The following is a 51,912-nucleotide window of genomic DNA, read 5'->3' on the forward strand; positions in this document are numbered from 1 at the left end:
CAGCCGCACGGCCCAGCCGGCCGTGCACGAGGTGGGCGAGCTGCGGGTGGACGTGGGCGAGCGCAGCGCCACCCTGGCGGATCAGCCGCTGGCGCTGACCCGCAAGGAGTTCGACCTGCTGGCGTACCTCGCCGCCCGTCCGGGCCGAGTTGTCTCACGCCGTGAGCTGTTGGAGGAGGTATGGCGACAGCCATCGGTCGGCGAGGACCAGACGATCGACGTGCACCTGTACTGGCTACGCCGGAAACTGGGCGAGTCCGCGGCGAAACCTCGCTACCTGCGCACCGTGCGGGGGGTCGGATTCCGGTTGGTGGCGCCGGACTGAGGGCCCGGCTGGCCTACACGACGGCCGCCACCACCGCCGTGGCCGCGCTGGCCTTCCTGGTCCCGCTCGGCTGGGAACTCCGCAACGACCATCGTGACCAGGCCTTGGCCGCCGCCGAACGGCGCAGCGCCACCGTGGCCGGCGCCATCGCCTCGGGCGCGCCGGCCAAGGGCGTGACCGCCACCGTGGTCGCGGCCGGTGGCCAGACCACCGTCCACCCGCCCGGCCAGGCCGCCGGCGGCCAGGCCCCGGCCGAGGACGTACGGCGCGCCGCGAGCAGTGGCGGCACGATCACCGTGGACGTGGACGGCGGGGTGGCCCGTCTGCAACCGGTGACGGTCGGTAGCCGTACGGCCGTGGTCGAGGTCTTCGTGCCCGACGCCGAGCTGAGGGAGGGCACCGCGCGGGACTGGTGGCTGCTGTTCGGCATCGCGCTGGTGCTGGTCGCGGGCGCCGTGATCGTGGTCGACCGGCTGGCCCGGGGCGCCGTCAACTCGGCGCGCAACCTGGTGCACGCGGCCCTGGCCGTCGGCGGCGGCGACCTCGGCGTACGGATCACGCCGTCCGGCCCGCGCGAGCTGGCCGAGGCCGGGTACGCCTTCAACCGGATGGCCGACCGCCTGGTCACCTCGCGCACCAACGAACGCGAGCTGGTCGCCGACCTGTCGCACCGGCTGCGCACCCCGCTGACCGCGCTGCGCCTGGACGCCGAGGCGCTCGACCCGGACGACACCCAGATCATCGACCTGACCGCCGACGAGGTCGACCGCCGGCGCGGCATCCGCCGCATCCGGCAGGCCATCGTCACCCTCGAGGGCGAGGTCAACCAGCTGATCAACACCACCCGGCAGGCGGTCGCGGCCCAGGTGGCCTCCGCGCCCGAGCCCGGCGTCTGTGACGTCAGCGAGGTGGTACGCGAACGGATGACCTTCTGGTCGGCGCTCGCCGACGACCAGAACCGCACCTACCGGGTGGTGGGGGCGCAGATGCGCATCCCGGTGCCGGTGGCCCGGGCCGAACTGGCGGCCGCCCTCGACGCGATTCTGGGTAATGTGTTCCGCTACACCCCTCAGGGCACGGCGTTCGAAGTGGGCATCTCCCGGCGCGACGGCTGGGTGGCGGTGCGGGTCGACGACGCGGGCCCGGGAATTCCCGATCCGGAGAGAGCGATGCAACGCGGCCAGAGCAATCAGGGTTCGACCGGTCTCGGGCTCGACATCGCCCGCCGCGCGGCCCAGGCCGCCGGCGGATCGGTCGACCTCGACCGGGCCGCGATGGGCGGCGCCAGCGTCGTCATGCTGCTCGCCGACGCCGAGGCGACACCCAAGCAGGTGAACCGTTTCGGCCTTGTCGGACGTCTCGCCCGCGAGCGCGGCGGCAAGCCGTCCCGCTGACGATTGAACGGGACCGAATCGTTGCTTAGATCTGTATTAAAGGGGTTCCCTCCGCGCGCCCGGGCTGGCAACCTTCCCTCCGATCCCATCCGGCTTCCCGGCCCGCTCCGTCCCCACGAGACGAGCCGCGGAGGCCCCCGCGCGGTGAGAGGTGGTCGCCCCATCGCCACCTCCCACCGCGCACCCGTCAGGCAAGGAGCTGAGTTGTCCACCCACCGCCGGCCGGTCCCCAAGGGTCACCGCCGAGCGGCCCGCTCGCGGAGCCACCGGCTGCTGCCTGTCGCCCTCGGCCTCGCGCTGCTGGGTGTCGGCGGCGTGGTCGGCCCCAGCGTGGTGGACAACGTGGCCGGCACCGCGCCGACCCGCGACCTCGCGCTCACCTCGATGCCGCGCGACGTGCCCGACCAGGGCCTGGTCTACGACGGCCTGCAACCGGCCCGGGCGGGCACCGTCTGCGCCGGGTCCTACCAGGTCGACGACCAGACGTGCACGCACGGGCCGGACCCGGCGCCGGTCGGCCTCAAGGTGCGCCGGGACGTCAGCCCGGTCACGGACAAGGCCCCCGAGCCGGTGCAGCCCCGGCGCGAGCCGGCCTCGGCCGTGCCGGCCGACGCCGAGATCGCCCGCGACGAGGGCGGCAGCGCGCTGACCGCCGACGCGCCGGCCCTGATCCCGGACGCCGCGCCCGGCGACGCCGACTTCATCATCGGCGCGCACGACGTGGCCTGCGAGGGGGACGGTCGCGGCGGCAAGCGCGTCCAGGTCATCTACCTGCACGAGTTCGGCACGCCGAGCCGGTACACCGAGTTCCTCGGCTCGATCCGCACGTGGTCGGCCGGCGTCGACCAGATCTTCGACGAGAGCGCGGCCGAGACCGGCGGCTCGCGGCACGTCCGCTTCGTGACCACCCCGCAGTGCCGGGTGGACGTCTCCGAGGTGCAGGTGCCCGCGGGCAAGCTCGGGTCGTTCGCCGGCAGCATCGCCGCGCTGCGCACCCTCGGTTACAACCGCACCGACCGCAAATACCTGCTGTTCGCCGACGCCAACGTCTACTGCGGTATCGCCACCTACGTCGCCGACCGGCGCCCCGGGCTGAGCAACCGCAACAACGGCGGCCCGTCGTACGGCCGGGTCGACGCGGGTTGCTGGAGCTCGGCCATGGCCGCCCAGGAGCTGACCCGCTCGCTCGGCGCCATGCAGGCCGGCTCGCCCAACTCGAGCGGCCTGGGCAACTGCCTCGACGACTACGACCTGCTGTGCGGGCCCGACCGCTCGGGCAAGCAGGTGCGTACCGTCTGCCCCAAGAAGCACGAGACGCGTCTCGACTGCGGCCACGACGACTACTTCAGCACCGACCCCAGGCCGGGCAGCTACCTGGACAAGAACTGGAACGTCGCGCAGAGCGAGTTCCTGCTGCGCAGCGACGGCGGCGACGACATCCCGGACGTGCCCGGCGCCCCGGAACCGGCCGAGACGGCCGCTCCGCCCGCCACGGCCACCACGTCGCCGTCCTCCCCCACGCCGAGCGAGAGCACGACGCCGGCGCCCACCGAGACGCCCAGCGCCGGTCCCGGCACGGCCGACGGCGGCGGCGACGCCCCGCCGTCCCCCTCGGTCACCCCGAGCGAGAGCCCGGCCGTCCCGGACGAGGAGACCACCGTGGACCCCGGGGCCGAGGCGGCGGCCCTGCCGGTCGCCGCGACGGTCAGCCCGAGCCCGTCGGCCACCACCGTGCCGACGGAGAAGGTGCCGGCCCGCGACGGCGTCCAGGAGGGCGGCGCGGTCCAGGCCGTGGTCGAGGTCCGCGACGCGACGAGCAGCTCGGTGCGCCTCACGTGGAGCGCCGCCTCCGAGACCGCGACGTACGAGGTCTGGGTCGACAAGCAGCCGATCGCCACCACCAAGGCGACCCGGGCCCGGCTGATCGGCCTCAGGCCGGCCGCGCGCTATCAGCTCACGGTCAAATCCGTCCTCGGGTACGCGGCCCGGGTCACCGTCGAGACGGCGCCGGCCGCCCGGCCCGCCCAGAGCTCGTGGTTCACCCTGACCAACGCGCTGACCGGCGGCGCCGCCGACCTGTACGCGGCCCGGACCGCCCTCGGCACGCCGATCACCCTCAGCGGCACCGACGACGACGCCCAGCAGCAGTGGCAGCTGGTGCCGGCCGGCCGCGGCAGCTACTCGCTGGTGTCGCGGGCCACCAACAAGTGCGTCGGCCCGCTCGGCGGCGACGTGGTCGCCGGCGCGCCCCTCGTGCAGGTCGACTGCGCGGCCGGCGGCGCCGAGTGGACCCTGCAGGCCTCGCCGTACGGATTCACCCTGCGCACGACCGTCGGCGACCTGGTCGCCGGGGTGGGCGGCCAGCGTTTCGGCGCCCACCGGGTGCTCGTGCTCCAGAACGGCAACGGCCAGCGTCACCAGAGTTGGACGGCGGTACCCGACTGAACCGGGAGGTAGCCATGCCCAGCACGTTGAGCAAGCCCCTGGCAGAGCCCGAGGAGGGCCCCGCCAGGTTCAACAAGCGCCGCCTGATCCGCGTGATCGCGATCCTGACCATCGGGATCGTGGTCGTGCTGGCGGTGTGGCAGGAGCCCCTTTACGCGTTGCGCTCCGTGTAGTCGTCGATCTCGGCGAGCAGGGCCTTCTTGCGTTCCGGCGCGAGGAAGCTCTGCTCGACACCGGCCCGGGCCAGCCCGGCGACGCCACGCGCGTCGAGATCGAGCAGGCGGGCGGCGACCGCGTACTCCTGATCGAGCGTCGTGCCGAACATCGGCGGGTCGTCGGAGTTGATGCTCACCGGCACGCCGGCGCCGACCAGGGTCGCCAGTGGGTGTTCGTCGAGCGAGGGCACCGCCCGGGTCCGCAGGTTGGAGGTCGGCGAGATCTCCAGCGGGATCCCGTGCTCGGCCAGGTGGGCCATCAGCGCCGGATCCTGGGCGGCCGAGATGCCGTGCCCGATGCGCTCGGCGCCGAGCTCGCGCAGCGCGTCCCAGATCGTCTCGGGGCCGGTGGTCTCGCCGGCGTGCGGCACGCTGTGCAGCCCGGCCGCGCGGGCCTTGTCGAAGAACGGTTTGAACTGCGGCCGGGGTACGCCGATCTCGGGTCCGCCCAGCCCGAAACTGATCAGGCCGTCGGGCTGCTCCTCCAGCGCCACCCGCAGCGTCTCCTCGGCCGAGACGAGACCGGCCTCGCCGGGGATGTCGAAGCACCAGCGCAGCTCGACGCCGAACTCCTCGGCGGCCGCCCGCCGGGCGTCCTCGATGGCCGCGCAGAAGGCCGGGGCCGCGATGCCGCGCCGCACGCTGGAGTACGGCGTGATGGTCAGCTCGGCGTACCGGACCTGCTGGCGGCCGAGCTCGCGGGCCACCTCGTAGGTCAGCGTCCGCACGTCCTCGTCGTCGCGGATCAGGTCGACGACGCTGAGGTACACCTCGATGAAGTGCGCGAAGTCGCGGAAGGCGAAGTAGTCGGCCAGCGCGGCCGGGTCGGCCGGCACCGGCGTGCTGCCCTCGTGGCGCGCGGCCAGTTCGGCGACGATCCGCGGCGACGCCGAGCCGACGTGGTGGACGTGCAGCTCGGCCTTGGGCAGGCCGGCGATGAACGAGGTCAGCTCGGTCATTTCTTCTCCAGGAGCGATCAAGCGGCGACCCGGGCCACCACGAAGACGCGGCGGAACGGGAACGCGACGTAGTCGCCGGCCGCCGGGTAGGCGCCGGCCAGCTCCCGCGCCAGGTCGGCACGGAACGACTGCCAAGCATTCTCGTCCAGCGCGGCCTTGACGGGACGCAATGCCGTCCCCTCCATCCACCGCAGCACCGGATGCTCCGGCTCATGGGCCGGGAGCAGATGGACGTATGTGGTCTCCCACGCGTCGACCTCGGCCCCGGCCGCGACCAGCAGCCCGGCGTAATCGACCGGGTCGTCGACGGGCGCCTCGCGCAGCACGTCGCCGAGCCCGTAGCGGCGGCCGACCTCGCGCAGCAGCCGGTGGGAGGGCGCCCCGAAGTTGCCCGGCACCTGCATGGCCAGCCACCCGCCGGCCGGCAGCTCCCCCGCCCAGCGGGCCAGCAGGTCCTGATGTCCCGGCACCCACTGCAGCGTCGCGTTGGTGACCAGCACGTCGACGTCGGCGGCGGGACGGTAGTCGCGGACGTCACCGATCTCGAAAACCGCAGGCCCACCGTGCGCCCGCGCTTTCTCGATCATCTCGGGTGAGGAGTCGATGCCGGTCAGGCGGGCCGACGGCCACCTCTCGGCCAGCGCGAGCGTCAGCTCGCCGGGGCCGCAGCCCAGATCCACGACCGCTCGGGGCGAGGCCGCGCCGACGCGGTTGACCAGGTCGAAGAAGGGGCGCGAGCGCTCGGTGCCGTACCGGGCATAGACGGCCGGATCCCACATGATCGTTCCTCCCAAACCGTACGTACGTTTTGCAAGCAAACTATCAGGAGAACGGTAGGGTGCGAACCTGTGGAGAATCGAAGTTTTCGCAGGATGGGACGGACAGTCGGGGTCATCGGCCTGGGCGCCTGGCAGCTGGGTGCCGACTGGGGCGAGGTGAGCGAGTCCGACGCGCACGCGACCCTGCAGGCCGCGGTGGACTCCGGCGTTACCTTCATCGATACGGCCGACGTCTACGGCGACGGCCGCAGCGAGCAGATCATCGGCAGTTTCATCAAGGACAAACCGCAGCTCACCGTCGCGACCAAGATGGGCCGTCGCGTCGCCCAGGAGCCCGGCAACTACACGCTCGACAACTTCCGGGCCTGGACCGACCGGTCCCGGGCCAACCTCGGGGTCGACACCCTCGACCTGGTGCAGCTGCACTGCCCGCCGACGCCGGTCTTCTCGACCGACGCCGTCTACGACGCCCTCGACACGCTCGTCCAGGAGAAGCGGATCAAGGCGTACGGGGTGAGCGTCGAGAAGGTCGACGAGGCCCTGGCCGCCATCGCCCGCCCGGGCACGGCCAGCGTGCAGATCATCCTCAACGCGTTCCGGCTCAAACCGCTCGAGCGGGTGCTGCCGGCGGCGGCCGAGGCCGGCGTGGGCATCATCGCCCGAGTGCCGCTGGCCAGCGGCCTGCTCTCCGGCAAGTACGACGAGCACACCACCTTCGCGGCGAACGACCACCGCAACTACAACCGGCACGGCGAGTCGTTCGACGTCGGCGAGACCTTCTCCGGCGTGGACTTCGCGACCGGCCTCGAGGCGGTGTCGCGGCTGCGGCCGCTGGTGCCCGCGGGCGCCACCATGGCCCAGTTCGCCCTGCGCTGGATCATCGACCAGCCGGCCGTCACGGTCGTCATCCCGGGCGCCCGCAACCAGTCGCAGGCGCACGCGAACGCGTCCGCGGCCGACCTCGCGCCCCTGTCCGCGGAGACGCACGAGACGGTCACGGCCGTCTATGACGAGCTGATCCGCCCGCAGGTTCACGACAGATGGTGAACGAAGCGGCAACGCCTCCGAAAAAACTCAAAGGCTGGCTTCTCATGTCTTTAGGGGTGTTGGCGCTGGTCGTCGGTGCTCTGTGGACACTGCAGGGTTTGGACATCATCACCGACAGCCGGATGAGCGGCGTCGCCATCTGGTCGTTCGTCGGCCCCGCCATCGCCATCGCCGGACTGATTCTGATCATTCTGGGTCAGCGCGCCCGGGCCCGTTCCAAGCGAGCCTGAAAAAGCTCTGGGAAAGAGCGAATCCCCCGCATCCGAGACCGGATGCGGGGGATTCATTGGTTTGGAACGCCGACCTCCGCCAGGCGATCGGCAGCCGGCCTAGGGCCGACAGGGTCTCAGAGCGGGCGAACCTGCTCCGCCTGCGGGCCCTTCTGGCCCTGGGCGATCTCGAACTCGACCCGCTGGTTCTCCTCCAGCGTGCGGTAACCGCTCGTCTGGATGGCCGAGAAGTGGACGAACACGTCAGCACCCCCGCCGTCAACGGTGATGAAGCCGAAGCCCTTGTCTGCGTTGAACCACTTCACGGTTCCTTGCGCCATGCTGAACTCTCCTTCTGAAAATGCCGACCCCGTGATGCCCGGGCCGATGACCGTTTTCGAGCAGCGGCGCCGTGAGGCGGCCTTTCAGAGGACGTCCCATCCGTCAAGATCTAGGATCTCGGCGGAAGCAGCGAACCACGTACGCAAAAACTGGCCACACTGTACCTGAAAAGAGCCTCGTAAAGCTCCCCCCAAGCCAATACGAAAAAGGTCAGCTGATTCGGAAAAGGTCCCCCACTTCGCTCTCGCGATGTGGGAGACCTTCACTCGTTAAGACATCTTCAGTCCGGCCATTGACCAGTCAGTTTCCGAACACCGGCGGCGCCGCCTCGATCGACGGCCGCCTTCACGAGTGCGAAGATCGCACCCTGCAACGCGGCCGCCGCGAGAATCTCGCCCCATCCACGGTCCTCATCGGTGGCGTTCGGCGCGTCGTCGTCTCCCGAGGCGACCTTCCAGACCTCTTTGAAGACGAAGCCGGCGATCGTGCCCGCCCCGATGCCCAGCAGAATCCCGACCGGCTTGTAAGCGAGCTTGGAAACCTTGCCGCTCACCGGCGCCTCCCTCGAACGATCAGAATGACACCCACGATCGCGACCACACCGGCCACGACCAACTGCAGCGGCACAGGACTGGTCCGTACCGCGTCCTCACCAGTCTGGTTGACCTTGTCGGCGGTCGAGCGCACCTTGTCCAGGACACGCTGCTTCGTCTGCTCGACCTGGTCCTTGGCCCGCGCCTTGACGTCGGCCTTGGCCGCGAGCGCCTGCACGGTCTCGCCGAGCTCGGCCCGGGTCTGCTTGATCTCGGCCCGCAGCTCCTCGACCGTCGGTTTCGGCGCCGGGGGCTGACTCTTGTCGTCCACGCTCATGCCCGGTTCCGCTCCTTAGCGACGGCCAGCTTGACCTCGTCGACGTCGGCCTTGACGCTCTCGATCGCGGCGCTCGGCTCGGGCGGCACCGCCTTGGACACCTGCTTCTTGCCGATCAGGGCCAGCACGCCGGCGACCACGAAGAGCGCCACCGTGACGATCAGAGCCGCCAGCCACAGGTCCAGGAACAGACTGAACACGATGATCAGCGTCGCGATGAGGGCACCCACGCCGTACAGCGCGAAGACGCCGCCTCCGGCGAACAGGCCGATCCCGATGCCGGCGTGCTTGCCCTTCTCCGCGAGTTCCGCCTTGGCCAGCGCCAGCTCGTCACGAACCAACCTGCTGATCTGGTCGCTCGCGCGCTGCACCAACTCGGCGGTGGACTGATCGGCGAGCGGTTTGGCCTCACTGCCGTTCAGAACATCGGCCATGGTGACCTCCTTCCGTGTCCCGGTGTATGCCCTGATCACCGGAGAGTCAATCCTGTTGCTGGAAACCCGGCAAAAGCGATCAACGCTGGCCCGTCGCCGCCACCGGCTCCTCCGGCCCGCCGAAGGCGATGCCCCGGCTGTCGCCGTCGTCCCCTCCCGAGAAAACGCGGGAGTCCGGCGAGTCGGGATCGGGCTTGGGGACCGGCCGTACGGGACCGGCCGGGCCGGGCTGGCTCAGATCGGCCCGCACCCGCGGCATCGAGTCGCGCTGGTGCCGCCAGATGAAGGTGACCAGCCGCTCGCGCACCAGGCAGCGCAGATCCCACAGCGCGCCGGCGTCGTTGGCGCTGACCAGCGCGCGCAACCGGACCATGCCACCCACCGCGTCGGTCACCTGGAGCACGCAGACCCGGCCGTCCCACAGCTCCGAGCCCTCGCAGGTGCTGCGCAACTCCGTACGCAAAGGCTCGATGTCGGTGGCCCAGTCCACGTCGACCTCCGCCGTGCCGAGCACCGCGGAACCCGTACGCGTCCAGTTCTGGAAGGGTTTGGTGGTGAAGTAGGAGGTGGGCAGGATGAGCCGCCGGTCGTCCCAGATCTGCACCGCCACGTAGGTGAGGGTGAGCTCCTCGATGCGGCCCCACTCCCCCTCGACCACCACGACGTCGTCTACCCGCACGGCGTCGCTGAAGGCGAGCTGCAGGCCGGCGAAGACGTTGCCGAGCGTGCTCTGCGCGGCCAGGGCCGCGACCACGCTGACGATGCCGGCCGAGGCCAGCACGCTGGCGCCCAGCGCCCGGATGTTCGGGAAGGTCATCAGCGCGACGCCGAGCGCCATGACCACGATGGCGGCCACGGTGACCCGGCGCAGGATCACCACCTGCGTCTTGAAGCGGCGGCGCTTGAGGTTGTCCGGCACGTCGAGGCGCCAGCGGTTGAGCGCGGCGTCCTCCAGCACCAGCAACAACGCCGCCACCAGCCAGGCGAACGAGGCGATGAACAGGATCACCAGGGTGTGCAGCACTCCCGCCCGGGCCGGGAACTCGCCGGCGCCGGCCCGGATCGCCTGCTGCACGGCGAAGACCGTGGCAGTGGCCAGGAACGGGCGGTGGGTCGTACGGGCCAGGTCGGCCGCGATGGCCGACCGGTGACCGGCCTTGGTGACCAGCCGGTGCAGGATCTCCACCACCACTACGGCGAGGGCCGCCGACCCGAGAACGATCAGCGTTGCCCTCAGTACGTCAGGCACATTCCTCTCCTGTCGCCGAAAACGGGGAACGGCGACCTACCTTGCCCAGGTCGCCGGTCCCCGCAACTGTCCCGCAGCGGAAGAGGGAAATGCTCACACTTTGCGGTACTTGGCCTGCGCGATGCAGTAGACGCCGAAAGCGGCGATCCCGACCGCGATCAGGGCCAGCAGCCACACGCCCCACGAGTTGCCGGCCAGCGTCTTGAGCGCGGCGTCGAGACCGCGGGCCTTCTCCGGGTCGTACGTGACGGCCGCGACGACGAACAGGACACCGGCGATCGCGTAGGCGACGCCCTTGGCCGCGTACCCGGCCATGCCCAGCCGGATGATCGGCTGGCGCGTGCCGTGCGTCATCTCCTGGGTGTTGAGGTGCTTGACGAACTTGCGCTTCAGGCCGTAGATCGCCATGCCGACGCCGACGCCGAGGACCACGAGGCCGGCCAGCCCGATCAGCCAGCGGCCGCCGGTGCTGTCCATCAGCGTGGACGACTTGCTCTGCGAGTTGTCGCCCATCGAGGCGTTCGAGCCCTGCAGGATCTTGACGGCGAGGAAGGCGAGGTAGCCGTACAGGACGGCGCGGACGCCGGAGAGCACCCGCTCGGCGATGGCCATGCGGTTCTGCTCGCCGCTCTCGCCGATGGCCGCCTCGAACGCCTGCCAGATCGCCATCGCGGCCATTCCGATCGCGATGACGACCAGCAGCGTCTTGCCGAGGCCGTTGCCGGCCAGCGTCTGGAGGGCGCCCGACTGGTCGCTCTCCTGGGAGGAACCCTGGAAGGCCACCTGGAGGGCGATCCAGGCGAAGATGAGGTGGATGATGCCGTAGCCGATGAAGCCGCCCCGGGCCAGATACTCCAGCGGCTTACTGTCGGCGGCCCGAGAGGCTGCGTACTTGGCGTTAGAGGCGGTGCTCGTCATGCCCCCGAATGTCACCAGAACACAAGATCCCCAAACTCCCCATCCAACCACCCCACCGCCGCCCTTGACTCGACTAAAGACTTATCAGGCCTTTGACACCTGGAGTCCGATTGTGTCAGCGGTGACGCTGTCCAACTGCACCTGCAAGCCGGCGACCTCGACGGCCTGCTGGCCCTTGGTCAGACTGATCTGCTCGCCGGCCACCTCGAGGGTGACCGTGTTGGCGTCGGCGCTGATGAACTTGGCCTCGACGCCGAGGAAGCTCGCGCTGGCGCTCGTCTCCCGCTGGATCGTCACGGTGCACTGGTCGAGTCCGCAGTCGACGTTGTCGCTGCTGCAACCGGTGAGCAACGCGAGGCCGAGGGCGGCTGAGGTGAGTGCGGCGGCGATTCGCCGGGTGGGTTTCAACACCCTTGCCAGGATACGGGGACCGCGCGACCCTACATTGGGTCGATGAGCGACATTGAGGTACGGGACAACCCCTCGCACCGCCGATTCGAGCTCACCGTGGACGGTGAGTGGGGCGGCAAGGCCGACTACCGGATGCGCGACGGCGTGGCCGTCATCGTGCACAGCGAGATCGACCCGGCCTTCCGCGGCCACGAGCTCGCCGCCCGTACCCTCGATGAGTTCCGCGCCCGCGGCGTCAAGGTCGTACCCTCCTGCCCCTTCTTCGCCCAGTTCGTCGCCGAGCACCCGGAGTACGAGGACCTGGTCGCCGACTACCGCTAGTGTTTCCGGCGATGAACCGGGATCTTGCCGCGGCGCGTGACCTCGCCGCCACCGTCGCCGCCCAGGCCGGCCGCTTGCAGCTCGAGCGGCACGACACCCTGCGGGTCGGCGCGCCCAAGGCACACGCCAACGACGTCGTCTCCGACGTCGACATCGCCAGCGAACGCCTCATCGTCGACGCCATCACCGCGGCCTGGCCCGGCGACGCCGTCCAGGCCGAGGAGGGCCACGGCCGGGACGGCACGAGCGGCTGGATGTGGGTCGTCGACCCGCTCGACGGCACCCGCAACTACATCAGCCGGACCGGCCCGTGGTCGGTCTGCGTGGCCCTGTACGAGGGCGACCAGCCCCGCGTCGCGGTCGTGCACGAGCCGGTCGCGGGCGAGACGTTCAGCGCCGTCGACGGCGGCGGCGCCTACCTCGACGACCACCCGTTGACCGTGACCGGCGGCCCGTCGCTCGACAAGGCGCTGGTCGGCGTCAGCTTCCAGCCCAACCCGGCCACCAAGGAACGCGCCGCCAAGGTCATCCGCGAGCTGCTGCCCGTCTCCGGCGACATCCGCCGCCTGCCGGCCGCGCTCAACCTGGTCTACCAGGCCGCCGGCCGCCTCGACGGCGGCCTGGCCCTCGACACGAACCTGTGGGACATCGCGGCCGGCGCCCTGATCGCCCGCGAGGCCGGCGTGGTCCTCGGCGGCCACGGCGACGACTTCACCCCTGAGCTCACCATCGGCGCCGCTCCCAGCCTGTGGCCCGCCCTCTCCGCGGTGGTCCGGCCGGTACTAGTCTCTTAATTCCCGCGCCTGAGGAGACACCGGTGGTCCAACGTCAGTTCCCCAAACCCGCCGAGATCTTCGAGCTCATGCAGTTCAAGAAGCCTCAACTCGGGCGGGCCGGCCGGCTCGAGGCCGCGCTCACCATCGAAGACCTCCGGCTGATCGCCAAGCGCCGCACCCCGCGCGCGGCCTTCGACTACACCGACGGCGCCGCCGAGGGCGAGCTCTCCCTGGCCCGGGCCCGCCAGGCGTTCAAAGACATCGAGTTCCACCCGAACGTCCTGCGCGACGTGGCGAACGTCGACACCTCGACCACGGTCTTCGGCGGCCCGTCGGCCCTGCCGTTCGGCATCGCCCCCACCGGCTTCACCCGCCTCATGCAGACCGAGGGCGAGACGGCCGGAGCCTCCGCGGCCGGCGCGGCGGGCATCCCCTTCACCCTCTCGACGCTCGGCACCACCAGCATCGAGACGGTCAAGGAGGCCAACCCGACCGGCCGCAACTGGTTCCAGCTCTACGTCATGAACAAGCGCGAGATCTCGTACGCCCTGACCGAACGCGCCGCCAAGGCAGGCTTCGACACCCTGTTCTTCACGGTCGACACCCCCGTGGCCGGCGCCCGCCTGCGCGACAAGCGCAACGGCTTCTCCATCCCGCCCCAGCTGGGCGTGAAGACGATCGCCAACGCCATCCCCCGCCCCTGGTGGTGGTACGACTTCCTGACCACCCCGAAACTCGAGTTCGCCTCCCTGTCGGCCACCGGAGGAACGGTCGGCGAACTGCTCGACGCGGCCATGGACCCGACCATCAGCTACGAGGACCTGCGCGTCATCCGCGAGATGTGGCCCCACAAGCTGGCCGTCAAGGGCGTCCAGACAGTGGAGGACGCTCGTCGTCTCGCCGACTTCGGCGTCGACGGCATCGTCCTGTCCAACCACGGCGGCCGCCAGCTCGACCGCGCCCCCATCCCGTTTCACCTGCTCCCGTCGGTGGTCCGCGAGGTCGGAAACGACGTCGAGGTCAGCATCGACACCGGCATCATGAACGGCGCCGACATCGTGGCCGCGATCGCGCTGGGCGCGAAGTTCACCTTCATCGGCCGCGCCTACCTGTACGGCCTGATGGCCGGCGGCCGGGCCGGCGTCGACCGCACGATCCAGATCCTCACCGACCAGATCATCCGCACGATGAAGCTGCTCGGCGCCCACTCCCTGGAGGAACTGACCCCCGCCCACGTCACCCAGCTGACCCGCCTGGTCCCCCGCCCCCGCTGACCACCCGCCGGCGCGTGCGCGCCGGCAAAGGGCGAGGCGTCATCGGCCGAGTGGCACCGGTCTGTGACGAGTCCCCGAGGAGCACGTGAGTTTCACCGGGCCTCCGCGGCGGCGGCTTCGCGGCGCTGGACGGTGTCCGTGCCGGCCTGGGCCGCCGGTACGAGGCGGCGCCGGAGAAGCCGATCCTCAGGATCGCGCGGCCGAGCCGGGCCGTCCTCTCGCGGGGCGACGTTCGCGGCGCCCGGCATGGAGAAAGCCGCGACACGTCATGTGCCGCTGCGGAGGAGGGAGCGGCCACCGAGCGTTTCGCCGAGGAACAGCCGCCCTACGACAGGTCGTGAAGGTCTACCGCGACGACGCCGGGTACGGTGCGGGTCAGGGCGGTCACCACGGCGCGGGCGGTGTCGTCGGTGAACGGGCCGGTGATGGTGGCGGCGCCCGACTTCACGGTGGCGGTCCAGTGTGGGGCGTAGTCGTCCAGGCGGTGCTGGACCTCGGCGGCCAGGGCCTCGTCCGTACGGACCATGGCTCTCAGGATGTCTCGGCGGCTCACTATGCCGACCACCGTGCCGTCGTCGAGGACGGGGATGCTCCGGACGTCGTGTCTGAGCATGGTTTCGGCTATTTCGGCCAGGTCGGCTCCGGGCCAGGTGGTGATCGGGTGGGAGGACATCGTTTCGGCCACCGCGGTGGGGCGGGTTTCCGTGGCCGGCGCCGGAGTGAGCAGGTGGGCTGTGAGGTCGGCCGGTACCCGGTGGCGGAGCAGGTCGCCCTCGCTGACCATGCCGACCAGGTCGCCGGTGGAGGCGATGACGGGCAGGGCGGTCACGCCGTTCTCGGTGAGCAGGGCTACCGCGGCCTCCACGGGCGCGGTCGGCGCGACGGTGACAACGGGGCTGGTCATCACGTCCTTGGCTCTCATGAGTCCATCTTGGCGCATCTTTCCCGCGGCGGCCCGGGACCAAAGTCCCGGGTGTGTGTGCGGGCCGGCCGAGCAACAACTGGCAACTCTTTGCCGCCGCCGTGCCCTCGACGAAACCATCGCGTAACAGTGATGCGGGTCACCCCCGCACCGGCGGCGCGGAGGAGACGAGATGAGGAAGATGCGTGCGGCGACGGCGCTGGCCGGTGCGACGGTGCTGGCCGTCGCGCTGACGGCCTGTGGCGGCGGTGACGACGGCGGTGGCGGTGACGGCAAGACGCTCAACGTCCTGATCGGCGCCAACACCCAGTACCCGGACGAGTTCCAGGCCTGGCAGAAGGACATCAGCGCCAAGTTCAAGGCGCAGACCGGGGCCGAGGTGAAGTTCGAGACCTTCGCCAGCGCCAACGACGAGCTCACGAAGATCCAGACCTCGGTGGTCGCCGGTTCCGGGCCGGACGTGTACGCCGTGGGCACCACCTTCACGCCGACCGCGTACTCGACCGGCGCCTTCGTCAAGCTGGGCGACGAGGAGTGGAAGAAGATCGGCGGCAAGGAGAAGTTCAACCCGGCCACGCTGGGCATCTCCGGGCCGGACGAGCAGAACCAGGTCGGGATCCCGTGGGTCAGCCGGCCGTTCGTCATGGCGTACAACACCGAGATCTTGAAGGCCGCGGGCATCGACAAGCCGGCCACGACCTGGGACGAGCTCGGGCAGCAGGCCAAACAACTGACCAAGGGCGACCAGTACGGGCTGGCGATCGCCTACAAGGACAACTTCGACCCGTGGAAGTTCGTCTGGGGGATGTCTGCCCAGGCCGGGAATCCGCTGGTGGACGGCAAGACGGCCCGGCTGCAGGACCCGACCGTGCGGAAGGCGTACGAGACGTACTTCGGCTGGCTGGCGAAGGACAAGGTGGTCGACCCGGCCGCCGTCGGCTGGACCAACCCGCAGGCCGTGGCCGCGTTCGCCAAGGGCAAGACCGGATATTTCGCGCTGACCACGACGACCGCCGCCAACTCGCTCAACCAGGGTTCGGTCAAGGGCAAGTGGAAGTTCGCCCTGCTGCCGACCGTGCCGCCCGGCGCCACCAGCCGCCCGGCCGGCGGTGTCGAGGCCGCCAGCATCCTCTCCGGCGACAACCTGCTCGTCGCCGACTACTCCAAGAGCAAAGACCTGGCTTTCGAGTACGTCAAACTCGTGACCGACCAGGAGGTTCAGCTCGACTACTACAAGAAGTTCGGCAACCTGCCGGCCAATGCCGCCGCCCTGCAGACGTTGGCCGGCGACCCGACCCTGGGCCCGGTCACCGAGGCGGCCAAGAAGTCGGTGGCCACGCCGTTCACCGGCGCCTGGGGTGACATCCAGCTGGCGCTGACCAACGTGGCCGTGCAGTCGCTGCCCGACCTGGCCAAGGGCTCCATCAGCACGGCGCAGATCGAGGCCCGCGTGGCCGACGCGCAGAAGTCCGCACAGTCCGCGCTCGACCGGGCGAAGTAGTGACCACCCTGGTGCGGCCGGAACAGAAGGCTCCGGCCAAAGAAAAGGGTGTGACCCAGCAGCAGCGCCCGCTGTGGCTGCTCACTCCCGGCGGGATCCTGCTGATCCTGATCGTGCTGATCCCGCTGGCCCTGGCGGTCTACCTCTCGCTGCTCGACCTCGACCAGTACACGCTGCGCCGGTGGATCGAGGCGCCGTTCATCGGGCTGGGCAACTACGTCGAGTCGCTCGACTCCGGCCTGCTGCACTCGATCTGGATCAGCGTCTCGTTCTCGGTCCTGTCGACGGCGGCGACCGTGCCGATCGGCATCGCGGCGGCGCTGGTCACCCAGAACGCCTACCGGGGGCGCGGTCTGGTGCGGGCCGCCTTCCTCATCCCGTACGTCCTCCCGTCCTTCGTCGTGGCCTCGGTCTGGCGGACCATGCTGCAACCGGACGGCGTGGTGAACGCGTGGCTGTCCAAAGTGGGCGTGGACGCCGGGCTGTGGCTGAGCGGCCCGAAGTCGTACTGGACGCTGGTGCTGGTGGAGATCTGGGCGGCCTGGCCGTTCATCTATCTGATGGCGCTGGCGGCGCTGCAGTCGGTCGACCACGAGGTGCACGAGGCGTCGGCGGTGGACGGGGTGACCTGGTGGCCGAAGCTGCGCCGGGTGATCCTGCCCTACCTGCGCGGGCCGGTGCTGCTGGCCTGCCTGCTGGCCACGCTCAACCACATCAACAACTTCACGCTGCCGTTCGTGTTGTTCGGGGCGCCGGCCCCGGACGACGTGAACGTGATGCCGATGCTGGTCTACGTCACCAGCTTCCAGAGTCTGCGGTTCGGGCTCAGCGCGGCCATGGCGGTGGTGTCGCTGATCATCATCGCGATCCCGTTGTACGTGTACCTGCGAGCCGTCCGTCTCGACGTCCATGAGGAAGGGGGCAAAAGATGAGCGCGTCGGCGGAAGCCACCCGACTGCTGCCGCGGCCGATGCTCGCGACCCTGACCGTGCTGCTCTGCGCGATGGTGCTGGTCCCCGTGTCGTACATCGTGCTGGCCTCGCTCAACTCGGACGTCGGCGTGGCCGCGGGCGAGTTCTGGCCGAGCTCGTGGAGCCTGGAGAGCTACACCAAGATCTGGACCACGGCGGATCTGTCGACGGGCATCGTCAACAGCCTGATCGTGTGTTCCGGTACGGCGGTGGCCTCGGCCCTGCTCGGCACGACGACGGCGTACGTGCTGGTCCGCTACAGCTTCCTCGGGCGGCTCACGATCCTGCGAGGGCTGGTCGGCCTGCAGAGCATCCCGGGCACGCTGATGCTGCTGCCGGTCTTCGTGCTCTTCTCCTCGGCCGGCAACTACCTCGGGCTGACCGTGATCGGCACGCGGTGGGGACTGTTCGTGGCCTACCTGACCTTCGCGCTGCCGTTCTCGACCTGGGTGATGGTCACCTATCTGCGCGGGCTGCCGCGCGAACTGGAGGAGGCGGCCCGTACGGACGGCGCGTCCACGCTGGTCATCCTGTGGCGGATCATCTTCCCGCTGAGCCTGCCGGCGATCGTGGTGGCGGGGATCTTCGCCTTCCTGCTCGGCTGGAACGACGTGCTGTTCGCCTCGGTCCTGACCCGGCCCGAGACGCACACGGCGGCGGTCGCCCTGTCGATCTTCGGCTCGGCCCAGGAGGGCGGCGCGCTGCCGGTGTACTCGCAGATGATGGCGGCCGCGCTGATCTGCGCGCTGCCGGTGGTCCTGCTCTACCTGGCGTTCCAGCGCTATCTGGTCGGCGGCCTGACGGCGGGCAGCGTCAAGTGAGGGTGGCGGTGATCGGCCTCGGCACGGTGTCGGTGGTGCATCTGGCCGCTCTGGCCCGGCTCGGCGTGGAATTGGTCGCGACGTCGGAGGGTCGCTATCGCGACCATCGGGTGCTGCTTGACGAGGTACGCCCGGACGCCGTGCACATCTGCACTCCCCACGATCAGCATGTGCCGGTGGCGCTGGACGCCCTGGCGCGGGGCGTGCACGTGCTGCTGGAGAAGCCGGTGGCGCACACGGTGGCGGCGGCCGGCGAACTGCTGGCGGCGGCGAAGGACAACCCCTCGGTGACGGTCGGGGTGTGCCTGCAGAACCGCTACAACATGGCGTCGGCGGCGGCCCGGGAGCTGCTTGTCTCCGGCTCGCTCGGGCCGGTCGCCGGCGCGTCGGCGACGGTCATGTGGCACCGCGACGACGCGTACTACGAGGCTCGCCCTTGGCGCGGGCAGATCGGGCGCAGCGGTGGTGGCGTTCTGATCAACCAGGCGATCCACACGCTCGATCTCCTGCAGTGGCTGCTGGGCGACGTCTCCGAGACGCGCGCTCAAGTGGGATATTTCGCCGGGCGGGAAGTGGAGGACACCGCCTCGGCCGTGCTCGATCATGCGAGCGGGGCGCGGAGTGTCTTCTTCTCCACGGTGGCCAACGCGGTGGACTCGCCGGTGACCATCGAGATCGCGACCGCGTCGGCGACGCTGACCATCCGGGGCGATCTGACCGTCCGGCACGCGGACGGGCGGGTCGAGGTCATCGCCGAGCGGCGGGCCGACTCCGGTGGGCGCGACTACTGGGGCGCCTCGCATGAGCTGCTGATCGCCGACTTCTACCGCTGCCTGCGTACCGGGGAACGCTTTGCCGTTGATCTTGAGGAGGGGATGAAGTCCCTGCGCCTGGTCGACGAGATCTACCGACAGAACATCTGAAAGGGCTACACCATGTGGACTCTGTCCGGCTTCTCCGACGAGATCTCGCCCGACTTCACCGAGCAGTGCGAGGTCGCGACCGGGCTCGGCCTGCGCTATCTCGAGGTACGCAGCGCCTGGGACGTCAACATCCTCGATCTGTCAGCCGATCAGCTGGCGACGATGCGGGAGACGCTTTCGCGGTACGGGCTGAAGGTCTCCAGCATCGGATCGCCCATCGGGAAGATCCCCATCGACGATGACTTCGGGCCTCACCTCGAGCGGATGCGCCACGCGGCCGAGGTGGCGAAGCTGCTCGAGGCCCCGTACATCCGGATCTTCTCCTTCTTCCTCACCGACCCGGCCGCCCATCGCGCCGAGGTCATCGAGCGGATGCGGGCGCTGGTGCGGGTCGCCGAGCAGGCCGACCTGATCCTGCTGCACGAGAACGAGAAGGAGATCTACGGGGACGTGCCGGCCCGCTGCCTCGACCTGATCCGGTCGGTCGGCTCGCCCTATCTGCGGCTGGCGTGGGATCCGGCCAACTTCGTCCAGGTGGGGGTCCGGCCCTACACCGACGGTTACGCGATGCTGCGCCCGCACGTGGAGTACGTGCAGATCAAGGACGCGCTGTTCGCCGACGGGACTGTCGTTCCGGCCGGTGCGGGCGACGGCGAGGTGGCGGCGACCATCCGGGCGCTGCGCCACGACGGATTCGACGGGTTCTTCTCGCTGGAGCCGCATCTCGCGTCGGGGCACGCCTACGGCGGCTATTCCGGGCCCGAGCTGTTCCGCACCGCGTGGCAGGCCTTCACCGGCCTGCTGAAGAAAGAGGAGATCGAGTACGCATGAGCCGCTACCGCATCGCCCTGGCCGGCGCCGGCGTCATCGGGCGTCATCACGGGATGGTCATCAGCCAGCTGTCGTCAGCGGTCGAGTTGGTCGCGGTCGCCGACGTGGTCCGGGAGCGGGCCGCGACGCTGGCCTCGGTTCACGGGGGACGGCCTTACGATTCCTTGAGCGTTGCTCTGGCCGCTGAGGAGATCGACGTCGTGGTCGTCTGCACGCCGACCGGCCTGCACGGTCCACTCGCGATCGAGGCGCTGTCGGCCGGCAAGCACGTCATCATCGAGAAGCCGGCTGAGATCACCGTCGCGCGGACCGATGAGATCATCCGCGCGCGTGACAAGTCGGATAAATTGGTCACGGTCATCTCCCAGCATCGGTTCGATCCGTCTACCGTTCGCGTCCTCGAGGCCATCTCCGGCGGACAGTTCGGGCGGATCACCTCGGGTATCGCGGCCATCGACTGGTGGCGCGGGCAGAGCTACTACGACTCCGGCGACTGGCGCGGCACCTGGGACCTCGACGGCGGCGGCGCCCTGATGAACCAGGGCGTGCACACGGTCGACCTGTTGGTGGCGGCGCTGGGCAAGCCGGTCGAGGTCTTCGCGTACGCCGCCACGCTGGCCCACGAGCGCATCGAGGTCGAGGACGTGGCGGCCGGCGTCGTCCGCTTCGAGTCCGGCGCGCTCGGCGTGCTGCACGCGACCACCTCGGCCTACCCCGGCCTGAGCGCCCGCCTGCACGTCCACGGCGACCGCGGCTCGGCCGTGATCGACAACGACCAGCTGGCGTTCTTCCACGCCACCCCGGCCGGCGTCGACATCGAGGAGAAGCTGATGGGCGGGACCCAGACCCTGTCGAGCACCGAATCCGATTCGGTGGCCGCCGCGAACCCGGGCTCGTTGTCCGACGCGCACCGCCGGCAATACCTGAACTTCCTGGGCGCTCTGGACGGAACCGAACGTCTGGTGGTCGACCTGGAAACGAACCGCCGATCGATAGCCGTCATCACCGGCGTCTACGAGTCGGCCCGCACCGGAAAGCCGGTGAAACTCGGATGAGCCGCATCGCCGCCAATCCCATCCCGTATTGGGCCACCGCCGGGAAAACCCGGGCCGTCCTGGCCGAGGCGTTCGCCGACTTCCAGGACATCGGATTCACCGCCGTCAAAGCCGACGTCCCCGACGACATGACCGCCGGCACGTACCGTGACTGGATCGCCGGTTACGGCCTGCAACCGGCGCTGAGCCTGTTCAACTCACCGTTCGACGAGACCGTCACCGCCGCCGGCGAAATCGAGAAGGCCAAGCGCTTCGCCGCCACCCAGGTCGCGCTCGGACTCGACCGCACGATGGTCTCCTCGATGAGCCGCCCCGAACGCCTGGCCCACCCCGCGGCCGGCGCCGGCTTCGACGAGGCCCGCCTGACCCGGGCCATCGACATGTGCGGCGAGGTGTGCCGCGCCCTGGCCGCCGAGGGGCTGCGCCCGCTGCACCACTCGCACGTCGGCGGCATCTTCGAAACCGAACACGACATCACCCGGCTGCTGGACGAACTGGGCCCCGGCGTCATCGGCTTCGGCCCCGACACCGGCCACCTGCGCTGGGCCGGCATCGACCCGGCCCCGTTCATCAGCCGCTACGCCGACCGGCTGGGCGGCATTCACATCAAGGACTGCTTCCCCGACCTGCTGGGCGACCGCACCAGGTCCTACCGGGAGGCCACCGCGTCGAAGCGCCTGTGGGCCGAACCGGGCCTGGGCGTGGTCGACTTCGACGCCGTCCTGGACGCCATCCCGCCGGCCTACGACGGCGACTACATGATCGAGGTGGACGAGCCCAGCGTCGACTCCAGACGGGAGTCGCACCGCATGTCGTTCACCTGGGCCCGGAAGGCCCTCGCCGGCCGCGTCGACCACTGACCCGGGCCGTCGAACGGCGCACCACGAGACGTACGGGAAGAACCAGAGGCTGACCGCTGGGGCGGGCGCCCTGGGTGATGGCGATGCAGTTGCTCATGCCGGTGAAACCCATCCGGTACAGCGGCGAGGCGATCGTCGTCAGCTGGGGCTCCACCAGCTCGTCGAAGATGATGTTGTCGAAGCCGACCACGCTCACCTGCTCGGGGACGCCGATGCCGAGCTGGCGCAGCCCCTTCAGGACACCGATCGCCAACTGGTCGTTGTAGGCCTGCACGGCGGTCGCCTCGAGTTCGGCCACGCGCAGGGCCGCGCTCAGCCCGGCCAGGACCGTCGGGCCGTACGGTCCCACGCGCCGGGCATCCAGATGGAGCTCGGCCGCGGCCTGCCGCAGCGCCCGCCAGCGGACGCCGTCCGACCAGCTGGTCTCGGGCCCGGCCACGTAGGTGATCCGCTCGTGTCCCAGCTCGGCCAGATGTTCCACCGCCCGCTTGATGCCGCGCTCGGCGTCGTTGAGCACGCAGTTGGCCTCCGGAATGATCCGGTTCAACAGCACCACCGGCTTACGCCGGGCCACCATCCGCAGGGCCGAGTCGGTCATCCGCGAACTGGCGATGACGACACCGTCGACCTGCTCCAGCTCCTGCTCGATGGTCTGCCGCTCCACCCGGGGCGACTCGTTCGTGTGCGACAGGATCAGCTGGTAGCCGGCGTCCCGCGCCGCCTCGTAGGCCCCCTTGATGATGTCGCCGTAGAACGGGTTGGTGACATCAGCGATGACCAGGGCGATCGCCTTGTGCGGAACCTCCTCGGCGCCGGCGCTGCGCCGAACCGGCCGCACCCGATAGCCCAGCCGGTCCGCGGCCGCGAAGACCCGATCCGCGGTGTCGGCGTTGACCCGCCCCGGACGCGCGTAGGCCCGCGACACGGTGGACGGCGCCACCCCGGCCTCGCGAGCCACATCGTAAATCGTCGGGCGGCCCATCCATTGATGTTAATTGATCAGCTCCGATGAAACACCAGCTCCGCCCGCCCGAACGTGGACGATCGGCCGACTGCGCGCACCGCCCCGATCCGCTGGAATGAGGCGGCAACAAAGATCAAAAAACTCGGAGCGCCATGTCGTACGATCCCGCACCCCACCACTACCAGAACGGCCACCCGCCCGTTCCGCCCGATGTGGTTCCCCAGACCCACCCGTTACCGCCCGGCGCCTATCCACCCCCTTCACCGTCCAGCGCCTATCCATCGCCGTCGCCGTCCGGCGCCTACCCGCCCCCGTTTCCGCCCGGCGCCTACTCTCCTGCCGCGGCACCCTTCGTTGTCGTGGGCCACCCGGCCCCCACCTCCGGCTACGCCGTGGCCTCGATGGTGCTGGGCATCGTCGGTATCCTCGGCGGCTGGTGCACCTTCGCCGTCCCGTGCATCCTCGCCGTGGTCCTCGGGCACGCCGCCCTCAACGAGATGAAGCGAACCCCCAAGGAAGGCCGCGGCATGGCCATCGCCGGCCTGGTTCTCGGCTACGTCTGCCTGGCACCCGCCATCCTCGTCTTCTTCTGGGTCTTCCTCGCCGGCGCGCTGGGCGTCGCCGGCGCCGGAGCAGCTTGAGGCTCGCCGCGGCTCAGAGCGGCTCGATGTCGCTCAAGCCGGTCAGGTCGCGGAAGTGGGGCAGGGTCTTGGCGTGGTCGGCCGGGCCGCGGTGCAACAGGGCGAACGTCGTCGAGCGAGGGCCGGCCGATCCTCTCAGCGCGACGACCTCGCCGGTGCGCAGGCGCAGGATCAGGACCGGGAGTCTCGCGTCGCCGTCCCGGACGAGGTCGAACGCGTAGCCGACGGCGCCCTCGATCTGGTGGATGGGGCGGTTGACGCGGGCGATCACCGGCGCGCAACGTGACCTCGATGGCCTCGGCGAAGGTGGCCACCCCGCACCGAAATTCAGGCCGCTTCCTTCTGTCATGATCACCGGGCTCAGCCGGAACACGTACCGAAGGAACTCTCTGTTGAACCGCACAGCGCGCACCTCGGCCGCCCTGGCCCTCGCCGTCGGCGCCATCGCCCTCGCCGCCGATCCGGCCGCGGCCGCCGCCAAGGTCAAGCCCACGATCGACGCCGCCGAGGTCACCAAGGCCGGCGCCCCGATCCGGATCACCGGCAAGGCGGCCAAGGGCGCCACGGTGACCATCAAGTTCAACGGCAAGGCCGTGAAGAACGTCAAGGCCGGCAAGAAGAACGGCAAGTACACCACCACCGTCAAAGCGCTCAGGAGCGGCGCGTTCACGGCGACCGCGAGCGGCCGGACCAGCAGCGCCGACGCGATCAAGGTCTACGTCAACAAGCGCTACTCGCAGACGCTCTTCAGCGGCTCCGGAGGCGTCGGCACGAAGAGGTCAGCCGTCGTGACCTTCCGCAGCGGCGCGACGGTGACCGTCAAGGTCCGTACGTCGACGACGGTCTGCACGGACTCCCTGCCGTGGATCGACCCCTGCCTCAAGTGGGGAGCGGCCACTGTGGGCGTGCTGGCCGACCTGGCCTCCGCCCTGACCGGTGACGAGGCGTACGCCGCCTCCGACGCCAGCCCGGTCTACGACAGAACGCACCAGGGCCGGGTGGAGGTCTACTCGGTCGACGCGGAGGCCTGGACCGCCACCGCCGTGCAGACCTGGACCGCCCGCGCGTACATCTGACCGGCCGGCTGTCACATTCTGGTGGGCGCGATGGTCATCACGATGTTGTCGGCTGAATGTGAGAGGTGTGGCCATGCGCGTCGTCGTTGCTGGGGGAACCGGGCTCATCGGGTCGAAGGTGGTCGACTTGCTGCGCCCGCTGGGGCATGACGTGGTGATCGCCGCGCCGCAGGCCGGGGTGGACACGATCAGCGGGCGGGGTGTGGCCGAGGCTTTCGCGGGGGCCGACGCCGTTGTCGACGTGACCAATCGGGCGGTGTTCGAGCCCGCCGTGGTCATGGACTTCTTCACCACCTCGACCCGAACTCTGCTGGAGGCCGGGCGGGCGGCCGGGGTGCGGCATCATGTGGTGCTGTCGATCGTCGGGGTCGACCGGCTCTCGTACCCGGGCTATCTGGACGCCAAGGCCGCGCAGGAACGGCTCGTCGCCTCCTCGGGAGTGCCGTTCACGATCGTGCGGGCCACGCAGTTCTTCGAGAACCTTCTCACCATCGGGGCCGGGATGGCCGAGGACGACGTGATCGTGCTTCCCACCGCCGACCTTCAGCCGGTCGCCGCTGACGATGTCGCCGCCGCCCTCGTCGATGTCGTGCTGGGTGCGCCGGCCGGCGGTGCGGTGGAAGTCGCCGGACCGGAGCGGGCGCCGTTCGCCCGGTTCGTCGGGCCGGTGCTCGCCGCGGACGGCGACGACCGGCCGGTCAAGCCGAGCGCCGCCGCCTCGTACTTCGGGGTGCCGATCGTGCGGGACTCGCTTGTCCCGCTCGGTGCCGCCCGCGTCGGGCGGACCAGCTTCCAGCAATGGCTGTCAGACCGCGGTCAGCAGGGTGTTCTCGACGACGACCGGCACTGACAGGGTCTTGTAGCCGACCTCGTCGAACAGGACCGTCACCCGTTCCTCCTCGTAGCTCATCACCATGCCCTCGCCCCATTCGGCGTGGCGGACCTTGCTGTGCACCGCGAACGGCTCGTCGCCCGCGGCCTGCTCGATCTCCTGGGCGGAGCCCTCCGAGCAGTTGTCGCAGTGGCCGCACGGCTTGGGCAGCTCCTCGCCGAAGTAGGCCAGCAGCGTCTGCGTACGGCAGGCCCGGGTTTCGGCGAAGCCGCGCATCATGTCGGTGCGGGAGCGGTCGAGGCTCTGCTGGCGTTCGTGGACTTTCAGGGCGGCCGCCGCGGCCGCCGCCGGCAGCGGGGCGAAGACCGGCACGGTGATCCGGTTGCCGCGGCCCGTGACGGACGCGCCGACCTCTTCCAGCAGGGCCAGGTAGGCCGAGAGTTTGCGCGGTCCCAGGCCGGTCTTCTCCTTCAGCTCGGCCTTTGTCGACGGTCCCGACCGTACGGCCGCGGCCAGCTCCCGCAGTTCGGTCTCGTCGGGGGCGCCGCCGATGAAGAAGCGCTGGATGGCCTCGTCCTCGGACCGCCACAGCAGCAGCGCCCGGGCCGGGTCGTCGTCGCGGCCGGCCCGGCCGATCTCCTGGAAGTAGCTGTCGGGCGAGTCGGGCAGGGCCATGTGGGCGACCCAGCGGATGTTGGGCTTGTCGATGCCCATGCCGAAGGCCGAGGTCGCCACCATGATCTCGACCTTGTCGTTGGTGAAGTCCTCGTGCTTCTGCTCGCGGGCGCCGCCCGCCATGCCGCCGTGGTAGAAGTCGGCCGGGTAGCCGGCCTCGGTCAGTTTCTCGGCCAGTTCCTCGGCCGAGCGCCGGGTCGGCACGTAGATGATGCCGGGGCGGCCGGCCGAGTCGAGCAGCGCGGTGAGGTTGCGCCAGCGGTAGTTCTCGTCGGGGCAGTACGCGGCCTCGAGGAACAGGTTGCGCCGGTCCAGGCCGGAGACGTGGATCTCGGGCTTGTTCAGGTGCAGCCGCTCGATGATGTCCTCGCGGACCGGCGGCGAGGCCGTGGCGGTCAGGGCGAGCACGGGCGGGCGGCCGATGCCCTTGATGAGGTCGCCCAGGGCCAGGAACTCGGGGCGGAAGTCGTGGCCCCACGACGAGATGCAGTGTGCCTCGTCGACCGCGACCAGGCCCGGGCGCAGCGCGCGCACCTCGGCCATCCGCTCCGGGTCGCTGAGCTGTTCCGGGGTGATGAAGAGGAACTCGGCCCGCCCCTCGGCGATCTCGGCGATGGCCGCGCGCTGCTGCGCCGGCGTCTCGGCCGAGCTCACCCGCACGGCGCGGATGGCCGGGTCGTCGCGCTCGTTGAGGGCGGCGATCTGGTCCTGCTGCAGCGCGAGCAGTGGTGAGATCACCACTGTCGGGCCGGGCAGCAGGACCGCCGGGATCTGGTAGATCGCCGACTTGCCGGCGCCGGTGGGCAGGACGACCAGGGCGTCGCGGCGCCGCAGCACGGCGCGCATCGGCTTGAACTGGCCGGGGCGCAGGGAGGGCCACCCGAAGTGCTTGCGGGCGGCCTTGCGCAGGCGGGGTCCGTAGACGGGGATCTTCATCGAGCGGCCATTGTGCCCCGGCTCACCGGTGCGCAAACGCCTAGAGGACTTCCTTGGCGTACAGATCGAAGAGGCCTTGGTAGTTCGGTCCGGTGTTGGCCACGTACACCTCGTCGAACCCGGCCTTGCGGTATTGCTCGATCATCTCGAGGTGCGCGCGGGGGTCGTTGCCGCAGACGAAGCTCTCCTTGACCATGTCCTGGGTGACCAGCTCGGACGCCTGCTCGAAGTGCTTCGGCGACGGCAACACCTGGGAGAGCTCACCGGGCACGCCGGAGTTAGGCCATTTCTCGTACGCGATCCGCGCCCCTTCCTCCTCGGAAGCCGCGAAGGCCGCTTTGAACCCGCCCTGGACGACCTTGTCGCCGCCACCCGAGGAGCGGAAGCGTGACACCAGGTCGCCGTCGGGCATGACGCTGACGTAGCCGTCGCCGAGCCGTCCGGCGGCCTCGGTCGCCTTCGGCCCGAAGCCCGAGATGTGGATCTCGACCGGCTTGTCGGGGAGGGTGTAGATCCGGGCGTTCTCCACTGTGTAGTGCTTGCCGTGGTGGGAGTAGTTCTCGCCGGTCCAGAGCCCGCGCATGATCTCGATGGATTCTTCGAGCATTTCCAGCCGTACGTCCAGCTCGGGCCACGCGTCGCCGAAGATGTGCTCGTTGAGGGCCTCGCCGGTGCCGACCCCGAGCCGGAACTTGCCGCCGGTGAGCACGGCGCTGGTGGCGGCGGCCTGGGCGATGACGGCCGGGTGGATCCGTACGGTCGGGCAGGTCACGGCCGTGGTGATCTCGAGGCTGGGCGCGGCCTGGCTGATCGCGCCGATCATCGACCAGACGAAGGCGCTCTGGCCTTGGGCGTCGACCCACGGGTGGTAGTGGTCCGAGATCCACAGGCCTTGGAAGCCGGCCCGCTCGGCGCCGCGCGCCTGCTCGATCAGCTCGGCCGGGGTGTATTCCTCGCAAGACAGGAAGTATCCGATGCGCATACCGCCGGAGATACCCCTATTTCTTGCCGCCGAACATGCGGCGGATGGCCCACAGCAGGAACAGCGCGGCCAGGGCGACGCCGAGCAGACGGACGGCGTGCACCTCGGACCAGTCGACGCCCGAGGCGGCGAGCGGGATGGCAGTCACGGCGACAGCGTACTCAATCTCAGCTAATAGAAAGGTTTGTTGACTAAATCGCGGAGCGATGTGACCATTGGGACCGCACGCGACCAGGCAGCCGGAACGTACGGGGGACAAATGCCGAAATTTGGCGAATTGCCGGAGCTTGCCGCGACGGTGCTCCAGCCGGGCTTCGTCGGCACCAGCGCACCCGACTGGGTCCGCCGCTGGCTCGGCGAAGGGCTCGGCGGTGTCGCGCTGTTCGCCCGCAACGTCGAGTCGCCGGCCCAGGTCGCCGCGCTGACCGCCCAGCTGCGGGCCGAACGCCCGGACGTGCTGGTCGCCATCGACGAGGAGGCCGGCGACGTCACCCGCTTCGAGTCGCGCCTGGGCAGCTCCCGTCCGGGCAACCTGGCGCTGGGCGCGATCGACGACGCCGCGCTGACCGAGACCGTCGCCCGCGACCTCGGCGACGACCTGGCCAAGGCCGGCATCACCCTCGACTACGCGCCCGACGCGGACGTCAACAGCAACCCCGCCAACCCGGTCATCGGCGTACGGGCGTTCGGCGCCGAGGCGCACCTGGTGGCCCGCCACTCGGCGGCGTTCGTCCGCGGCCTCCAGGCGGCCGGCGTCGCGGCCTGCGCCAAGCACTTCCCCGGCCACGGCGACACCAGCGTCGACTCGCACCACGACGTACCGCTGATCGACCGCGACCGGCAGCAGCTGGCCGAGTGCGAACTCGTGCCGTTCCGGGCCGCGATCGAGGCCGGGGTCCGGGTCGTGATGACCGGTCACCTGCTCGTCCCGGCGTACGACGAAGAACTCCCGGCGACGCTCAGCCGCCGCATCCTCACCGGCCTGCTCCGTGAGGAGCTGGGTTTCCGGGGCCTGATCGTCACCGACGGCATCGAGATGCAGGGCGTGCGCCGCAAGTACGGCCTGACCGGCGCCACCGTGCGCGCCCTGGCCGCCGGCGTCGACGCGATCTGCGTCGGCGGTGACCACGCCGACGAGCACACCGCGACCGAACTGCGCGACGCCATCGTGGCCGCGGTGCTCGACGGCACCCTGCCCGAACAGCGGCTGCGCGACGCCGCGGCCCGCGTCCGTGACCTCGGCGAATGGACCACCCGCACCCAGACGGCGACCGGCGCCCGGGCCGTGGCCGACGCCGGCCCCGAGGTGGCAGTGCTGTCGGCGGGGTCGGGCATCGGTTTCGACGCGGCCCGCCGCGCGGTCCGGGTGACCCGCACCGAGGACGCCCCGGCCCTGCCGATCACCGGCCCGGCGTACGTGGTCGAGTTCGCCCCGCCCCGCAACATCGCGATCGGCGCCGAAACGCCGTGGGGCCTGAGCGCGCCGCTGGACGAACTGCTCCCCGGCACGGAGACGGTCCGCCTCACCGAGGACGACGACCCCACGGCCGTACTGGACGAGGCCGGCGACCGCCCGCTGGTGGTGGTGGTCCGTGACGTGCACCGCCACCCGTGGCAGGCCGAAGCCCTGACGACCTGGCTGGCGTCCCGCCCCGACGCGATCGTCGTCGAGATGGGCCTCCCGGTGACGATCCTCGGCGCGGTGCACATCGCCACCTACGGCGCCACCCGCGCCTGCGGCCAGGCCGCCGCCGAACTGATCGCCGGCACGGCCGTCCCGGCCCCCGAGCCCCAGCCCCTGGCCGCCTGAGACCGGCCCGGACGCCGGCGCCCCGGGCCGGGGGGCCGGCCGCCGGCGTCCGGGCCCGCGGCTACTACCCGGCACGATCGTGTCGAGCCACCCTGCGATCTACGTGACTGGGACTCGCCCGCGACCAACGCCGAGATCGCAGTCGGGTTCGGTCTCGGCGAATGAGTTTGCTCCTCGACACCCCCATCGCCTTGTGGGCGATCAGCGGCGGCGCGTCTGCCTTTTCACCACCGCGACCCCTTCGATCGGATGCTCGTGGCTCAGGCGGCCGTGGAAGGGCTGACGCTGGTTTCTCGCGATGCCTCGGTCGCTCTGTACGACATCGACGTTCTGAAGGTCTGACGGTGGCTCCGCGTCGGACGCGGGCCCGTGGGGTATAAGTGCAGCGGCCAACTGACCGCTGGATGTGAGGATTTCACCTGTGAGTGACGAGCCGCTGTACTCGAAGCTGGGCTTCACCGACCCCGAGTGGGGGCTGCTGGTCGGCCTTCCCCAGTCGGTGCTCACCGCGGCGAGCGCCGCCTCGCCGGACAGCACCCGCAAGACCCGGCAGGAGAGCGCCGCCGGGCTCGACGTCATCTCCGACGCCCGGGCGTCGGCCAGCCCGCTCGTGGCCGCCGTGGCCGGCGCGATCGTCTCCCGGGTCGGCGACCCCGACCTGGGCGAGGAGCCCCCGGTCATCGAGCCCGGCGACCCGATCGCCTACGCCGAGGACGTGCTGGGCCGCGCCGCCGAGGCGAACGCGCTGCTGACGGTCAAGGCCGACCAGGCCGACGCCGAGACCTACAAGCACTGGCTCGTCGAGATCGCCGAGAGCGTCGTCGGCGCCGCCTCCACCGGTGGCGTCCTCGGCATCGGCGCCGAAACCGTCACCGACAACGAGCGCGCCTTCCGCGACGACCTGGCCAAGGCCCTGGCCGACTAGCGCCGGAGCGGATCGTGGCCGTCCGGGACGGCCACGATCCGCGCCTACGGGCGCCAGCTGAAGATGGGATCCATCTGGCGCAGGACCAGGTTGGGACCCAGGCGGCCGGCGATAGTCATGCCCGTGTTGCGCAGGGCGGCCGCGGGGCCGCGCAGGGCGGCGAGGCGGCCGATGCGGCGGGAGGCCGCGGCGACGGTGGCCGTACGGGATGCTCGCTGTTTCGAGTATCCGGGCAGGTCGCCGGCGTGGGCGGCCAGGGTCACCGCGTCCTCCAGGGCCTGGCAGGCGCCCTGGCCCAGGTTGGGGGTCATGGCGTGGGCGGCGTCGCCCAGCAGCGCCACCCGTCCTTTGTGGAACTGCGGCAGAGGGATGTCCAGGCAGCGGATGTCGGTGCGGATGATCTCGGTGGCGGCGGACATCAGGGACGGGATGGGCTCATGCCAGGCGCCGAACCGGCGCCGGAGCTCGGCGCGCTCGTCGCCGGCCTTCTCGCCGGGTGGGGCGGGGGCCGTCGCGTAGCAGTACACGAGGTCGTCACCCAGGTTGACCACGCCGACCACGGCGCCGTCGCCCCAGGTCTCCGAGAGCTTCAGCTCGCCGGGTGGCCTCGGCACCACGAAACGCCAGCTCGTCACACCGGTGTAGGCGGGGCCGGGTGCTTCGGGGAACAGCTTTCGCCGTACGGCCGAATGAAGCCCGTCGGCCGCGACCACGAGATCTCCCGGCACCTCGGCGTCCTCGGCCGGCGTGTTCAGGTTGAGCGTGACGCCATGGGCCGTCGCGGCGTCGGCGAGGAGCTGGATCAGGGTGGCCCGGTGGATGACGATCGTGGGAAGACCGAAACGGGCCTCGGCGGCCGCCGCGTCGGTACGGGTGATCCAGGTGCCGTCGGGGCGCTGGATGCCGGCCGTGCCCTGCAGGGCGGCCAGGGCGCGCACCCGCTCCCCGAGGCCCAGGACGTCGAGGGCGCGCAGGCCGTTGGGGGCGACGGCCAGACCGGCGCCGACGTTCTCCAGGCCGGCCGCGCGTTCCAGGACGGTGACCGTCCAGCCCCGGCGGGCCAGGGCCACGGCGGCGGCCAGGCCACCCACTCCGGCTCCGATGACTGTGGCGTTCGGCATGGTCGCATCGTGTCATGCTCGACCCGTGTCCGTCGTCGATGAGTATGCGACCGGCCGGCCATCCGCTCGGCTGCGGCCGCATGTCGCGTTCTATTCGGGCTATCGGCAGCGCGGCGTCGCGCCCGGGCGGCATCGGGGACTGCCGTCGCCGTACCTGACGCTGATCTTCACGATGGACGAGCCGCTGATCGTCGACGCTCATCCGGATCCGCGGCAGCGGGGCGGCAGTTACGACGCGCTGATCGGCGGGCTTCACCTGGGGCCGGCGATCATCAGTCACGAGGGGCGGCAGTCGGGGGTGCAGGTGGCTCTGCGGCCGCTGGGATGCCGGGCGCTGCTCGGAGTGCCGGCGGGCGAATTGTCCGGTCTGGATCTACCGGCGTCGTCTGTTCTCGGCCACGCCCGGATCGCCGAGGTCCGCGAGCGACTGTACGCGGCGGCGTCGTGGCCCGAGCGGTTCGCGGTGGTCGACCAGGCGCTGTGCCGGGCTCTCGACCGCCCCGTGCGGATCGGCTGGGCAGCCGGCGGCGCCCTCAACGATCCCGAAGCACCAGCTCACGGCGGATTTCCCAGGTCCGGGGCGCCTGAGGTGGCGTACGCCTGGGAACGCCTCATGACGGGAAGCGTGAGTGTCGCCGCGGTCGCGGCGGAGGTGGGCTGGAGCGGGCGCCATCTGACCGCGCGTTTCCGGGCCGAGGTCGGGCTCCGGCCGAAGGAGGCCGCGCGCGTGGCGCGGTTCGACCGGGCGCGCCGGGCGCTGCGGCCGGGCGCCCGGATCGCCGATGTCGCGGGCGGCTTCGGGTTCTTCGATCAGTCCCATTTCGTCCGGGAGTTCCACGCGCTCGCCGGATGCGCGCCGGGGACCTGGCTGGCCGACGAGTTCGGTTTTGTCCAAGCCATGGCCGGCGCGGACGCGCACCATGAGCGGTATGACTGAACCTCGCCCTCAGGTGTGGCCGACGCTGGTGGCCACCGACGCCCGCGCCCTGATCCGTTTCCTCGTCGACGCGTTCGGCTTCACCGAGACCGTCGTGCACGGCGACGACACCGGCGTGGCCCACGCCGAGCTGGCCTGGCCGCTCGGCGGCGGCATCATGCTCGGCGACGTCAAGGACGGCGGCCTCTGGAAGCTCCAGCCCGGAACGTTCGGCTGCTACGTGGTGGCCGACGACATCGACGCCCTGCACGAGCGGGCGGTCCGGGCCGGCGCCGACATTCTCCGGGCGCCGTACGACACCGACTACGGCTCGCGTGACTTCGCGGCCCGCGACCCCGAGGGCAACCTGTGGCAGTTCGGCACCTACCGAGGGACACCGGCCTGAAGGTCAGGCGGCGGGGGCGGGGGTCTTCTCGTCGGGGCGGTCGTCGGTGGCGACGATGGCCTCGGCCTCGGCGATGATGGCCTCGTCCTCGGTGCGGTGCTTGCGGTACTGCGCGACCGAGTAGGCGATCGCCGCCGCCCAGACCGCGTAGATCACGGCGTAGAACGTGTAGCGGACGCCGTCGGGGGCGTCGATCCAGTCGCTGCGCAGCAGGGTGCGGGTGTTGGTGAGGATGATCAGGCCGCCGACCAGCGAGCCGAGCACGCGCGGCGGGATGTGCCGGACGAGCCAGGCGGCGATCGGCGCGGCGATGACGCCGCCGATGAGCAGGGCCAGCACCCAGGTGTAGTTGATGTTCTCGTTGCCGATGCCGACGATGAAGCCGAGGCTGGCCGCCACCGCCACCAGGAACTCACTGGTGTCGATGGAACCGATCGTCTTGCGCGGCTCGAGCCGGCCGCTGGCCAGGATGGCGGGCGTGCCGACCGGGCCCCAGCCGCCGCCACCGGTGGAGTCGACGAAGCCGGCGACGAGGCCGAGCGGAGCCAGGAAGCGCTTGCGCAGCGGCTTGCCGAGGCGGTCCTTGGGCAGGCCCTGCGTGGTGAAGCGGATGAAGACGTACAGGCCCAGCGCCAGCAGGATGATCGACATCAGCGGGGCCGCGGTCTCGGTCGACAGGTTCGACAGGAAGGTCGCGCCCGCGAACGCCCCGATCGCGCCGGGTACGCCGATCTTGAGGACGACCTTCCAGTCGACGTTGCCGAACTTCCAGTGCGACACCCCGGACACCAGGGTGGTGCCGATCTCGGCGAGGTGCACGGTGGCCGAGGCGGCGGCCGGGCTGGTGCCGATCGCGAGCAGCAGCGTGGTCGACGTGACGCCGTAGGCCATGCCCAGGCTCCCGTCGACCAACTGGGCGCCCAGGCCGACCAGGGCGAGGAGCAACAGCTTGCGCATGTCCCTGACCACCGTTTCCCTAGATATCCCACATAGCAAGTTGGTTTGGTGAGAATAGGAAACGGAGAGTGTTCGTGGCAAGTTCTCCCAGTAGTCGGGACTACAACAGCCCGCGCTCGAACGCGGCGGCCACGGCGGCGGCCCGGTCCCGTACCCCGAGCTTGGCATAGGCGTGCAGAAGGTGTGTCTTCACGGTGGCCTCGCTGATGTGCAGCAGCTTGGCCGCCTCGCGGTTGGAATGCCCCCGGGAAATGAGCTTCAGGACCTCGACCTCGCGCTGACTCAGCGGCTCCTTGGCCGGCGAGCGCAGCGTCCCCATGAGACGGCCGGCCACCGCCGGCGACAGGACCGACTCGCCCCGGTGCGCCGCCACGACCGCCCGGAACAGCTCCTCGCGCGGTGTGTCCTTCAACAGGTAGCCGGTCGCCCCCGCCTTGATCGCCGGAAGAACGTCGCTGTCGGTGTCGTACGTCGTGAGCACCAGGACACGCGCCCGCGACCCCTGCCCGGCGAGCGCGCGGATCGTACTGACCCCGTCCATGACCGGCATCCGCAGGTCGAGCAGGACCACGTCCGGGTCGACCGAGCCGGCCACGGCGAGCGCTTCCCGGCCGTCGCCGGCCTCGCCCAGCACCGCGAAGCGGCCGTCGCCGGCGAACATGCCGCGCAGGCCGTCCCGGACGACCGGGTGGTCGTCGACGATGAGCAGCCCGATCACGCGCCGGCCCCCGCGAACAGGGCCGGCACGCAGGCCGACACCGCCGTGCCGCCGCCCGGCTCCGACTCCACCTCGAGCGTGCCGGCGATGCGGCGCAGCCTCTCCTTCATCGCGACCAGGCCGTATCCGCCCTTCTCGCCGCCGGCCCGGGGGGCCGCCGGGTCGAAGCCGGCGCCGTCGTCGTGCACGTCCAGGGTGACCACATCCTCCATGTAGGACAGCGTGAGCGTCACCCGTTCGGCCGACGCGTGCCGGGCGACGTTGGCCAGGGCCTCCTGCGCCGTACGCAGAAGGGTCGCCTCGATCTCGGGCAGCAGCGGCCGGGCGGTGCCCGTGGTGACCAGATCGGCCCCGACCCCGCTGAGCCGCGACCAGCTGGTCATCACCTCGCCGATCGCCTCGGGCAGCGCGGCCGCGTCGAGCGTGCGCGGCCGCAGCGCGTGCACCGAACGGCGGGCCTCGGTGAGGCTGTCGCGGGCCAGCTTCTTCGCCGCCTCGAGATGCCGGTCGCGGTCGCCGCCGGGCGAGCCGGCCGCCTCGAGCTGGGTCACGATGCCGGTCAGGCCCTGGGCCAGCACATCGTGGATCTCGCCGGCCATCCGCTGCCGCTCGTCGAGTTTGCCGGCCTCGCGAGCCTGCACCATGAGCTGGGCGTGCAGGCTCTCGTTCTCCTTGAGTGCGGCGGCCAGCTTGGCGTTCGCCTCGGCCAGCTCGTCGATCTCCTGAATCTGCTGGGCGGCCCGCTCGTCGGCCCGCGCGGTCAGCCTGATCATGGTGCCCGAGACACCGATGTTGATGATCAGCAGGACCGCGATGACCGGCCAGGCCGATTTCTGGTCGAGCACGTAGAAGCCGCCCGCCTGGGACAGGCCGGCGGGGATGGCGACGAACACGCCACCCGTGACCATCCACCGGCTCCGCAAGGCGTACGCGGTGAACAGGTAGCCGGTCCACGCGAAGAAGCCGAACAGCGGGCTGCACCAGACGAGGAAGAAGATCAGCACGATCAGGCCGCCGAAGAAGACGGCCATCTTGCCGCGATGCTGCTCCCACTCCGGGTGCATCGTGACCCACCAGAACAGCCAGGCCGCGGTCACGGCGAGCGCGCCTCCGATGATCGGCCACGGCTGGTGCGGCACACCGGCCAGATCGCCCAGCGCGATCAGGCCGATCGAGCAGACCAGGGCTATGTACGGCACCACCGTGATCAGCCGATCGGACTTCCCGCCCACTGCCATGACCGTCACCGTCAATCCCTTCAGGACCAGCGGAACCAGCGGACCGCGAGGAACCCGAACACCACCACGTACCCGAGGAGAACCGTAACCGAGACGGCCGCCGGCCAATGTCCCGTCATGGTGTCGTTGAGCGCCCGCTCGGCCGCGCCCAGCGGCGTGAAGTCGGCGACGGTACGCAGCGCCTCCGGCATCACCTCGCGCGGCGTCCACAGCCCGGCGAAGAACATCAGCGGGAAGAACAGCAGCGTACCCACCGAATTGCCGGCCTTGCCGGACGGCACCAGAGCGGCGATGACCAGGCCGATCGCCAGCACCCCGGCCGCGCTGAGCAGGAAGGTCAGCACGAAACCGGCGAACTGCGAGGCCAGCGGCACGTCGAAGGCGATCCGGCCCACCGCCAGCACGAGCGCGGTGGCGACGACCGCGCACAGCAGGTTCGTCACGAGCTGCGCGCCGAGCAGCTTCAGCGGCGACACCGGGGTGGTGGCGAACCGGCGCAGCACGCCGCGTTCCCGGTACGTCGCCAGCACGGCCGGCGCGATCTGGACGGCCACCATGGCCAAGGTCAGCACCACCGCGATGCCGACGTAGAGGTCGATCACCCGGCCGCCGTCCAGGCTGTCCTGCGGCTCCCGGAACGCCGGGATGCAGCCGAGGATGACCACGAGCACGGTCGGGAAGATGATGACGAAGAAGGCGGACATCGGCTCCCGCAGGAACAGCCGCAGCTCGGTCAGGGTCAGCTTGGCGAACACGTTCACGGTGGTCACTCCCCGGTGTCGGACCGGCCGGTCAGCTGGACGAACGCGTCGTCCAGGCTGGCCTGCTCGATGCGCAGGTCGTTGGCGATGATGTCGTTGGCGGCGAGCACCGAGGTGACCGCGTGCAGCAGGTTGCCGGTGCCGGCGACCTCGAGCTGCGAGCCGTGCCGGAGCACCTGGCGCACCTCCGGGCGCGCCTCGAGCAGCGCCACGTCGACCGGCGCCGACGGGCGGAAGCGGATCCGCTGCTCGGTGGTGGTGCCGGCGATCAGCCCGGCCGGCGTGTCGAGCGCGACGACAGTGCCGCGGTCGATCACCGCCAGCCGGTCGCAGAGCCGCTCGGCCTCCTCCATGAAGTGCGTGACCAGCAGGATCGTCACCCCCTGAGCACGGACGGCCTCGATCAGGCCCCACGTGTCGCGACGAGCCTGCGGATCGAGCCCGGTGGTGAGCTCGTCCAGAATGGCGATCTCCGGATTGCCGACCAGCGCCAGCGCGATCGACAACCGCTGCTTCTGCCCGCCCGACATCTTGGCGTAGCGGGTGGTCAGCGGGACGTCGAGGTCGCGGGCGAGCGCCTGCCAGTCGGCCGGGCCGGGATAGAAGGAGCTGAACAGCTCGAGCGCCTCCCGGCCGCTGAGCTTGTCGGGCAGCTGGCTCTCCTGCAGCTGCACGCCGACCAGGCGGCGCAGCGCGGTGTCGGCCGGCGGCCGGCCGAGCACGCTGATCGCGCCGCCGTCGGCCTGGCGCAGGCCGCTGACGCACTCGACCGTGGTGGTCTTGCCGGCGCCGTTGGGGCCGAGAATGCCGAAGATCTCGCCCCGCTCGACCGCGAACGAGACGTCCCGCACCGCGACGGTGTCCCCGTACGCCTTTCGCAGGTTCTGGACCTCGATGACTGTCATGCCTAGAGAATCGCGGTCCGGCCCGGGTCCCCGAATCGACCGGCGAGCGAGAGCCGGCATCCACCAGTTGGTGGATGCCGGTGTCAACCCCGACGATCGTCGGGGGGTGGACCTTGTCGTTCGGCTCGGGTTTCCGGCCGGCTGCGCTCCTACGGTCGACACCCATGAAACGAGGAACACAGTGGCCGGCCGCGGCCGGCGTCCTGGTGTCGGCGGCGGCCGCGATCGCCTGGCTTTCGCCAGGTGGGTGGGGTCAGGCCGAGCCGATACGGGTCACCGGCGGAGCCTCGGCGTCCGGATACCGAGCGGTCGTCGAGGCGATGGCGGGCGCACCGTCCTGGATCGGCCCGGTGCTGGCGGCGGCGACCGACGGCACCCTGGTGATTCTCGGCGCGCTGCTGGCCGTGATGTGGTGGACGGCGTTGCGCCGCCGGGACGTCCGCCGGGTCGCCGGGACCGTGCTGACCGGAGCCGGCACGGTGGCGGCGTACGGGGTCAGCGAAGCGGTCAAGCTCGTGGTGGACGAGGAGCGGCCGTGCCGGGCGCTGCGGACGGCGGCCGAGACGATCGCCGAGTGCCCCGCGAGCGGGGACTGGTCGTTCCCGAGCAACCACGCCACCCTGGCCGCCGGACTGGCCGTCGGGCTGGCGGTGCTGTGGCCGCGCCTGGCGCCGCTCACCCTGTCGCTGGCCGGGGCGGCCGTGGTGCTGCGGGTGCTGGTCGGGGTCCACTACCCCCACGACGTACTGGCCGGCGCCCTGCTCGGCGGCGCCACGGTGGCGACCGCCCTGCTGCTGTTACTGCCGCTGCGACGGTGGAACCGCGACCCCCGCTTCGTGGGCGACCACCGCGGCGGCGGCCCGGTTGTCCACACCGAGGGCGGCCAGGATGGAGCTCACGTGCGCTTTGACAGTTCCCTCGACCACGCTCATCCGGCGGGCTATCTGCCCGTTGGACAGTCCGCCGCCGAGGAAGGCCAGCACCTCCCGTTCCCGGGGGCTGAGGGCGCCGACCCGGTCCCGGGCGGCCGCGCGCCGCGCGGCCAGGGTGTCCGCGCCCGTGGCGGCGAGGTGCGCGACGACGCGGGCGGCGACCTTCGGTGACAGGTACGCGGCGCCGTCGGCCACGGCCCGTACCCCCAAGATCAGTTCTTCCGGCTCGCCCGACTTGACCAGGAAACCGGCGGCGCCGCCGCCGAGCGCCCGCATGATGTAGTCGTCCTCCCCGAACGTGGTCAGAATGATCACCCGGGTGTCCGGCACGGCCCGGCGGAGCTCGGCCATCGCGTCGATGCCGTTCAGGCCGGGCATCCGGATGTCGAGGACGGCCACCGCGGGCCGGTGCCGCCGCGCCAGTTCGACGGCCTCGCGCCCGTCGCCGGCCTCCCCCACGACGTCGATGTCCGGGGAGGTGGTGAGAACCGCGCGCAGCCCGGCCCGGATCATCGGCTCGTCGTCGGCGATCACCACCCGGATCATCGGCGGCTCACGGAGTGACCGTGTCCCGCGACGCCAGCACACCGTCGCGGAAGCAGAGCCGGTAGACGTCTCCCGAGCGGTCGTCGAAGCGGTCGGCCGTCACTGCGTAGTACTGGCACGTCAGTCCCTCCCCGGCGGGCTCGGCGGTCACCGGCCGGTAGCGCGTCTGCCGGCGCGGCAGGACACGCTCCACCTCGGAGCGATCCTGCCCGACGCGCAGACGGGCGTAGTCGCCCGGGTCCAGAACCGACTGTGCCGCCGACAGGGTCTCCCAGCCGGCCAGGGCCCCGCTCAGCAGCCCGCCGAGGACCAGCGGCACCATGACCGCGACGACCAGCGACCGGCCCACCCGCCGCCGGGCACGGCGATGTTCCTCGGGCAGCGCCTGGTCGGCCTGGGGAATCACGGGCGGCGGCCCCGGGGTGTGCGGAATCCGGGCGGTGACGGCGAAGCCCCCGTCCCGCGGGCCGTACTGGAAGGTGCCGCCGGCCAGCCGCACCCGCTCGTCGAGGCCGGCCAGTCCGCTGCCGCCGGCGCCGGGCCGCGGCCGGGCGCTCGGCGGCCCGTTCTCGACCACGATCGTCGTCTCGTCCGCCGTGTGCGTCACCGAGACGGTCGCCGGCGCCCCGGGTGCGTGCTTGGCCACATTGGTCAGGGCTTCCCGCGCGACCCGGTGCAGGGCCCGCTCGGCCATCGGCGGCAGCTCACCCGCCGTGCCGTCGACCCGCAGGTCCACCGCCAGTCCCGAGGCGCGCGCCGCGTCCGTCAGCGCCGCGAGGCCGGGGCCGTCGGCGTCCATGGGGGCACTGTCGTCCCGGTCGCGCAGGACGCCGACCACCTGGCCGAGGCGTTCCACCGCGTCCCCGGCGCGGGCCCTGAGGTCCGCCGCCGCCCGGCGATGGTCCTCCCCGAGTCCCGGCGCGAGCTTCAGCGCGCCGGCGGACAGCGCGATCAGATTGAGGTCGTGGCCGAGCAGATCGTGCATGTCCTGGGCGATCCGCGCCCGCTCCCGCAGCCGCGCCTGGTCGGCGACCAGCCGCTGCTCGCGCTGCGCCTGCTCGGCCCGCTCCCAGCCGGCCCGGGCGAGATCCTGATATTGACGCCAGAACCGTCCCGCGAACCACGGCGTCATCGTGGCGGCGACGAACACGGTCAGAAACCGCCCGGCCAGCGACAGCCAGCCCGGCACGACCGACAACACCAGCACGCCACCCGCGAGTACCGCCACCAGCGCGAGCACCGCCGGCCCGGTCCGCCCCGGCCGCCGCCCGGCCAGAAACGCGGCGACCACGGTGGCCGGCACCCACCACCCACTCACCATGCTGAGACCGGCGAACACAACGGCGGCCACGATCGTCACCCGCTTCACCAAGGCGACGGTACGGGCTGGACGCCCACTCCGGCTGCCCCGGCTCCGCCCCCAGCGCCTGACCGGGAGTGGCAGGCGGGGTGACCACGCGGGTAGGCCCCAACGACGCCTCTAGGCGGTTGCCGCGCTCGGCTTCTCCTGGATCGGCGGCGCCTGGGGGTGTCTCTGGCTCGCTGTGGTGACCAGGGCGTCCAGCGATGCGGGGGTCACGGGTTCGCCGGTCACGAGCACCCGGAAGTGGATCGGCCCCACCGTCTGGTCGACGAGCAGGTCGATGTCGGCGCCGGCGGGCAGCTCGCCCCGGGCCGCCGCCCGGTCGAACGGCACCCGGTCGCGGGCGCGCAGTCGTGGCAGCACCTCGGCCCGCGGAGCGCAAGGCGCCGGTGTCCGGCAGCGTGAGTTCCTGGGCGCTGTCGGCGGCGAACGCGTCGATCAGGATGTCGGTCCTGGAGCGGACGGTGGCCGAGTTCGGCACCTCGTACGGAATCTCGACGCTCCACCTCGCCGCCGCCGTGCGCGACAACGGGATCGGGCACGTCGTCACGACCGAGCTCAGCAGGACCAAGGTCGAGGCGGCCCGCTCCACCATCGAGGCGGCCGGGCTCGGCGACCTCGTGACCGTGCTCGAGGGCGACGCGCCGGCCACCCTCGGCACGGTCAGCGGCCCGATCGGCCTGGCCCTGCTCGACGGCTGGAAGGACATGTGCCTGCCCGTCCTGCGCCTGCTCGAGGACCGGCTCGCACCGGGCGCCCTCGTCATCGGCGACGACTCCACGTTCGCGTCGATGAGCGACTATGTCGCCTACGTCCGCGACCCCGGCCACGGTTACGTGAGCGTCGACTTCCCGGTCGAGGACGGCATGGAGATCAGCTGCTGGACGGGCCGCTGATCGGCCGCTCAGACCATGGCCTCCGTGTTGCTGCCGCGGCGCAGGCCGGTGACGGCGGAGTAGACCGAGCCGATCTGTGCGGCGACGCGCTTCCAGGAGTACGCCTGACGGGCACGGTCCAGGGCCGCCGTGCCGTACGCGAAGCGGCGGACCTTGTCGTTCACCAGGCGGCGCAGGGCGCCGCCGAGGGCGCGTGGGTCGCGCGGCGGCACCAGATCGCCGGTGAGGCCGTCGACCACGGTCTCGGTCAGGCCACCCACCGTCGTGCCGATCACCGGGACGCCGCAGGCCATGGCCTCCAGGGCGGCCGGCTCGAACTGCTCCTGCCAGGGCGCCGCCACCAGCAGGTCGGCCGAGCGGTACCAGTGTGGCATGTCGCGGGCCGGCACCCGCCCGACCAGCTTCAACCGGTCGCCGACCTGCAACCGGTCGGCCAGCGCGCGCAATTTCGCGGCGCCCGGATCGGCCCTGAGCTCCTCGGCCGGCGGGCCGCCGACGACGACCACCTCGGCCCCGGGCACGTACCGCATGGCCTGGATGACGTCGCCCAGGCCCTTACGCTCGACGAGCTTGCCGACCGAGAGGATGCGGAGCCGCTCGGGGTCGCGTTCGGCCGACGGGCCGTCGGGGCTGAACCGGATGCTGTCGACGCCGGCCGGCACGACGGTCAGCCGGGCCCGGGGCACACCGATCCGGACCAGGCCGCTGACCTCGTCCTGGGACTGCGCGACGACACGGTCGACGGCGCGGCCCAGGGCGCGCTCGTATCCGCTGCGCGAGGGCCGGTCGGCGCCGCCGCTGAGCGAGGGCAGGCCGAGCTCGTGGAACGACTGCACCACCGGGATGCCGAACTGGCGGGCGGCGGTGATCGCGGCCAGGCCGCTGGTCCAGAAGTGGGCGTGGGCGACGTCGGGGTGCCAGTCGCCGGTACGCCACTCGTGCTCGAGCAGGCGGGCGAACTCGCCCATGTGCGGAAGGAGGAGGTCGGGGGGCACCGTCTGGGCGGGCCCGGCGGGGATGTGGACGACGTGGATGCCGCCCGGCGTGGTCACCACGTCGGCGACGTCCGGTGAGTCGCGACGGGTGTAGACGCGGACCTCGTGACCGATCTCGGCGAGAGCCGTGGAGAGGTCGGCGACGTGGGTGTGCTGGCCGCCATCACCCAGGGGGCTGGCGTGCTCAGAGATCATGGCGATGCGCACGTGGTCCCTCCGGTCGGGCAGGTGTTCGCCGGAGACCTTGCCCTAGGGCAACATCCGTAAACCTGACCTATCCGTTACAGACTGTTCTCTCAGGGTATGTCCTCGCCGTGGCTATCGTGCAGCGAACCGTCCAGGCCCCGCCCGATCGTGTGTTCGCCGTCCTCGCCGACGGCTGGACCTACAGCGACTGGGTGGTCGGCACCGTACACATCCGTGACGTCGACGAGAACTGGCCCGCCGTGGGCAGCCGTCTCCACCACAAGGCCGGACCGTGGCCGCTCTCCCTGCACGACAAGTCCGAGGTGCTGATCGTCGAGCCGGACCGGCGGCTCCGGCTCAACGCCGGCCTGTGGCCCCTGGGTGAGGCCGTGGTCGACATCAAGCTCGAGCCCGCACCGGGCGGCGCCACCAAGGTGACGATCGAGGAGGACTTCGAGCGGGGCCCGCTGCTGGCGGTGCGCAACAAGCTCAACGACCTGGTGCTGCACCGCCGCAACATCGAGACCCTGCGCCGCCTGGCCGACATCGCCGAGCGCTCTAACCGCCATACACGACGCGATGCGCTGAGTTGATCACCGCCCGGTAGCCGGGCACGCGGTGGCGGGCCAGGGCGGCCCGCGCCGCGTTGGCGCCGGGAGCGCCGTGCACGCCGCCGCCCGGGTGGGCCGACGAGCTGGCCATGAACAGGCGGTCGACCGGGGTGTCGGCCCGGCCCAGCGAGGGCACCGGGCGCAGGAAGAGCTGCTGGAACGCGGCCGCCGTGCCGCCGCCGAGGGCACCGCCGACCAGCGACGGGTTCTCCCGCTGCATGTCGGCCGGTGAGTAGACGTTGCGGCCCTCGACCTGCGCCCGGAAGCCGGGCGCGTACTGCTCGACGGTCGCCTCCATGCGCTCGACGTGGGCGGCGATCTCGTCCGGCTCCCAGTGGTCGCGGTGCGGCAGGTGGGTGTACGACCAGACCGACTCGGTGCCCTCGGGCGAGCGGCCCGGGTCGGCCGTGGTCATCTGGCCGAGGAGCATGAACGGGTGGTCCGGCACCTGGTCGGTGGCGAGCTGGGCCGCGTACCGGGTGAGGCCGTTGAGGTCGGCGCCCAGATGCACGGTGCCGGCGCCGGCGGCGGCCGGGTTCTTCCACGGCATCTTCGTACGGACGGCCCAGTCGACCTTGACCGTGGCCCCGTCCCAGCGGAAGTGGGCGAGATCCTCGACGAGCCGCGCCGGCAGCCAGCGCTCGCCGACCAGGTCGAGGTAGAGCGCGGGGGCCGGCACGTCGGCGATCACCGCCCGCGTCGCCCGGAAGTTCCGGCCGTCGCCGGTCCGGACGCCGACGGCCTTGCCCCGCGCGATCAGGACGCGGTCGGCCGGGGCCTCGTACACGATCTCGCCGCCCTTGGCCCTCAACCGCGAGACCAGGGCATCGGTGATCCGCTGGGCGCCGCCGACCGGCACCGGCCAGCCGTGCTCCTGGCCGAGCATGGCCAGCAGCCAGCCGTAGACGCCGCCGCCGGCCTCTTCCGGGGAGAGGTCGGTGTGCAGGGCGCAGCCGGCCATCAGCAAGGTCGCGCCCTCCCCGCTGAACAGCTCGGAGCCGAGCTCGCGCACCGAGAGGACCAGCCGCCGGGCCAGCCGTAGCGCGTCGACGCTGCCCAGAGCCCGCAACAGGGAGATGCCGCCGCGCACCGGCGGGAACGGTGTGAGGATGGTGTCGAGCATCGGCGCCGAGACGCCCCGCCAGTCGTCGTACGCGTTCTTCCAGCGCTCGCCGTCGCCGGGCGCGAACTTCTCGACCGACTCCATCGTCCGGGCGACGTCGGTGTTTATCGTCGCCGCCCGCCCGTCCGGCAGCAGGTGGGTGAGCACGTCCGGCGAGCGCGTCCACTCCAGGTCGAGGTGGAGATCGCGCAGCACCGGCGAGGCGTACCCGAGGGGGTAGAACGAACTGAAAAGGTCGCTCAGATATCCGGGCGCGGTCACGAAGCCGGACCGTACCGCCCCGCCCGGCTGCGGGGCGGCCTCGAGCACCACCACCGACCACCCGGCGTCGGCCAACAAGTTCGCGGCGACCAGGCCGTTGTGGCCCGCGCCGATGACGATCGCGTCTGCAGTGTCCATCGAGAACGTCGTACCCTCCCGGCGGCGTTTGTCACTCATCGCGCCCGGGTAGCAGCCGGAGAGTGGCTGAGCCGACGCTCGACCGGGAGTCCGAGGCGCACGCCGCGGACCTTACGCCCCGGCCCGTTCCCTTCAAGCTTCGCCAGCTCAGCGGGAAGAGCTGGCGCTCGGTCGGGTGGCGCAGCGTCGTCGGGTACATCGAGGACGACTGCTCCGACTTCGCGGCCGCGATGACCTATCAGACCTTCATGGCGCTGATCCCGTCCCTGGTCGTCATCGTCGCCCTGGTCAACCTGGTCACCGACGGCTCGACGGTGCTCGACGCGGCCGTCGGCATCCTGCGCGACCTCGGCATCGGCTCGGTGGTGGACAACGACAGCCTGATCTCGGTGATCCAGGCGCTGCTGGTCCAGCAGTCCTCGGCCAAGGTGCTGTTCGGCTTCGGCCTGGTGCTGGCGGTCTGGTCGGCGTCGGGCTATGTCGGTACGTTCACCCGCGCCTCCAACCGCATCTACGGCGTCCAGGAGGGCCGGGTCTGGTGGCGGCTCGAGATCCTGCAGATCGGGCTGGCCGCGGTGGCCCTGGTCCTGCTGGCCGCGATCGGGGCCGGCCTGGTGATCAGCGGCCCGGTGGTGGACGCGGTCGGCAACGCCCTGCACGCCGGCGCGACCACCCGCCAGGTGTGGTCGATCGGCCGCTGGCCGGTGCTGGTCGTGATCGCCATGGTGGTGCTGTCGCTGATGTTCTGGATCGCGCCGAACGTGAAGACGCCCCGGTTCCGCTGGCTCACCGTGGGCGGCGCGGTGGCGTTGGTCGCCTGGTCGGTGGCGTCGTTCGGCTTCGGGCTGTACGTGGCCAACTTCGGCTCCTACAACCGCACGTACGGCAGTCTCGGCGCGATCGTCGCCTTCCTCGTCTGGATTTATTTGTCGAACACCGCGCTGCTGCTGGGTGTGCAGGTCAACGCCGAGGTTCTGCGGCAGCGGCTGCGCCAGGCCGGCGACGAAGATCCACAAACTCCGCTCGCCCCGCGTTTAGCGGCGGGCGAGCCGGGCACGTCTTCTGTCAGCAAGGCGGGGAAACATCATGAGAAGGAGACACCGTGAGTACGGTTACCGAGTCCGTTGACGTCGACGTCCCGGTGCGAGCCGCCTACAACCAGTGGACCCAGTTCGAGGAGTTCCCCCGGTTCATGGAGGGCGTGAACGAGATCCGTCAGCTCGACGCGACCCACACGCACTGGAAGACCGAGATCGCCGGCGTGAAGCGCGAGTTCGACGCCGAGATCACCGAGCAGCTTCCCGACGAGCGGGTGGCCTGGAAGTCGACCGAGGGTGAGAAGCAGGCCGGCGTGGTCACCTTCCACCGGCTCGACGACACGCACACCCGGGTCACCGTCCAGATGGACTACGACCCGCAGGGCCTGGTCGAGAACGCCGGCGACAAGCTCGGCATCGTCGACCGCCGCGTGAAGGGCGACCTCAAGCGGTTCAAGGAGTACATCGAGAGCCGTGGCGGCCGGGAGACCGGCGGCTGGCGTGGTCAGGTCGACCGCCCCGGCGCCTGATCCCTCATCGCGCGAACGGCCGCCCTCGGGCGGCCGTTTTCGTGTGCGCGGAGGGGGTATGTACGGATCATGACTCATCCGGCAGACGACGGCGTGTGGCGCGACGAGGAGAAGTTGCCCCTCGCCGAGCTCGACAAGGCCATGGCCTCGTGGGACATCGACGGCCAGAACGACCCCTCGGACAACGAGGAAGGTACGGACATCACCAGCGACCGCCCGAGCACCACGCCGCACAGCGGCCCCAACTAGGACCTCCGTACGACCAGGAAACCGACCCCCTGGGTGGCCCGCAGCGCGTAGCGATGCCGGGCCGCCGGCCAGATCGGTGGGCCCAGATAGGTGCCGGCCGGCAGCGACTCGGCCACCGTCCACGGCGTGGTGGCCGAGCCGGCGCCCTGGTCGAGACCGATCCGCAGCGGCACCCCGACCGGCGTGGTGACCGAAAGCGTGCCCACGCCGCCGGCCAGTGTCACCGGCACCGTGCCGGCCGGCTCGGGCAGGTTCAGCTCGATCAGCCCCGAGGCGCCCAGGTCGATCCGGGTGACCCGGCCCCGGCCGAGGTCCAGCTGCTGCTCCCCCGCTCCCGCGGGCAGCCGGATCCCCCACCGGACGTCCCGGTTGAGCACGATGCGCACCTCGTGCGGCCCCTGGGTCCCGGTGGCCCGCAGGCTCGCCCGCACCGACATGCCGTCGACCCGGACATGCGGCTCCAATCCCCCGCCGGCCGGCGTGCTGACCCGGTAGAGCATCCCCGGCAGACTGGCCATGATCACTTGCACGCGTGAGGCCGCGTCGTCGACCGTCAAAATGGCCTGGGTACGCCCGTGGAGCGCTCCCACCGCAACTCGGCCGGGGGCTTGCGGAGCGATCGTGGGTTTCTGACAGCCACCCAGGAGCAACGCTCCGACCAGCAGAAACAGCGTTGTTGAGCGACCTTGACGCAAGACTCGGGGCACGATCGGACCAACGCAAAATCGGCCGAACGGGTGACGGCGATCAGCCCTTTCCGAGCCAGACTGTCCGAATGCGTTCTGCCGGATTCCTCACCGACCGCCAGCGTCAGCTGGCCTGGCTGGGCTTCCTCCTGGCCGCCTTCCAGGCCCCGCTGGCCGCCAAGCTGATCGACGACGCCTCCTGGCTCTTCGCCGTCGTGGTCGCCCTCGTCGTCGCCACCGTGATCCTCGCCGACGACGCCCAGCGCCGCCGCCCGGTCACCGCCGAGCCGATCGAATAAGACGCTGTTTCAGCGGCCCCGCTTCTCCTTGAGGCCGGCCTCGTAAAGGTGGCGGCGCCCGCCCGCCAACTCGTCCCGCGCCGCCTTCTCGACGGCGCGGAACGTGGCGTAGTAGCCGTCGTCGTACTCCTCGACGATCTGGAACGTCCAGCGCCCCTCGATGACGTCGAGGCCGATCAGCTCGCGCTCGATCCGATCGGCCATCGCGTCGTGCCCGGCCTCGCGCAGCAGCGAGACGGCCTCGTCGAGCTGGAAGTCGGCCGACCCGGTGAGCTGATGCATCTCGTACAGATGCCCGCGGGCGCGTTCGGTGGTCTCCAGCGCCTCGCTCAGCTTCCCCAGCGCCTCGACCGTCTTGTCATCCATGACTCGGATCTTTCCCCGCGCGAACAGCTTCAACCGAGCTGCACCCGTTCGGAGAACCGTCAGCTACCCCGGCGTCTCTAACTTTCTTCTCATGAATGGTTTGTTCTCCGGCGCCGCCGCCCGTGCTGCTCTCCGCTCCGCCCACGCCGCCCTCACCGAGCTGCACGACACGGTGGGTGTCTCCGGCCTCCCGGCCGCCGACGCCAACCCCGGCCTGATGGCCGTCGTCGACCAGCACGCCGCGGGCATCCGCGACAGTCTCTCGGCCGACAGCCGCCCGCTCACCGCGGTCCTGCTGGCCGCCTACGCCGAGGGCGTCCGCGACGCCGCCTTCACCCACGGCTGGCGCCCGCCGGTCGGCCTGATCGACTGGTCCGAGAGCGACTGGGTCCTCTGCCGCCTGCTGGCGGTGTGCTCGCTCGCCCAGACGCTGCCGACCGCCCACTGAGCTGGCGCCACTAGCAACGCCGTAGACCGACCTTTCATTTTCGACGGCCGGTACCGGGGAACCCCCCGGTACCGGCCGTCCTCATATCCTGCCGACCATGGATGATCGCGAAACGTCGACCGGCGCTCACCGGCCTATGGTCCCCTCTGGTCCACGACCTGCTTCGACATCTCGAGGCGGTGGGGTTCCGGAAGGCGCCGTGAGTGCGTGAGGTGACACCCGACGGCTTCGAAGTTCTCGACTTCCTGCCCGGCGAGGTGTCGAACTACCCGGCCACGCCGGCCTGCTGCGCGACTATCACGACGCCACCGCCGGCTGCGCCGCGACCGCGCCGGACGCCGTGGTGGCCCGGCTGCTCGCGATGGTCGATGTCATGCGCGACGCGGCCGCCGGCGGTGACGCGGCGTTCGCGCGCCACCTCGCCGAGGGGCACGACCGGCTCTACCTGGGCGACGTGGCGTACGTTCGCGAGCGGCGCGCCCTGTTCAGTCGGTGTGCGGCCCTGTTCAGTCGGTGTGCGGCAGGCGGGTGGCCGGGATGACGCCGAGGCGGCCCTTCTGGTAGTCCTCGAAAGCCTGCTTCAGCTCGGCCTTCGTGTTCATCACGAAGGGGCCGTACATGGCCACCGGCTCGCCGATGGGGCGGCCGCCCATGATGAACAGGTCCATCTCGTCGTGGGCGTTCACCCGGATCGAGTCGCCGGCGCCGTGGGTGGCCAGCTGGCCCATCCGGATGGGGCGCTTGTCGGCGCCGACCGTTCCCCGGCCGGACAGGACGTAGACCAGGGCGTTGTACGTGCGCTGCCACGGCAGGTCGAGCTGGGCGCCGGGCTGCAGGGTCACGTGGGCCAGGTTGATCGGGGTGAAGGTGGAGCCGGGGCCTTTGTGCCCGGCCACCTCGCCGGCGATGACGCGGATCAGGCTGCCGCCGTCGGGGGTGGTGAGCAGGGCCGATTCCCGGCCCCGGATGTCCTGGTACTTGGGGTCGATCATCTTGGCCGAGCCGGGCAGGTTGACCCAGAGCTGGAGACCGTGGAAGAGGCCGCCGCTCATGACCAGGTGCTCCGGCGGGGCCTCGATGTGCAGGATGCCGCGGCCGGCCGTCATCCACTGGGTGTCGCTGTTGGTGATCGTGCCGCCGCCGCCCAGGGAGTCCTGGTGGTCCATGATGCCGTCGATCATGTAGGTGACGGTCTCGAAGCCGCGGTGCGGGTGCCACGGCGTGCCCTTGGGCTCGCCCGGCGCGTAGTCGACCTCGCCCATCTGGTCCAGGTGGATGAAGGGGTCGAGCTCTTCCAGGGGCACGCCGGCGAACGCGCGCCGGACCGGGAAGCCCTCACCCTCGTACCCCTGCGGGGCGGTCGTCAGGCGCCGGACCGGGCGGACGGCGGCGGTGTGGTCGAGGTGGGGAAGCCGTGGCAGGACGAGGACGTCGTCGACGGTGATGGCGGGCATCTCAGGACTTCCTAACTTTGCTGAACACACGGGTGATCACGGCGAGCTCGTCGGGGTCGAGACGGTCGATGAAGCTGTCGCGGACGGTGACCAGGTGCATGGGGGCGGCGGCTTTGAGGGCGGCCAGGCCGTCCTCGGTCAGTACGGCCTCCTGGCCGCGGCCGTCCTCGGGACAGGGCTGCTTGCGGACCAGGCCCCGCTTGACCATGGAGCTGATCTGGTACGTGATGCGGCTCGGCGAGAAGACGAGGCGGCCGGCCAGCTCGCCCATGCGCAGCCGGTGGTCGGGGGCCTCGGACAGGACGACGAGAACGTGGTAATCGTTCATGCTGAGCCCGGTGTCGGCGCGCAACTCGTCCTCGAGGTGGGTGTGCAGGGCCCACGAGCTCTCGATGAAGGTGCGCCAGGCGATCGCCTCGGCGTCGGACAGCGGTTCGGCCATGTCCAGAACTGTATCTCTTTCAAATCTGAAATAACAAGCGTTGCCTAGCATGATCTGCATGACTGCACGGCAGGCCGTTCCCGAAGACGCCGCGGAGCTGGTCCGGCTCCGCGCGGTGATGTTGCGCAGCTTCGACCGCGGCGCGGATTGGGACGACGACTGGCGCGAGCCGGCCCGCCGGACGCTGGTCGAGAAACTCTCCGCACCCGACCCGGACCTCACCGCCTTCGTGGTCGACCGCCCCGGGGGCGGTCTCGCGGCCTCCGCGGTCGGCACCGTCGAGCAGCGCCTCGGCGGCCCGGGCGACGCGACCGGCCGCGTCGGCTACATCTTCAGCGTCGTCACCGACCCCGACCAGCGTCGCCACGGCCACTCGCGGGCCTGCGTGACCGCTTTGATCGAGTGGTTCCGCGGTCGCGGCGTCCACCGGGTCGACCTGCGCGCCTCAGCCGACGGCGAACCGCTCTACGAGTCACTCGGCTTCCGGCGCACCGACGACCCGGCCATGCGCCTGAGGCTTCGATAACCGCCGTTCGGCCCCTATCATCACCGTGCATGACGTACCGGGTCGAGTACAACGGCGAGGACATCGACTTCGCCACGCTCGACGCCGCGCTCGACCGTGCCCGGCGCATCATCGCCGACGACGTCGGCCGCCTCGACGGCTGGACCGTGGAACACGACGAGACCGTCAACGACTGGTTCGTCCAGGCCGTCCGCAACGGACGGCGCGTCGGCCCCACGGCGGTGGTGACCGGCCCGCGCGGAACCCGGCCCGAGACCGGCGCGCCCACCGTCTACGAGGAGTGGGAGCGCCGGGTCGTCTTCATCGGTCGGACACCGGCCGAGGCGTTCGCGATGGCCACGGAATGGCTCACCCGGCGACCCGACGTCGAGGCGCTCGGCGACGTCGGCTGGCACCGCACGGCCGACGGCCACCAGCTGCGCCTCTATTACCGCTGACCAGGCCAGCCTGCTGCGCTGCCGAAATCGAGGCCAGGTTGCTCCGGGTGGAGACCGCGATGTGGCCCAGGCGCTGACCGGCGTCCTCACGTTCGAGCGTCTGCCAGAGTGCGAGACGGGCACTGTGCGGGCTCTCCGCGTACCGGTCGAATAGCCGCCCGGCGTAAGCCGGGAGATCCCTTCCGTCAAGACGCACCAAGGTGAGAACCCGCTCGAGCAGCGCCTTTTTGGTGGCGAAACAGCGGTAGGTCAAGCCTTTGCTGAGCCCGGCGGTCGTCGCGGTCCGGTCCAGCCCCGGCGACGCCTCGCCGGCTGAACTCCCGGGTGGCGGCGCCGAGCAGACGATCTCTGCTTGAAGGGGAAGGCACGCCCGCACCTTAGTGACGGTGAGGGCCGGTCGGCCGTCGGTCCGCCCTAGGGTCGCAGCATACGGAAATGGCTGACCAGTCATTTAGAGGGCGTAATGACCTTAGAGGGAAAAGTGGCTCTGGTCACCGGTGCGGGTACCGGCATGGGCGCGGCTACCGCGGAACTACTGGCTGAGCGAGGAGCTCGGGTGACGCTGGTCGGGCGCCGACAGCAACCGCTGGACGAGGTCGCCCATCGCATAACCGCGGCCGGAGGCGAGGCGTTGGTCGTTCGCGCCGACGTGACCGATGCCGGGGCGATGAC

Annotated in this window: 65 protein-coding genes and 3 pseudogenes (2 of these 68 only partly in view); 35 read left to right on the forward strand and 33 right to left on the reverse strand. The window is 70.9% G+C overall.

The annotated features are described in order from the left end of the window. From ACGFJ7_RS15470 to ACGFJ7_RS15485, 4 genes are all read left to right on the forward strand, one after another. Positions 1–325: the 3' end of a response regulator transcription factor gene (locus ACGFJ7_RS15470; protein ID WP_360239552.1), read on the forward strand. The gene continues 365 nt to the left of window position 1, outside the view; only the last 325 of its 690 coding nucleotides appear in the window; its start codon lies off the left edge, out of view; its stop codon occupies positions 323–325. 134 nt (positions 326–459) lie between these two features. Continuing rightward, positions 460–1,719: an ATP-binding protein gene (locus ACGFJ7_RS15475; protein WP_392642733.1), complete on the forward strand. Its 1,260-nt coding sequence runs from the start codon at positions 460–462 to the stop codon at positions 1,717–1,719. Between the two features lie 204 nt (positions 1,720–1,923). Continuing rightward, a complete protein-coding gene (locus tag ACGFJ7_RS15480) occupies positions 1,924–4,164 on the forward strand; it encodes an RICIN domain-containing protein (protein WP_360239558.1) in 2,241 nt (746 codons plus the stop codon). Positions 4,165–4,178: 14 nt separating this feature from the next. Further along, entirely contained in the window at positions 4,179–4,337 is a 159-nt protein-coding gene (locus tag ACGFJ7_RS15485) for a hypothetical protein (protein WP_179855454.1), read from the forward strand. Here the strand turns inward: ACGFJ7_RS15485 and ACGFJ7_RS15490 are convergent. Both ACGFJ7_RS15490 and ACGFJ7_RS15495 read right to left on the reverse strand, forming a co-directional pair. Then, the gene (locus ACGFJ7_RS15490; RefSeq protein ID WP_360239562.1) at positions 4,316–5,338 is read right to left on the reverse strand and encodes an adenosine deaminase; all 1,023 of its coding nucleotides are present in this window, start codon (positions 5,336–5,338) and stop codon (positions 4,316–4,318) included. The genes ACGFJ7_RS15485 and ACGFJ7_RS15490 overlap by 22 nt on opposite strands. A gap of 17 nt (positions 5,339–5,355) precedes the next feature. Next, positions 5,356–6,117: a trans-aconitate 2-methyltransferase gene (locus tag ACGFJ7_RS15495; RefSeq protein ID WP_392642526.1), complete on the reverse strand. Its 762-nt coding sequence runs from the start codon at positions 6,115–6,117 to the stop codon at positions 5,356–5,358. Positions 6,118–6,186: 69 nt separating this feature from the next. Here ACGFJ7_RS15495 and ACGFJ7_RS15500 point away from each other — a divergent pair, with 69 nt between their 5' ends. Both ACGFJ7_RS15500 and ACGFJ7_RS15505 read left to right on the forward strand, forming a co-directional pair. Further along, entirely contained in the window at positions 6,187–7,164 is a 978-nt protein-coding gene (locus tag ACGFJ7_RS15500; RefSeq protein WP_360239567.1) for an aldo/keto reductase, read from the forward strand. Continuing rightward, on the forward strand, positions 7,158–7,394 hold the full coding sequence (locus ACGFJ7_RS15505) for a hypothetical protein (protein ID WP_360239570.1): 237 nt from the start codon (positions 7,158–7,160) through the stop codon (positions 7,392–7,394). Before ACGFJ7_RS15500 ends, ACGFJ7_RS15505 begins: the two co-directional genes overlap by 7 nt. Positions 7,395–7,510: 116 nt before the next feature. Here the strand turns inward: ACGFJ7_RS15505 and ACGFJ7_RS15510 are convergent, their stop codons facing one another. From ACGFJ7_RS15510 to ACGFJ7_RS15540, 7 genes are all read right to left on the reverse strand, one after another. Then, on the reverse strand, positions 7,511–7,714 hold the full coding sequence (locus tag ACGFJ7_RS15510; RefSeq protein WP_011905669.1) for a cold-shock protein: 204 nt from the start codon (positions 7,712–7,714) through the stop codon (positions 7,511–7,513). 281 nt (positions 7,715–7,995) lie between these two features. Then, positions 7,996–8,268, reverse strand: coding sequence for a DUF4235 domain-containing protein (locus ACGFJ7_RS15515; RefSeq protein WP_360239573.1), 273 nt, complete (start codon positions 8,266–8,268; stop codon positions 7,996–7,998). After that, positions 8,265–8,585: a DUF3618 domain-containing protein gene (locus ACGFJ7_RS15520; protein ID WP_360239576.1), complete on the reverse strand. Its 321-nt coding sequence runs from the start codon at positions 8,583–8,585 to the stop codon at positions 8,265–8,267. Before ACGFJ7_RS15520 ends, ACGFJ7_RS15515 begins: the two co-directional genes overlap by 4 nt. After that, positions 8,582–9,019 carry a phage holin family protein gene (locus ACGFJ7_RS15525; protein WP_360239579.1) on the reverse strand — a complete coding sequence of 146 codons (438 nt, stop codon included), beginning with the start codon at positions 9,017–9,019 and terminating at the stop codon, positions 8,582–8,584. The genes ACGFJ7_RS15520 and ACGFJ7_RS15525 overlap by 4 nt, the downstream gene beginning before the upstream one ends. A 79-nt stretch (positions 9,020–9,098) precedes the next feature. After that, positions 9,099–10,268: a mechanosensitive ion channel domain-containing protein gene (locus ACGFJ7_RS15530; protein ID WP_360239582.1), complete on the reverse strand. Its 1,170-nt coding sequence runs from the start codon at positions 10,266–10,268 to the stop codon at positions 9,099–9,101. 93 nt (positions 10,269–10,361) lie between these two features. Further along, positions 10,362–11,186, reverse strand: coding sequence for a DUF1206 domain-containing protein (locus ACGFJ7_RS15535; RefSeq protein WP_360239585.1), 825 nt, complete (start codon positions 11,184–11,186; stop codon positions 10,362–10,364). An 84-nt stretch (positions 11,187–11,270) separates the two neighbouring features. Next, a complete protein-coding gene (locus ACGFJ7_RS15540; protein WP_360239588.1) occupies positions 11,271–11,597 on the reverse strand; it encodes a hypothetical protein in 327 nt (108 codons plus the stop codon). Positions 11,598–11,639: 42 nt separating this feature from the next. Between ACGFJ7_RS15540 and ACGFJ7_RS15545 the strand changes: the two genes are divergently transcribed. Genes ACGFJ7_RS15545 through ACGFJ7_RS15555 form a run of 3 tightly spaced genes read left to right on the forward strand, consistent with a single transcriptional unit; the run spans position 11,640 to position 13,968 of the window. Continuing rightward, positions 11,640–11,918, forward strand: a complete 279-nt coding sequence (locus ACGFJ7_RS15545) for a GNAT family N-acetyltransferase (protein ID WP_392642527.1) — start codon at positions 11,640–11,642, stop codon at positions 11,916–11,918. Between the two features lie 11 nt (positions 11,919–11,929). Then, positions 11,930–12,712, forward strand: coding sequence for an inositol monophosphatase family protein (locus ACGFJ7_RS15550; RefSeq protein ID WP_392642528.1), 783 nt, complete (start codon positions 11,930–11,932; stop codon positions 12,710–12,712). Between the two features lie 23 nt (positions 12,713–12,735). Continuing rightward, on the forward strand, positions 12,736–13,968 hold the full coding sequence (locus ACGFJ7_RS15555; RefSeq protein ID WP_392642529.1) for an alpha-hydroxy-acid oxidizing protein: 1,233 nt from the start codon (positions 12,736–12,738) through the stop codon (positions 13,966–13,968). 325 nt (positions 13,969–14,293) lie between these two features. On the opposite strand, the gene ACGFJ7_RS15560 is transcribed toward ACGFJ7_RS15555, so the two are convergent. After that, positions 14,294–14,890, reverse strand: coding sequence for a CBS domain-containing protein (locus ACGFJ7_RS15560; protein ID WP_360239600.1), 597 nt, complete (start codon positions 14,888–14,890; stop codon positions 14,294–14,296). 172 nt (positions 14,891–15,062) lie between these two features. Here ACGFJ7_RS15560 and ACGFJ7_RS15565 point away from each other — a divergent pair, with 172 nt between their 5' ends. Genes ACGFJ7_RS15565 through ACGFJ7_RS15595 form a run of 7 tightly spaced genes read left to right on the forward strand, consistent with a single transcriptional unit; the run spans position 15,063 to position 21,852 of the window. Next, a complete protein-coding gene (locus ACGFJ7_RS15565; protein ID WP_360239603.1) occupies positions 15,063–16,391 on the forward strand; it encodes an ABC transporter substrate-binding protein in 1,329 nt (442 codons plus the stop codon). A 50-nt stretch (positions 16,392–16,441) separates the two neighbouring features. Beyond that, positions 16,442–17,323: a sugar ABC transporter permease gene (locus ACGFJ7_RS15570; protein ID WP_360239606.1), complete on the forward strand. Its 882-nt coding sequence runs from the start codon at positions 16,442–16,444 to the stop codon at positions 17,321–17,323. Next, a complete protein-coding gene (locus ACGFJ7_RS15575; RefSeq protein ID WP_392642530.1) occupies positions 17,320–18,183 on the forward strand; it encodes a carbohydrate ABC transporter permease in 864 nt (287 codons plus the stop codon). The genes ACGFJ7_RS15570 and ACGFJ7_RS15575 overlap by 4 nt, the downstream gene beginning before the upstream one ends. Beyond that, positions 18,180–19,106 carry a Gfo/Idh/MocA family oxidoreductase gene (locus tag ACGFJ7_RS15580; RefSeq protein WP_360239612.1) on the forward strand — a complete coding sequence of 309 codons (927 nt, stop codon included), beginning with the start codon at positions 18,180–18,182 and terminating at the stop codon, positions 19,104–19,106. The genes ACGFJ7_RS15575 and ACGFJ7_RS15580 overlap by 4 nt, the downstream gene beginning before the upstream one ends. Positions 19,107–19,118: 12 nt before the next feature. Next, the gene (locus tag ACGFJ7_RS15585) at positions 19,119–19,937 is read left to right on the forward strand and encodes a sugar phosphate isomerase/epimerase family protein (RefSeq protein WP_360239615.1); all 819 of its coding nucleotides are present in this window, start codon (positions 19,119–19,121) and stop codon (positions 19,935–19,937) included. Next, positions 19,934–20,992 (forward strand): Gfo/Idh/MocA family oxidoreductase, encoded by a 1,059-nt coding sequence (locus ACGFJ7_RS15590; RefSeq protein WP_360239618.1) that lies wholly within the window; start codon positions 19,934–19,936, stop codon positions 20,990–20,992. The genes ACGFJ7_RS15585 and ACGFJ7_RS15590 overlap by 4 nt, the downstream gene beginning before the upstream one ends. Beyond that, a complete protein-coding gene (locus ACGFJ7_RS15595; protein WP_360239621.1) occupies positions 20,989–21,852 on the forward strand; it encodes a sugar phosphate isomerase/epimerase in 864 nt (287 codons plus the stop codon). The genes ACGFJ7_RS15590 and ACGFJ7_RS15595 overlap by 4 nt, the downstream gene beginning before the upstream one ends. Here ACGFJ7_RS15595 and ACGFJ7_RS15600 read toward each other — a convergent pair. Further along, complete coding sequence (locus ACGFJ7_RS15600; protein ID WP_392642531.1) at positions 21,809–22,834, reverse strand: LacI family DNA-binding transcriptional regulator; 1,026 nt, start codon at positions 22,832–22,834, stop codon at positions 21,809–21,811. The two genes, ACGFJ7_RS15595 and ACGFJ7_RS15600, sit on opposite strands and share 44 nt — an antisense overlap. A gap of 341 nt (positions 22,835–23,175) precedes the next feature. Between ACGFJ7_RS15600 and ACGFJ7_RS15605 the strand changes: the two genes are divergently transcribed. Beyond that, the gene (locus ACGFJ7_RS15605) at positions 23,176–23,457 is read left to right on the forward strand and encodes a DUF4190 domain-containing protein (RefSeq protein ID WP_392642532.1); all 282 of its coding nucleotides are present in this window, start codon (positions 23,176–23,178) and stop codon (positions 23,455–23,457) included. A 13-nt stretch (positions 23,458–23,470) separates the two neighbouring features. Here ACGFJ7_RS15605 and ACGFJ7_RS15610 read toward each other — a convergent pair whose 3' ends face one another. Then, positions 23,471–23,728 carry a hypothetical protein gene (locus tag ACGFJ7_RS15610; protein WP_360239630.1) on the reverse strand — a complete coding sequence of 86 codons (258 nt, stop codon included), beginning with the start codon at positions 23,726–23,728 and terminating at the stop codon, positions 23,471–23,473. 121 nt (positions 23,729–23,849) lie between these two features. Here ACGFJ7_RS15610 and ACGFJ7_RS15615 point away from each other — a divergent pair, with 121 nt between their 5' ends. Continuing rightward, entirely contained in the window at positions 23,850–24,533 is a 684-nt protein-coding gene (locus ACGFJ7_RS15615) for a hypothetical protein (protein WP_360239632.1), read from the forward strand. A gap of 73 nt (positions 24,534–24,606) precedes the next feature. After that, on the forward strand, positions 24,607–25,383 hold the full coding sequence (locus tag ACGFJ7_RS15620; RefSeq protein ID WP_360239635.1) for an NAD(P)H-binding protein: 777 nt from the start codon (positions 24,607–24,609) through the stop codon (positions 25,381–25,383). Here ACGFJ7_RS15620 and ACGFJ7_RS15625 read toward each other — a convergent pair. The 3 genes from ACGFJ7_RS15625 to ACGFJ7_RS15635 are packed head-to-tail and all read right to left on the reverse strand — an operon-like array spanning position 25,339 to position 28,106. Next, the gene (locus ACGFJ7_RS15625) at positions 25,339–26,976 is read right to left on the reverse strand and encodes a RecQ family ATP-dependent DNA helicase (RefSeq protein ID WP_392642533.1); all 1,638 of its coding nucleotides are present in this window, start codon (positions 26,974–26,976) and stop codon (positions 25,339–25,341) included. The genes ACGFJ7_RS15620 and ACGFJ7_RS15625 overlap by 45 nt on opposite strands. 40 nt (positions 26,977–27,016) lie before the next feature. Beyond that, positions 27,017–27,958: a TIGR03557 family F420-dependent LLM class oxidoreductase gene (locus ACGFJ7_RS15630; RefSeq protein WP_360239641.1), complete on the reverse strand. Its 942-nt coding sequence runs from the start codon at positions 27,956–27,958 to the stop codon at positions 27,017–27,019. Positions 27,959–27,974: 16 nt separating this feature from the next. Further along, entirely contained in the window at positions 27,975–28,106 is a 132-nt protein-coding gene (locus ACGFJ7_RS15635) for a hypothetical protein (RefSeq protein ID WP_360239644.1), read from the reverse strand. Between the two features lie 111 nt (positions 28,107–28,217). Between ACGFJ7_RS15635 and ACGFJ7_RS15640 the strand changes: the two genes are divergently transcribed. The 3 genes and pseudogenes from ACGFJ7_RS15640 (at position 28,218) to ACGFJ7_RS15650 (ending at position 30,693) form a co-directional block, all read left to right on the forward strand. Continuing rightward, positions 28,218–29,768: a glycoside hydrolase family 3 protein gene (locus ACGFJ7_RS15640; protein ID WP_360239647.1), complete on the forward strand. Its 1,551-nt coding sequence runs from the start codon at positions 28,218–28,220 to the stop codon at positions 29,766–29,768. 204 nt (positions 29,769–29,972) lie between these two features. Next, a pseudogene (locus ACGFJ7_RS15645) lies at positions 29,973–30,110 on the forward strand (PIN domain nuclease); the annotation flags it as partial. A gap of 79 nt (positions 30,111–30,189) precedes the next feature. Beyond that, entirely contained in the window at positions 30,190–30,693 is a 504-nt protein-coding gene (locus ACGFJ7_RS15650) for a hypothetical protein (RefSeq protein WP_360239650.1), read from the forward strand. A 44-nt stretch (positions 30,694–30,737) separates the two neighbouring features. Here ACGFJ7_RS15650 and ACGFJ7_RS15655 read toward each other — a convergent pair whose 3' ends face one another. Further along, the gene (locus ACGFJ7_RS15655; protein WP_392642534.1) at positions 30,738–31,814 is read right to left on the reverse strand and encodes an FAD-dependent monooxygenase; all 1,077 of its coding nucleotides are present in this window, start codon (positions 31,812–31,814) and stop codon (positions 30,738–30,740) included. A 25-nt stretch (positions 31,815–31,839) separates the two neighbouring features. Between ACGFJ7_RS15655 and ACGFJ7_RS15660 the strand changes: the two genes are divergently transcribed. Together ACGFJ7_RS15660 and ACGFJ7_RS15665 are read left to right on the forward strand one after the other, a co-directional pair. Then, positions 31,840–32,751 (forward strand): helix-turn-helix domain-containing protein, encoded by a 912-nt coding sequence (locus tag ACGFJ7_RS15660; protein WP_392642535.1) that lies wholly within the window; start codon positions 31,840–31,842, stop codon positions 32,749–32,751. Further along, positions 32,744–33,136, forward strand: a complete 393-nt coding sequence (locus ACGFJ7_RS15665; RefSeq protein WP_392642536.1) for a VOC family protein — start codon at positions 32,744–32,746, stop codon at positions 33,134–33,136. Before ACGFJ7_RS15660 ends, ACGFJ7_RS15665 begins: the two co-directional genes overlap by 8 nt. A 3-nt stretch (positions 33,137–33,139) precedes the next feature. On the opposite strand, the gene ACGFJ7_RS15670 is transcribed toward ACGFJ7_RS15665, so the two are convergent. The 6 genes from ACGFJ7_RS15670 to ACGFJ7_RS15695 all read right to left on the reverse strand — a co-directional run bounded on the left by ACGFJ7_RS15670 (position 33,140) and on the right by ACGFJ7_RS15695 (position 38,325). Beyond that, positions 33,140–34,093, reverse strand: a complete 954-nt coding sequence (locus ACGFJ7_RS15670) for a sulfite exporter TauE/SafE family protein (RefSeq protein WP_392642537.1) — start codon at positions 34,091–34,093, stop codon at positions 33,140–33,142. 100 nt (positions 34,094–34,193) lie between these two features. Continuing rightward, positions 34,194–34,811, reverse strand: a complete 618-nt coding sequence (locus tag ACGFJ7_RS15675) for a response regulator transcription factor (RefSeq protein WP_360239665.1) — start codon at positions 34,809–34,811, stop codon at positions 34,194–34,196. After that, positions 34,808–36,049, reverse strand: a complete 1,242-nt coding sequence (locus ACGFJ7_RS15680) for a sensor histidine kinase (protein ID WP_360239668.1) — start codon at positions 36,047–36,049, stop codon at positions 34,808–34,810. The genes ACGFJ7_RS15675 and ACGFJ7_RS15680 overlap by 4 nt, the downstream gene beginning before the upstream one ends. A 20-nt stretch (positions 36,050–36,069) precedes the next feature. After that, on the reverse strand, positions 36,070–36,810 hold the full coding sequence (locus ACGFJ7_RS15685) for an ABC transporter permease (protein ID WP_360239671.1): 741 nt from the start codon (positions 36,808–36,810) through the stop codon (positions 36,070–36,072). Positions 36,811–36,815: 5 nt separating this feature from the next. Beyond that, positions 36,816–37,715, reverse strand: coding sequence for an ABC transporter ATP-binding protein (locus tag ACGFJ7_RS15690; protein ID WP_392642538.1), 900 nt, complete (start codon positions 37,713–37,715; stop codon positions 36,816–36,818). Positions 37,716–37,968: 253 nt separating this feature from the next. After that, positions 37,969–38,325, reverse strand: a complete 357-nt coding sequence (locus ACGFJ7_RS15695) for a hypothetical protein (RefSeq protein ID WP_360243667.1) — start codon at positions 38,323–38,325, stop codon at positions 37,969–37,971. Here ACGFJ7_RS15695 and ACGFJ7_RS15700 point away from each other — a divergent pair. Continuing rightward, positions 38,234–38,449, forward strand: a pseudogene (locus ACGFJ7_RS15700) (phosphatase PAP2 family protein); the annotation flags it as partial. The gene ACGFJ7_RS15695 and the pseudogene ACGFJ7_RS15700 sit on opposite strands and share 92 nt — an antisense overlap. A 63-nt stretch (positions 38,450–38,512) precedes the next feature. Here the strand turns inward: ACGFJ7_RS15700 and ACGFJ7_RS15705 are convergent. The 3 genes and pseudogenes from ACGFJ7_RS15705 to ACGFJ7_RS15715 all read right to left on the reverse strand — a co-directional run. After that, positions 38,513–39,193, reverse strand: coding sequence for a response regulator (locus ACGFJ7_RS15705; RefSeq protein WP_392642539.1), 681 nt, complete (start codon positions 39,191–39,193; stop codon positions 38,513–38,515). 7 nt (positions 39,194–39,200) lie between these two features. Continuing rightward, positions 39,201–40,562 (reverse strand): sensor histidine kinase, encoded by a 1,362-nt coding sequence (locus ACGFJ7_RS15710; RefSeq protein ID WP_392642540.1) that lies wholly within the window; start codon positions 40,560–40,562, stop codon positions 39,201–39,203. A 111-nt stretch (positions 40,563–40,673) separates the two neighbouring features. Then, positions 40,674–40,922 (reverse strand): annotated as a pseudogene (locus ACGFJ7_RS15715) (TetR-like C-terminal domain-containing protein); the annotation flags it as partial. A 23-nt stretch (positions 40,923–40,945) separates the two neighbouring features. On the opposite strand from ACGFJ7_RS15715, the gene ACGFJ7_RS15720 reads away from it, so the two are divergent. Next, positions 40,946–41,452, forward strand: coding sequence for an O-methyltransferase (locus tag ACGFJ7_RS15720; RefSeq protein WP_392642541.1), 507 nt, complete (start codon positions 40,946–40,948; stop codon positions 41,450–41,452). A gap of 8 nt (positions 41,453–41,460) precedes the next feature. On the opposite strand, the gene ACGFJ7_RS15725 is transcribed toward ACGFJ7_RS15720, so the two are convergent. Beyond that, the gene (locus ACGFJ7_RS15725; RefSeq protein WP_360239689.1) at positions 41,461–42,654 is read right to left on the reverse strand and encodes a glycosyltransferase; all 1,194 of its coding nucleotides are present in this window, start codon (positions 42,652–42,654) and stop codon (positions 41,461–41,463) included. 107 nt (positions 42,655–42,761) lie between these two features. Here ACGFJ7_RS15725 and ACGFJ7_RS15730 point away from each other — a divergent pair, with 107 nt between their 5' ends. Then, complete coding sequence (locus ACGFJ7_RS15730; protein ID WP_392642542.1) at positions 42,762–43,226, forward strand: SRPBCC family protein; 465 nt, start codon at positions 42,762–42,764, stop codon at positions 43,224–43,226. On the opposite strand, the gene ACGFJ7_RS15735 is transcribed toward ACGFJ7_RS15730, so the two are convergent. Further along, a complete protein-coding gene (locus ACGFJ7_RS15735; protein ID WP_360239695.1) occupies positions 43,192–44,766 on the reverse strand; it encodes an NAD(P)/FAD-dependent oxidoreductase in 1,575 nt (524 codons plus the stop codon). The two genes, ACGFJ7_RS15730 and ACGFJ7_RS15735, sit on opposite strands and share 35 nt — an antisense overlap. Positions 44,767–44,828: 62 nt before the next feature. Here ACGFJ7_RS15735 and ACGFJ7_RS15740 point away from each other — a divergent pair, with 62 nt between their 5' ends. The 3 genes from ACGFJ7_RS15740 to ACGFJ7_RS15750 all read left to right on the forward strand — a co-directional run bounded on the left by ACGFJ7_RS15740 (position 44,829) and on the right by ACGFJ7_RS15750 (position 46,582). Beyond that, positions 44,829–45,872, forward strand: coding sequence for a YihY/virulence factor BrkB family protein (locus ACGFJ7_RS15740; RefSeq protein WP_360239698.1), 1,044 nt, complete (start codon positions 44,829–44,831; stop codon positions 45,870–45,872). Then, positions 45,869–46,333 (forward strand): SRPBCC family protein, encoded by a 465-nt coding sequence (locus ACGFJ7_RS15745; protein WP_360239701.1) that lies wholly within the window; start codon positions 45,869–45,871, stop codon positions 46,331–46,333. The genes ACGFJ7_RS15740 and ACGFJ7_RS15745 overlap by 4 nt, the downstream gene beginning before the upstream one ends. Before the next feature lie 69 nt (positions 46,334–46,402). Further along, positions 46,403–46,582, forward strand: a complete 180-nt coding sequence (locus ACGFJ7_RS15750; RefSeq protein WP_360239704.1) for a hypothetical protein — start codon at positions 46,403–46,405, stop codon at positions 46,580–46,582. Here ACGFJ7_RS15750 and ACGFJ7_RS15755 read toward each other — a convergent pair. Next, the gene (locus tag ACGFJ7_RS15755; protein ID WP_392642543.1) at positions 46,579–47,100 is read right to left on the reverse strand and encodes a hypothetical protein; all 522 of its coding nucleotides are present in this window, start codon (positions 47,098–47,100) and stop codon (positions 46,579–46,581) included. The genes ACGFJ7_RS15750 and ACGFJ7_RS15755 overlap by 4 nt on opposite strands. Before the next feature lie 257 nt (positions 47,101–47,357). Between ACGFJ7_RS15755 and ACGFJ7_RS15760 the strand changes: the two genes are divergently transcribed. Beyond that, positions 47,358–47,567 carry a hypothetical protein gene (locus ACGFJ7_RS15760; RefSeq protein WP_360239710.1) on the forward strand — a complete coding sequence of 70 codons (210 nt, stop codon included), beginning with the start codon at positions 47,358–47,360 and terminating at the stop codon, positions 47,565–47,567. 9 nt (positions 47,568–47,576) lie between these two features. Here ACGFJ7_RS15760 and ACGFJ7_RS15765 read toward each other — a convergent pair whose 3' ends face one another. Then, complete coding sequence (locus ACGFJ7_RS15765) at positions 47,577–47,933, reverse strand: hypothetical protein (protein ID WP_360239713.1); 357 nt, start codon at positions 47,931–47,933, stop codon at positions 47,577–47,579. Between the two features lie 91 nt (positions 47,934–48,024). Here ACGFJ7_RS15765 and ACGFJ7_RS15770 point away from each other — a divergent pair, with 91 nt between their 5' ends. After that, on the forward strand, positions 48,025–48,381 hold the full coding sequence (locus ACGFJ7_RS15770; protein WP_360239716.1) for a DUF6401 family natural product biosynthesis protein: 357 nt from the start codon (positions 48,025–48,027) through the stop codon (positions 48,379–48,381). A gap of 265 nt (positions 48,382–48,646) precedes the next feature. On the opposite strand, the gene ACGFJ7_RS15775 is transcribed toward ACGFJ7_RS15770, so the two are convergent. The 3 genes from ACGFJ7_RS15775 to ACGFJ7_RS15785 all read right to left on the reverse strand — a co-directional run bounded on the left by ACGFJ7_RS15775 (position 48,647) and on the right by ACGFJ7_RS15785 (position 50,277). Continuing rightward, positions 48,647–48,814 carry a hypothetical protein gene (locus ACGFJ7_RS15775; RefSeq protein ID WP_392642544.1) on the reverse strand — a complete coding sequence of 56 codons (168 nt, stop codon included), beginning with the start codon at positions 48,812–48,814 and terminating at the stop codon, positions 48,647–48,649. A gap of 73 nt (positions 48,815–48,887) precedes the next feature. Continuing rightward, positions 48,888–49,835 carry a pirin family protein gene (locus ACGFJ7_RS15780; RefSeq protein ID WP_360239719.1) on the reverse strand — a complete coding sequence of 316 codons (948 nt, stop codon included), beginning with the start codon at positions 49,833–49,835 and terminating at the stop codon, positions 48,888–48,890. Position 49,836: 1 nt separating this feature from the next. Next, complete coding sequence (locus ACGFJ7_RS15785) at positions 49,837–50,277, reverse strand: MarR family transcriptional regulator (protein WP_360239722.1); 441 nt, start codon at positions 50,275–50,277, stop codon at positions 49,837–49,839. 58 nt (positions 50,278–50,335) lie between these two features. On the opposite strand from ACGFJ7_RS15785, the gene ACGFJ7_RS15790 reads away from it, so the two are divergent. After that, entirely contained in the window at positions 50,336–50,803 is a 468-nt protein-coding gene (locus ACGFJ7_RS15790) for a GNAT family N-acetyltransferase (protein ID WP_360239725.1), read from the forward strand. A gap of 29 nt (positions 50,804–50,832) precedes the next feature. Beyond that, complete coding sequence (locus ACGFJ7_RS15795) at positions 50,833–51,240, forward strand: hypothetical protein (RefSeq protein WP_360239728.1); 408 nt, start codon at positions 50,833–50,835, stop codon at positions 51,238–51,240. Here the strand turns inward: ACGFJ7_RS15795 and ACGFJ7_RS15800 are convergent. Beyond that, a complete protein-coding gene (locus ACGFJ7_RS15800; RefSeq protein WP_392642545.1) occupies positions 51,152–51,691 on the reverse strand; it encodes a hypothetical protein in 540 nt (179 codons plus the stop codon). The genes ACGFJ7_RS15795 and ACGFJ7_RS15800 overlap by 89 nt on opposite strands. A gap of 12 nt (positions 51,692–51,703) precedes the next feature. On the opposite strand from ACGFJ7_RS15800, the gene ACGFJ7_RS15805 reads away from it, so the two are divergent. After that, a protein-coding gene (locus ACGFJ7_RS15805; protein WP_392642546.1) for an SDR family NAD(P)-dependent oxidoreductase crosses the window boundary here: on the forward strand, positions 51,704–51,912 show its beginning. It continues 538 nt past the right edge of the window; 209 of the gene's 747 nt are visible here — the first part of the coding sequence; its start codon is at positions 51,704–51,706; its stop codon lies beyond the right edge, outside the window.

The organism is Actinoplanes sp. NPDC048988, from assembly GCF_043197815.1.
In the GTDB taxonomy this organism is placed as follows: domain Bacteria; phylum Actinomycetota; class Actinomycetes; order Mycobacteriales; family Micromonosporaceae; genus Actinoplanes.

Coding starts and splice junctions, on each gene's coding strand:
- ACGFJ7_RS15485 (WP_179855454.1), top strand. CDS start 4,179: ATGCCCAGCACGTTGAGCAAGCCCCTGGCAGAGCCCGAGGAGGGCCCC.
- ACGFJ7_RS15490 (WP_360239562.1), bottom strand. CDS start 5,338: ATGACCGAGCTGACCTCGTTCATCGCCGGCCTGCCCAAGGCCGAGCTG.
- ACGFJ7_RS15495 (WP_392642526.1), bottom strand. CDS start 6,117: ATGTGGGATCCGGCCGTCTATGCCCGGTACGGCACCGAGCGCTCGCGC.
- ACGFJ7_RS15505 (WP_360239570.1), top strand. CDS start 7,158: ATGGTGAACGAAGCGGCAACGCCTCCGAAAAAACTCAAAGGCTGGCTT.
- ACGFJ7_RS15510 (WP_011905669.1), bottom strand. CDS start 7,714: ATGGCGCAAGGAACCGTGAAGTGGTTCAACGCAGACAAGGGCTTCGGC.
- ACGFJ7_RS15520 (WP_360239576.1), bottom strand. CDS start 8,585: ATGAGCGTGGACGACAAGAGTCAGCCCCCGGCGCCGAAACCGACGGTC.
- ACGFJ7_RS15525 (WP_360239579.1), bottom strand. CDS start 9,019: ATGGCCGATGTTCTGAACGGCAGTGAGGCCAAACCGCTCGCCGATCAG.
- ACGFJ7_RS15535 (WP_360239585.1), bottom strand. CDS start 11,186: ATGACGAGCACCGCCTCTAACGCCAAGTACGCAGCCTCTCGGGCCGCC.
- ACGFJ7_RS15545 (WP_392642527.1), top strand. CDS start 11,640: ATGAGCGACATTGAGGTACGGGACAACCCCTCGCACCGCCGATTCGAG.
- ACGFJ7_RS15550 (WP_392642528.1), top strand. CDS start 11,930: ATGAACCGGGATCTTGCCGCGGCGCGTGACCTCGCCGCCACCGTCGCC.
- ACGFJ7_RS15560 (WP_360239600.1), bottom strand. CDS start 14,890: ATGAGAGCCAAGGACGTGATGACCAGCCCCGTTGTCACCGTCGCGCCG.
- ACGFJ7_RS15565 (WP_360239603.1), top strand. CDS start 15,063: ATGAGGAAGATGCGTGCGGCGACGGCGCTGGCCGGTGCGACGGTGCTG.
- ACGFJ7_RS15575 (WP_392642530.1), top strand. CDS start 17,320: ATGAGCGCGTCGGCGGAAGCCACCCGACTGCTGCCGCGGCCGATGCTC.
- ACGFJ7_RS15585 (WP_360239615.1), top strand. CDS start 19,119: ATGTGGACTCTGTCCGGCTTCTCCGACGAGATCTCGCCCGACTTCACC.
- ACGFJ7_RS15590 (WP_360239618.1), top strand. CDS start 19,934: ATGAGCCGCTACCGCATCGCCCTGGCCGGCGCCGGCGTCATCGGGCGT.
- ACGFJ7_RS15595 (WP_360239621.1), top strand. CDS start 20,989: ATGAGCCGCATCGCCGCCAATCCCATCCCGTATTGGGCCACCGCCGGG.
- ACGFJ7_RS15600 (WP_392642531.1), bottom strand. CDS start 22,834: ATGGGCCGCCCGACGATTTACGATGTGGCTCGCGAGGCCGGGGTGGCG.
- ACGFJ7_RS15620 (WP_360239635.1), top strand. CDS start 24,607: ATGCGCGTCGTCGTTGCTGGGGGAACCGGGCTCATCGGGTCGAAGGTG.
- ACGFJ7_RS15625 (WP_392642533.1), bottom strand. CDS start 26,976: ATGAAGATCCCCGTCTACGGACCCCGCCTGCGCAAGGCCGCCCGCAAG.
- ACGFJ7_RS15630 (WP_360239641.1), bottom strand. CDS start 27,958: ATGCGCATCGGATACTTCCTGTCTTGCGAGGAATACACCCCGGCCGAG.
- ACGFJ7_RS15640 (WP_360239647.1), top strand. CDS start 28,218: ATGCCGAAATTTGGCGAATTGCCGGAGCTTGCCGCGACGGTGCTCCAG.
- ACGFJ7_RS15655 (WP_392642534.1), bottom strand. CDS start 31,814: ATGCCGAACGCCACAGTCATCGGAGCCGGAGTGGGTGGCCTGGCCGCC.
- ACGFJ7_RS15665 (WP_392642536.1), top strand. CDS start 32,744: ATGACTGAACCTCGCCCTCAGGTGTGGCCGACGCTGGTGGCCACCGAC.
- ACGFJ7_RS15670 (WP_392642537.1), bottom strand. CDS start 34,093: ATGCGCAAGCTGTTGCTCCTCGCCCTGGTCGGCCTGGGCGCCCAGTTG.
- ACGFJ7_RS15680 (WP_360239668.1), bottom strand. CDS start 36,049: ATGGCAGTGGGCGGGAAGTCCGATCGGCTGATCACGGTGGTGCCGTAC.
- ACGFJ7_RS15690 (WP_392642538.1), bottom strand. CDS start 37,715: ATGACAGTCATCGAGGTCCAGAACCTGCGAAAGGCGTACGGGGACACC.
- ACGFJ7_RS15705 (WP_392642539.1), bottom strand. CDS start 39,193: ATGATCCGGGTGGTGATCGCCGACGACGAGCCGATGATCCGGGCCGGG.
- ACGFJ7_RS15735 (WP_360239695.1), bottom strand. CDS start 44,766: ATGGACACTGCAGACGCGATCGTCATCGGCGCGGGCCACAACGGCCTG.
- ACGFJ7_RS15750 (WP_360239704.1), top strand. CDS start 46,403: ATGACTCATCCGGCAGACGACGGCGTGTGGCGCGACGAGGAGAAGTTG.
- ACGFJ7_RS15755 (WP_392642543.1), bottom strand. CDS start 47,100: ATGGCCAGTCTGCCGGGGATGCTCTACCGGGTCAGCACGCCGGCCGGC.
- ACGFJ7_RS15760 (WP_360239710.1), top strand. CDS start 47,358: ATGCGTTCTGCCGGATTCCTCACCGACCGCCAGCGTCAGCTGGCCTGG.
- ACGFJ7_RS15765 (WP_360239713.1), bottom strand. CDS start 47,933: ATGGATGACAAGACGGTCGAGGCGCTGGGGAAGCTGAGCGAGGCGCTG.
- ACGFJ7_RS15770 (WP_360239716.1), top strand. CDS start 48,025: ATGAATGGTTTGTTCTCCGGCGCCGCCGCCCGTGCTGCTCTCCGCTCC.
- ACGFJ7_RS15780 (WP_360239719.1), bottom strand. CDS start 49,835: ATGCCCGCCATCACCGTCGACGACGTCCTCGTCCTGCCACGGCTTCCC.
- ACGFJ7_RS15785 (WP_360239722.1), bottom strand. CDS start 50,277: ATGGCCGAACCGCTGTCCGACGCCGAGGCGATCGCCTGGCGCACCTTC.
- ACGFJ7_RS15790 (WP_360239725.1), top strand. CDS start 50,336: ATGACTGCACGGCAGGCCGTTCCCGAAGACGCCGCGGAGCTGGTCCGG.
- ACGFJ7_RS15795 (WP_360239728.1), top strand. CDS start 50,833: ATGACGTACCGGGTCGAGTACAACGGCGAGGACATCGACTTCGCCACG.
- ACGFJ7_RS15800 (WP_392642545.1), bottom strand. CDS start 51,691: ATGACTGGTCAGCCATTTCCGTATGCTGCGACCCTAGGGCGGACCGAC.